At 67.5% G+C, this 57,671-nt stretch carries 42 protein-coding genes (2 of these 42 only partly in view); 26 read left to right on the forward strand and 16 right to left on the reverse strand.

The window, feature by feature from the left end; all coding sequences use genetic code 11:
• From ACQQ2N_RS18970 to ACQQ2N_RS19000, 7 genes are all read left to right on the forward strand, one after another.
• A protein-coding gene (locus ACQQ2N_RS18970) for a hypothetical protein (RefSeq protein WP_440223138.1) crosses the window boundary here: on the forward strand, positions 1-771 show its 3' portion. Its footprint begins 1,578 nt before the window's first position; 771 of the gene's 2,349 nt are visible here — the last part of the coding sequence; its start codon lies beyond the left edge, outside the window; the stop codon is at positions 769-771.
• A gap of 293 nt (positions 772-1,064) precedes the next feature.
• Positions 1,065-3,419, forward strand: coding sequence for a hypothetical protein (locus ACQQ2N_RS18975; RefSeq protein ID WP_440223139.1), 2,355 nt, complete (start codon positions 1,065-1,067; stop codon positions 3,417-3,419).
• Positions 3,420-3,521: 102 nt separating this feature from the next.
• Entirely contained in the window at positions 3,522-5,855 is a 2,334-nt protein-coding gene (locus ACQQ2N_RS18980; RefSeq protein WP_440223140.1) for a hypothetical protein, read from the forward strand.
• A 152-nt stretch (positions 5,856-6,007) separates the two neighbouring features.
• A complete protein-coding gene (locus tag ACQQ2N_RS18985) occupies positions 6,008-6,352 on the forward strand; it encodes a DUF4242 domain-containing protein (protein WP_440223141.1) in 345 nt (114 codons plus the stop codon).
• A 248-nt stretch (positions 6,353-6,600) separates the two neighbouring features.
• On the forward strand, positions 6,601-8,922 hold the full coding sequence (locus ACQQ2N_RS18990; RefSeq protein WP_440223142.1) for a hypothetical protein: 2,322 nt from the start codon (positions 6,601-6,603) through the stop codon (positions 8,920-8,922).
• Positions 8,923-9,148: 226 nt separating this feature from the next.
• Positions 9,149-10,270, forward strand: a complete 1,122-nt coding sequence (locus ACQQ2N_RS18995; protein WP_440223143.1) for a choice-of-anchor Q domain-containing protein — start codon at positions 9,149-9,151, stop codon at positions 10,268-10,270.
• 456 nt (positions 10,271-10,726) lie between these two features.
• Positions 10,727-13,054 carry a hypothetical protein gene (locus ACQQ2N_RS19000; protein WP_440223144.1) on the forward strand — a complete coding sequence of 776 codons (2,328 nt, stop codon included), beginning with the start codon at positions 10,727-10,729 and terminating at the stop codon, positions 13,052-13,054.
• Positions 13,055-13,123: 69 nt separating this feature from the next.
• Here the strand turns inward: ACQQ2N_RS19000 and ACQQ2N_RS19005 are convergent, their stop codons facing one another.
• A complete protein-coding gene (locus ACQQ2N_RS19005) occupies positions 13,124-13,465 on the reverse strand; it encodes a hypothetical protein (RefSeq protein WP_440223145.1) in 342 nt (113 codons plus the stop codon).
• Between the two features lie 381 nt (positions 13,466-13,846).
• Between ACQQ2N_RS19005 and ACQQ2N_RS19010 the strand changes: the two genes are divergently transcribed.
• From ACQQ2N_RS19010 to ACQQ2N_RS19045, 8 genes are all read left to right on the forward strand, one after another.
• The gene (locus ACQQ2N_RS19010) at positions 13,847-14,134 is read left to right on the forward strand and encodes a hypothetical protein (protein ID WP_440223146.1); all 288 of its coding nucleotides are present in this window, start codon (positions 13,847-13,849) and stop codon (positions 14,132-14,134) included.
• Between the two features lie 841 nt (positions 14,135-14,975).
• Positions 14,976-15,110: a hypothetical protein gene (locus ACQQ2N_RS19015; protein ID WP_440223147.1), complete on the forward strand. Its 135-nt coding sequence runs from the start codon at positions 14,976-14,978 to the stop codon at positions 15,108-15,110.
• 16 nt (positions 15,111-15,126) lie between these two features.
• Positions 15,127-15,954, forward strand: coding sequence for a hypothetical protein (locus ACQQ2N_RS19020; RefSeq protein ID WP_440223148.1), 828 nt, complete (start codon positions 15,127-15,129; stop codon positions 15,952-15,954).
• Between the two features lie 919 nt (positions 15,955-16,873).
• The gene (locus tag ACQQ2N_RS19025; RefSeq protein WP_440223149.1) at positions 16,874-18,391 is read left to right on the forward strand and encodes an RNA-directed DNA polymerase; all 1,518 of its coding nucleotides are present in this window, start codon (positions 16,874-16,876) and stop codon (positions 18,389-18,391) included.
• Positions 18,392-18,464: 73 nt separating this feature from the next.
• Positions 18,465-19,355 (forward strand): hypothetical protein, encoded by an 891-nt coding sequence (locus ACQQ2N_RS19030; protein WP_440223150.1) that lies wholly within the window; start codon positions 18,465-18,467, stop codon positions 19,353-19,355.
• The gene (locus ACQQ2N_RS19035) at positions 19,352-19,825 is read left to right on the forward strand and encodes a hypothetical protein (protein WP_440223151.1); all 474 of its coding nucleotides are present in this window, start codon (positions 19,352-19,354) and stop codon (positions 19,823-19,825) included. The genes ACQQ2N_RS19030 and ACQQ2N_RS19035 overlap by 4 nt, the downstream gene beginning before the upstream one ends.
• Positions 19,826-20,065: 240 nt before the next feature.
• Entirely contained in the window at positions 20,066-20,782 is a 717-nt protein-coding gene (locus ACQQ2N_RS19040) for a hypothetical protein (RefSeq protein WP_440223152.1), read from the forward strand.
• On the forward strand, positions 20,779-21,162 hold the full coding sequence (locus tag ACQQ2N_RS19045) for a hypothetical protein (RefSeq protein ID WP_440223153.1): 384 nt from the start codon (positions 20,779-20,781) through the stop codon (positions 21,160-21,162). Before ACQQ2N_RS19040 ends, ACQQ2N_RS19045 begins: the two co-directional genes overlap by 4 nt.
• Before the next feature lie 262 nt (positions 21,163-21,424).
• Here the strand turns inward: ACQQ2N_RS19045 and ACQQ2N_RS19050 are convergent, their stop codons facing one another.
• The 4 genes from ACQQ2N_RS19050 to ACQQ2N_RS19065 form a co-directional block, all read right to left on the reverse strand.
• Positions 21,425-22,447 (reverse strand): magnesium and cobalt transport protein CorA, encoded by a 1,023-nt coding sequence (locus tag ACQQ2N_RS19050; protein WP_440223154.1) that lies wholly within the window; start codon positions 22,445-22,447, stop codon positions 21,425-21,427.
• A gap of 56 nt (positions 22,448-22,503) precedes the next feature.
• Complete coding sequence (locus ACQQ2N_RS19055; RefSeq protein ID WP_440223155.1) at positions 22,504-24,201, reverse strand: Mur ligase family protein; 1,698 nt, start codon at positions 24,199-24,201, stop codon at positions 22,504-22,506.
• Positions 24,202-24,278: 77 nt separating this feature from the next.
• Entirely contained in the window at positions 24,279-27,080 is a 2,802-nt protein-coding gene (gene cphA, locus ACQQ2N_RS19060; RefSeq protein WP_440223156.1) for a cyanophycin synthetase, read from the reverse strand.
• A gap of 137 nt (positions 27,081-27,217) precedes the next feature.
• A complete protein-coding gene (locus ACQQ2N_RS19065) occupies positions 27,218-28,066 on the reverse strand; it encodes a cyanophycinase (protein WP_440223157.1) in 849 nt (282 codons plus the stop codon).
• A gap of 267 nt (positions 28,067-28,333) precedes the next feature.
• On the opposite strand from ACQQ2N_RS19065, the gene rfbA reads away from it, so the two are divergent.
• The 6 genes from rfbA (at position 28,334) to ACQQ2N_RS19095 (ending at position 36,250) form a co-directional block, all read left to right on the forward strand.
• Positions 28,334-29,221 (forward strand): glucose-1-phosphate thymidylyltransferase RfbA, encoded by an 888-nt coding sequence (gene rfbA, locus ACQQ2N_RS19070; RefSeq protein ID WP_440223158.1) that lies wholly within the window; start codon positions 28,334-28,336, stop codon positions 29,219-29,221.
• The gene (gene rfbC, locus ACQQ2N_RS19075; RefSeq protein ID WP_440223159.1) at positions 29,218-29,769 is read left to right on the forward strand and encodes a dTDP-4-dehydrorhamnose 3,5-epimerase; all 552 of its coding nucleotides are present in this window, start codon (positions 29,218-29,220) and stop codon (positions 29,767-29,769) included. Before rfbA ends, rfbC begins: the two co-directional genes overlap by 4 nt.
• A 22-nt stretch (positions 29,770-29,791) precedes the next feature.
• A complete protein-coding gene (rfbD, locus tag ACQQ2N_RS19080; protein WP_440223160.1) occupies positions 29,792-30,721 on the forward strand; it encodes a dTDP-4-dehydrorhamnose reductase in 930 nt (309 codons plus the stop codon).
• Between the two features lie 14 nt (positions 30,722-30,735).
• Positions 30,736-32,175, forward strand: a complete 1,440-nt coding sequence (locus tag ACQQ2N_RS19085) for a mannose-1-phosphate guanylyltransferase/mannose-6-phosphate isomerase (RefSeq protein WP_440223161.1) — start codon at positions 30,736-30,738, stop codon at positions 32,173-32,175.
• 28 nt (positions 32,176-32,203) lie between these two features.
• Positions 32,204-34,165: an alpha/beta hydrolase family protein gene (locus tag ACQQ2N_RS19090; protein ID WP_440223162.1), complete on the forward strand. Its 1,962-nt coding sequence runs from the start codon at positions 32,204-32,206 to the stop codon at positions 34,163-34,165.
• A gap of 123 nt (positions 34,166-34,288) precedes the next feature.
• A complete protein-coding gene (locus ACQQ2N_RS19095) occupies positions 34,289-36,250 on the forward strand; it encodes an alpha/beta hydrolase family protein (protein ID WP_440223163.1) in 1,962 nt (653 codons plus the stop codon).
• A gap of 25 nt (positions 36,251-36,275) precedes the next feature.
• Here ACQQ2N_RS19095 and ACQQ2N_RS19100 read toward each other — a convergent pair whose 3' ends face one another.
• The 3 genes from ACQQ2N_RS19100 to pgi form a co-directional block, all read right to left on the reverse strand.
• Entirely contained in the window at positions 36,276-37,886 is a 1,611-nt protein-coding gene (locus ACQQ2N_RS19100) for a sulfatase family protein (RefSeq protein WP_440223164.1), read from the reverse strand.
• Between the two features lie 91 nt (positions 37,887-37,977).
• Positions 37,978-38,631 carry an NMCC_0638 family (lipo)protein gene (locus tag ACQQ2N_RS19105; RefSeq protein WP_440223165.1) on the reverse strand — a complete coding sequence of 218 codons (654 nt, stop codon included), beginning with the start codon at positions 38,629-38,631 and terminating at the stop codon, positions 37,978-37,980.
• Positions 38,632-39,043: 412 nt separating this feature from the next.
• Positions 39,044-40,639 (reverse strand): glucose-6-phosphate isomerase, encoded by a 1,596-nt coding sequence (gene pgi / locus ACQQ2N_RS19110; RefSeq protein ID WP_440223166.1) that lies wholly within the window; start codon positions 40,637-40,639, stop codon positions 39,044-39,046.
• A gap of 110 nt (positions 40,640-40,749) precedes the next feature.
• On the opposite strand from pgi, the gene ACQQ2N_RS19115 reads away from it, so the two are divergent.
• Both ACQQ2N_RS19115 and ACQQ2N_RS19120 read left to right on the forward strand, forming a co-directional pair.
• The gene (locus ACQQ2N_RS19115) at positions 40,750-42,807 is read left to right on the forward strand and encodes a prolyl oligopeptidase family serine peptidase (RefSeq protein ID WP_440223167.1); all 2,058 of its coding nucleotides are present in this window, start codon (positions 40,750-40,752) and stop codon (positions 42,805-42,807) included.
• A gap of 94 nt (positions 42,808-42,901) precedes the next feature.
• A complete protein-coding gene (locus ACQQ2N_RS19120) occupies positions 42,902-44,143 on the forward strand; it encodes a DUF819 family protein (protein ID WP_440223168.1) in 1,242 nt (413 codons plus the stop codon).
• A gap of 34 nt (positions 44,144-44,177) precedes the next feature.
• Here ACQQ2N_RS19120 and ACQQ2N_RS19125 read toward each other — a convergent pair whose 3' ends face one another.
• The 8 genes from ACQQ2N_RS19125 to ACQQ2N_RS19160 all read right to left on the reverse strand — a co-directional run bounded on the left by ACQQ2N_RS19125 (position 44,178) and on the right by ACQQ2N_RS19160 (position 53,409).
• The gene (locus ACQQ2N_RS19125; protein WP_440223169.1) at positions 44,178-45,167 is read right to left on the reverse strand and encodes a PIG-L deacetylase family protein; all 990 of its coding nucleotides are present in this window, start codon (positions 45,165-45,167) and stop codon (positions 44,178-44,180) included.
• Positions 45,148-46,785, reverse strand: a complete 1,638-nt coding sequence (locus ACQQ2N_RS19130) for an ArnT family glycosyltransferase (protein ID WP_440223170.1) — start codon at positions 46,783-46,785, stop codon at positions 45,148-45,150. The genes ACQQ2N_RS19125 and ACQQ2N_RS19130 overlap by 20 nt, the downstream gene beginning before the upstream one ends.
• A gap of 43 nt (positions 46,786-46,828) precedes the next feature.
• Positions 46,829-48,091, reverse strand: coding sequence for a glutamate-5-semialdehyde dehydrogenase (locus tag ACQQ2N_RS19135; protein ID WP_440223171.1), 1,263 nt, complete (start codon positions 48,089-48,091; stop codon positions 46,829-46,831).
• A gap of 64 nt (positions 48,092-48,155) precedes the next feature.
• A complete protein-coding gene (locus tag ACQQ2N_RS19140; RefSeq protein WP_440223172.1) occupies positions 48,156-49,034 on the reverse strand; it encodes an STM4011 family radical SAM protein in 879 nt (292 codons plus the stop codon).
• Positions 49,024-50,391, reverse strand: a complete 1,368-nt coding sequence (locus ACQQ2N_RS19145) for an STM4012 family radical SAM protein (protein ID WP_440223173.1) — start codon at positions 50,389-50,391, stop codon at positions 49,024-49,026. The genes ACQQ2N_RS19140 and ACQQ2N_RS19145 overlap by 11 nt, the downstream gene beginning before the upstream one ends.
• Positions 50,388-51,212: an STM4013/SEN3800 family hydrolase gene (locus tag ACQQ2N_RS19150; RefSeq protein WP_440223174.1), complete on the reverse strand. Its 825-nt coding sequence runs from the start codon at positions 51,210-51,212 to the stop codon at positions 50,388-50,390. Before ACQQ2N_RS19150 ends, ACQQ2N_RS19145 begins: the two co-directional genes overlap by 4 nt.
• Positions 51,205-52,320 carry an STM4014 family protein gene (locus tag ACQQ2N_RS19155; RefSeq protein WP_440223175.1) on the reverse strand — a complete coding sequence of 372 codons (1,116 nt, stop codon included), beginning with the start codon at positions 52,318-52,320 and terminating at the stop codon, positions 51,205-51,207. Before ACQQ2N_RS19155 ends, ACQQ2N_RS19150 begins: the two co-directional genes overlap by 8 nt.
• A gap of 6 nt (positions 52,321-52,326) precedes the next feature.
• Entirely contained in the window at positions 52,327-53,409 is a 1,083-nt protein-coding gene (locus ACQQ2N_RS19160; protein WP_440223176.1) for an STM4015 family protein, read from the reverse strand.
• 128 nt (positions 53,410-53,537) lie between these two features.
• Here ACQQ2N_RS19160 and ACQQ2N_RS19165 point away from each other — a divergent pair, with 128 nt between their 5' ends.
• From ACQQ2N_RS19165 to ACQQ2N_RS19175, 3 genes are all read left to right on the forward strand, one after another.
• Positions 53,538-54,695, forward strand: coding sequence for an isovaleryl-CoA dehydrogenase (locus ACQQ2N_RS19165; RefSeq protein WP_440223177.1), 1,158 nt, complete (start codon positions 53,538-53,540; stop codon positions 54,693-54,695).
• 255 nt (positions 54,696-54,950) lie between these two features.
• Positions 54,951-56,654, forward strand: a complete 1,704-nt coding sequence (locus ACQQ2N_RS19170; protein ID WP_440223178.1) for a DUF1800 domain-containing protein — start codon at positions 54,951-54,953, stop codon at positions 56,652-56,654.
• A gap of 14 nt (positions 56,655-56,668) precedes the next feature.
• Positions 56,669-57,671, forward strand: the 5' portion of a protein-coding gene (locus ACQQ2N_RS19175) for a DUF1501 domain-containing protein (RefSeq protein WP_440223179.1). Its footprint extends 362 nt past the window's final position; only the first 1,003 of its 1,365 coding nucleotides appear in the window; its start codon is at positions 56,669-56,671; the stop codon falls past the right edge of the window.

Below are 57,671 nucleotides of genomic sequence, written 5' to 3' on the forward strand. Positions count from 1 at the left end.
CTCGGTGGCGGTGCGAGCGCTCTTGTACGCGATCCGCGCTTCATCGACCCCGAGCGTGGCGACTACCGGCTACGCGCGGCGTCCCCCGCGATCGATGCTGCGCTGATCGACGACGGCATGGAGGGTGACGTGCTGGGCAACCTGCGCAACCGCGACATCGCGTCGATCCCGAACGGCGAAGGCCCACGCGACATCGGCGCATACGAGGTGCAGTTCCTGCCCGCCCTCGTCCAGAACCCGGACTTCGACATCGACCTGCATCAATGGAGCACGGTGACGCCGGGCGTGACCACACGCGACGCGCTCAATACCACCGGCGCGACAGGCTCCGGATCGGCCAAGATCACGCAGACCAATGTCGCCTACGGCCAGGCCATCCGTGGCATCCGCCAATGCGTGCACCTGCCGGGTCCGGGCCTCTACGCGATCAACGGCTCCGGGCGCGGTACCGGCAATGTCACGACGGGTGGCGATGTCGCACAGATCCACTGGGAATACCGCCGCAACGGTGGTGAATCCTGCACACAGGGCGTGGCGACGCTGAGTGGTGTGCACGCGCTGTCGAACTCGAGCTTCTGGTCACGCCCGGCGAACCCCGCGCTCGTCTCGGTCGAGCCCACCGAGTGGAACAGCAACACCTCGATCACCGTCACGCTGGTCGCGGTCGAGAGCGGCGTGTCGGGCGAGCCGCGCACGACCAGTGCATGGTTCGACGGCGTGCGTGTCGAGCGTGCGAGCGACGACACGATCTTCAGGAACGGCTTCGACTGAGCGGTGTGCGGCATCGGCATCACTCGTGAACGGGTGATGCCATCACCTTCATCGGCACTCGACGGCGGCGCCTGACGCTCCGCTGGGTGACGTGCCGCGCATGAAACCGAACGTCCGACGTTTCCCGCAACCGACACCGCGTCGCACTTGCGTCGTGTGTATCGCGCGTCCGCATCGTGACGACGCGACCACGCGACGTCGGCGCACGCATCACGCGAACGTCGAAACCTGCGTGGCAGGATCCCGCGCGGGACAGCGTTGCCCGGAAGCTGTTCCCAAGCACCGAGGTTCTCATGGACGTTTCATCCCTCCGCGCTTCCCCGGAGGTCCGTCTGCTCGCACTCGCCCTCGTCGCCGGCGCATGCCCTGTCACCGACGTCGTCGCCGCGACCTTCACCGTCGGCACGGGCACCGGTTGCTCGCACTCGACGTTCGCCGATGCGATCACCGCCGCCGAGAACAGCGCCGGCGCCGACACGATCCGCCTCACGCGCAGCATCGCCTACAACCAGGTCTCCGCGGTCATCGCGACCTCGCAGGAGCTCACCATCACGGGCGGCTTCGACACATGCACGCAGGCCACCTCCGACGGCATCCTGACCGTACTCGACGGTGCCGGTGGCGCGGCGACGTCGGTGCTGCGCATCACCGGCAACACGGGCGCGATCATCAAGCTGGAATCGTTGACGATCCGCAACGGCGATGTCGGCGGCACCGGCTACGGCGGCGGCGTCTACTTCCGCGGCGACGGCATCCTCGAGATCCAGCGCAGCGCGATCACCAACAACGTCGCAGGCTACGGCGGCGGCATCTACGCCGAAGGACTCGGCTCGAATGCCGAGCTCGTGATCGGCACGAACGTCTCGATCGTCGGCAACACTGCGCGCTACAGCGGTGGCGGCGTCTATGTCGAAGCGCTCGAGATGACGATGGTCGATCCCGGCAGCACGATCTTCAACAACGAGGCGACCGGCACGGGCTCCGACGGCGGCTACGGTGGTGGTCTCATGGTCCTGAGCGGCAGTCATGCCGCGGTCGCCACGATCGGTACAACAGGCCCCAACAACTTCGGCGCGATCCACAGCAATCGCGCTCGCTACGGCGGTGGCGGCGCGGTAGTGGCGGCAGAAACCGACGACGTGGAGGCCAGCATCGTCATTGCGGGCACGGATCCGAACCATTGGGTCGGCATCCGCGGGAACGCAGCCACCGTCGTGGGCGGAGGCTTCTACGCACAGTCGGCAGATGGAACCTTTGGCTCCATCACGACGGCTGATCTCAAGCTCCGAAACTTCTCCTTGTCGGAAAACGCCGCACCTGACGGTGCTGCGATCTATCTGCAGCAGGACGGCATCTGGGGTGGGCGTGTCTTCTTCACGCAGAGCATGGGCGGCGGGCAGTGTCCGGTTGGACGTGCTTGCGGCGAGATCAGCCGCAACCAGGCGTGGAACGGCACGCAACTGACCGACGGTGCGATCGTTCATCTCAGGCCGGAAACGCTGGTGTCCTTCGGTGAGTTCTACGGTTCGGCTGCCGTGCCCTCGCGATCGGGCATCGAAATGCGCGAGAACCGCGGTGGCCGACTGTTCTACGCGAGCGGCAACAACACCGTCATCCGTCTCGACAACATCGTCATGACCGACAATCAGCTCAGCCAGGAGCTCATACGTCACGCGGGTGAAGACGCGTCCGCTTTCAGGTTGCGCAACGTCACGATCGCCGGCAACACGATCGGTGCATCACACGTCCTCTCGAAGTTCGACCAGACCGAAATCGACGCCTCGATCATCTGGCAACCCGGCAAGACCACGCTGCAGAACAACGGCGGCACGCTCGCCGTGACGCAGGTGATCGCCTCCGAAGTCGGCAGCCTCAACGCAGGTCCCGAGGCCTACGTCGCCAACCCGCGCTTCACCGATCCGGCGCGCGGCGACTACTCGATCCGCGCCGCTTCACCGGCCGTCGACGGTGCAGGGGCTTCGCCGTTGGTCCTCGGTGACGTGCTCGGCCTGCCGCGCAACATCGACCTCGACTCCGCCGCGTTCTCGCGCGGCCCGCGCGACATCGGCGCCTACGAGCGGCAGTCGCTCGAGCCGCTCGTGCTCAACGCCGACTTCGACGCCGACCTCAACCTGTGGACCGAGATCTTCACCGGCGTGTCGTCGTGGACCAACCAGCAGAATGCGACCGGTGCGACCGGTTCCGGATCGGTCCACGTCACCCAGACCAACGTCGCGATCAACCAGGAGATCCGCGGCCGCCAGCAGTGCGTGCACCTGCCCGGCCCCGGCACCTACGCACTGAACGGATCGGGCCGCGGCACCGGCAACATCACCGTGCCCGGCGACGTCGCGCAGTTGAACTGGGAGTACCGCCGCAACGGCGGCGAAGCCTGCACCGACGGCACGCCGACGACGACGGGAACCTTGATGCTGTCCAATCGCGCATCCTGGTCACGCGCCGCCGCACCCGCGCGCGTCACGGTGACACCTGCGGACTGGACCTTCGGCAGCTCGATCACGATCAGGCTCGTCGGCGTCGAGAACGGCGTGTCCGGCAGCCCGCGCACGACGAATGCGTGGTTCGACGGCATCACGCTCGTGCGTGAACCGACCGACGTGATCTTCCGCAACGGCTTCGATCCCTGATCGACGAGGCAACCGCCACGCGTGCGTCGCGACACGCACGCGTGGCAGCCCATCGCTTCGGTTGGCGTTACTCGCTGATGCACTCCCAGCAGCGAGGTTCCCATGGACGATTCCTTCACCCGCGCACGTGGCGCGGCCCGCGTGCTCCTGCTCGCCCTCACGGGCAGCACGCTTCCGGCGACACCTGCCCTCGCCGCGGTCTTCACCGTCGGCACGGGCACCGGCTGCTCGCATTCCACGTTCGCCGATGCAATCACCGCGGCCGAGAACGGCGCCGGTCCCGACACGATCCGCCTTACGCGCAGCATCGCCTACAACCAGGTCTCGGCCGTCATCACGACGTCTCAGGAGCTCACCATCACCGGCGGCTTCGACACATGCACGCAGGCGACCTCCGACGGCATTCCGACCGTGCTCGATGGCGCGGGCGGCTCGGCCACGTCCGTACTGCGCATCACCGGCAATTCCGGCGCGATCATACGACTCGATACGCTCACGATCCGCAACGGCGATGTCGGCGGCACCGGCTACGGCGGCGGCGTCTACTTTCGCGGCAACGGCATCCTCGAGGTCCAGCGCAGCGCGATCTCGAACAACATCGCGGGCTACGGTGGCGGCATCTACGCCGAAGGGCTTGGCGGAAACGCCGAACTCGTGATCGGCGAGAACGTCTCGATCGTCGCCAACACCGCGCGCTACAGCGGCGGCGGCGTGTACGTCGAGGCGCTCGAGATGACGATGATCGATCCCGGCAGCGTGATGCTCAACAACGAGGCCACGGGTGTCGGTGTCGAGGGCGGCTATGGCGGTGGATTGATGGTGTTGAGCGGCGACTTCACCGCCGTCGCCACACTGGGCACGACAGGGCCGAACAATCTCGGCGTCCTCTACGGCAATCGTGCACGCTACGGCGGTGGCGCCGCGGTGGTCGCCGCCGAAGGGGGCGACGCGAACGCGGAAATCGTCGTCGCCGGAACATCCCAGGACCATCGGGTCGGCATACGCGGCAACACCGGCTCCGAGCTGGGCGGCGGCATTTACGCGCGCTCCGCGGGTTCGACGCGAGCCGACGTCAGGCTGCGCAACTTCGCCGTGTCCAACAACCTGTCCCCGGACGGCGCAGCCATCTACCTGGCGGGTCAGGGCGATTCGGGAAGCCGCCTGTTCGCCGTCCCCGGTGCGGGCGCGGGCCTCTGCCCGATCGGACGAGCCTGTGGCGAAATCAGCGGCAACGACGCCATCAACGGCAGCACGTTGACCACGGGTGCGACCGTCCATCTGCGCGGCGACACGACGGTCGTCATGGGTCAGCTCACGGGCGGCACGCCCGCAGACTCGGGTGTGATCATGCGAGGCAATCGTGGCGGGCGCGTGATCTACGCGAGCCAGAACGACACCGCGATCATCCTCGACAACGTCGTCATCACGGACAACCAGTTGAGCCAGGAAGTCATCCGTCACGCCGGTGAAGGCAATTCATCGTTCCGGCTGCGCAACGTCACGATCGCCGGCAACGGCATCGGAGCGGGACACGTGATCGCGAAGTTCGCGACCACCGTGATCAACGGTTCGATCATCTGGCAGCCCGGCAAGACGACGCTGCAGTCGAATGGCGGCTCGCTCACCGTGGGGCAATCCATCGCCTCGGAGGTCGCCAGCCTCAATGCGGGACCCGATGCCTACGCCGCGAATCCGCGCTTCACCGACCCGGCACGTGGCGACTACACCGTCCGCGCGGCATCGCCCGCGATCGACGGTGCGATCGCGACCATATCGGTGGTCGGCGATGTACTCGGCCTGCCGCGCGACATCGATCTCGACTCCGCCGCGTTCTCGCGTGGCCCGCGCGACATCGGCGCCTACGAGCGTCAGTCGCTCGAACCGCTCGTGCTCAATGCCGATTTCGATGCCGACCTCAACCTGTGGACCGAGATCTTCACCGGCGTGTCGTCGTGGACCAACCAGCAGAACGCAGCCGGTGCGACCGGGTCAGGATCGGTCCACGTCACCCAGACCAACGTCGCCGTCAACCAGGAGATCCGCGGTCGCCGGCAGTGCATCCACCTGCCCGGCCCCGGCACGTACGCGCTCAACGGCTGGGGACGCGGTACCGGCAGTGCAGTCGTACCGGGCGACATCGCGCAGCTGAACTGGGAGTACCGCAACAACGGCGGCGAAGCGTGTACCGATGGCGCAGCGACCCTCTCGGGCAGCCTCGCACTTTCGAACAGCCCATCGTGGTCCAAGGCCTTCGCACCGGCCCGTATCACCGTGACGCCGGCGCAATGGACGAACATGAGTTCGATCACGATCAGCCTCGTCGGTGTCGAGTCCGGCATACAGGGCAATCCACGCACCACCAACGCGTGGTTCGACGGCATCACGCTCGTGCGCGAACCCAGCGACGTGATCTTCCGCAACGGCTTCGATCCCTGACATCCACCGCCACGCGTGTGCCGGGAGGCGCACGCGTGGCGGGTGGCCTCCGCACGTCGCCAACGGCGTCGATCCCCGATCGATGCCCCTCATGGACGCGGGCGCCTGCGAGCGCCCGCGTCCTGCCCTCCCTCGGCAACCGGGAACCCTGCATGCAACGCTTCATGATCGAACGCGACCTCCCCGGCGCGGGTGCGCTGCCCGATGCGGTCCTGCGGCTGATCGCGCGCAAGTCCCTCGCCGCACGCGAGACCTCGGTGCAATGGCTGTACAGCTACGTCACCGAAAACCGCTTCTACTGCATCTGCATCGCAGCCGACGAGGACGCCGTCCGCGAGCATGCACGACGCTGCGGCCTGCCGGTCGATCGCATCGCGCGCATCCGCTCGCTGATCGATCCCGCGAACGAAGGCCCGCGGCGTGTTGCCGATACGCTCGACGCGGCGGCGCGTGCAATGTGCTCGCCGCACTCCGCCATCGCAGCGTCCCGCGCCTGAGCAGCAGGAACGCGACAACGGTGGTCGCGCCGCCGAACAACAGCGCGATCGGCGGGTTCGACGGCATCACGCTCGAGGTCGCGCCTTCCGACGTGATCGTCCAGGACGATTCCCAACTTCGCAACGCGGCACGAACTCGTGCCGGTCGATCCCTGACCGACTCGTTCCACCGCCGGACGGCAGGATCCCGTGCCAACCAGCGTTGCTCGTGCTTGCCGGTACCGTAATCCGGCACGGGGAGTCCCACCATGACGTCGCAAACGCCTCTCTCGATGTCGGCATGCCTGCTGGTCGTACTGGCCATGGCGAGCGCGGAAGCGGCCGCAGTGCAGTTCCGCGTCGGCAGCGATGCCGCCTGCTCGCACACGACGCTGCAGGCCGCGGTCAATGCGCTGCCCGCCAGCGGCGCGCACGAGATCCGCATCGCCAACTCCGCCACGTACACCGCGCAAGCCGTCACCCTCAGCAGCCGCACCGTCACGATGGCCGGCGGCTACACGACCTGCGATGCCGCCGGCGGCGGAAACCGTGCCCTGCTCAGTGGTGCGGGCGGCAGCAGCAACAGCGTGCTGACGATCGGCGGCAGCGGCAACGACATCATCCTCGAGAACCTCAATCTCATCCGCGGCGACGAAGTCTCCTCCGGCAACGGCGGCGGCATCGATTTCCGCGGCAGCGGAACGCTGACGCTGCGCAATGTCGGCATCAGCCAGAACTACGCCGGCTACGGTGGCGGCATCCATTTCGCCGGCGAGAACGGCACGGCCGAGCTGCGCATCGAGGCCGGCACGACGATCCTGCTCAATACCGCGCAGTACTCCGGCGGCGGCGTGCGCCTCGAAGGCCGCGCGACGATGATAATGACCGCGACGAATTCGACGATCGCCGACAACGACGCGCTCGGCATCAACCCGGTCAACAACCAGCCGATGTACGGCACCGGCGGCGGCGTGATGGTGGTCGCACCCGCCGAGGCGTACATCGCGTCGTCCGGCATCGGCAATGGCACCATCGTCGGCAACCGGGCGCGCTACGGTGGCGGCATCGGTGTCGTCGGCAGCGACGGGGCCGACGATTACGCCCGTGTGTTCCTGTACTCGATCGAACCGACTCGCCCCGTGCGCGTGCACGGCAACCGCGCCAGCAATACGGGCGGCGGCATCTTCCTCGACGCCGTCTCTGTGCCTTTTGTCGGATCAACGGGAAGCGTACTCTGCTCCTTCGATGTCCGCATCGACGGCAATATCGCCCAGGACGGCAGCGCCCTCTATTCCGATTCCGATTTCGGCACGATCGACTCGTTTGGCAGCTGGGCATTCATCAATACGGAGGCTTCGCCTTACGGCTGCACTCGACCTGCCGGCAGCGTGCGCTGCGCCGCAGGCGTGGCCTGCAACACGATCGAGGGCAACCGCACCGAAGACAGTGCCGGCAACGCGACCGCCGGCGCAGCGATCCTGGTCCAGAACGACGGCATACTGACCGCAACGCGAGTCAGCGTCCTCAACAACGTCGGCGCTCATGCGTTGCGCGCGTTCGAAGCGAACATCGGACTCGGCACGGTATCCTTTGCCGGCAACACCGTATCGGGGCCATTGCTGCGCCTCGAGGACGAAAGCACCCTGCGCGTTGCCGATGCAACCCTCGCCGGCAATGCGATCACCGCCAGCCACGTGGTCTCGTTGAACGGCTCGCTCGACATGCGGCGATCCATCCTCTGGCAACCGGGCAAGACGTCGCTGACGCAGAGCGGCGGCAGCCGCACCCTCAGCCAGGTGTTCGCCAGTGAAGTCGCCAGCCTCGGCGCCGGCGCTACCGCGACGCCGCCGCGCCTCGTCGATCCGGACCGCGGCGATGTCCGCCTGCGCGCGGCATCGTTGGCCGTCGACTACCTCGAGGCGATTCCCGGCAACGATGTCGACGTCGAAAGCATGCCGCGCAACCGGCGCCTGGACATCGTCCCGCGCACACCGGGCTTCGTACGCGATCTCGGCGCCTACGAACGCCAGACCCTCGCACCGCTGCTCTACAACGGCGACTTCGACACCGACGGCAACCTGTGGACCTCGGTCACCCCGGGCGTCTCCACCTGGGACGGCACGCAGAACGCGGCAGGCGCCGCGGGCTCGGGTTCGATCAAGGCCACCCAGGACAACGCGACACCGGGGCAGCGCGTCACCGGACTGCACCAGTGCATCCATCTGCCCGGCCCCGGCACCTACGCGCTCAACGGGTATGGCCGTTCGGGCGCCGGCACCTCCATCACCCGCGACGCTGTCTACCTCGGCTGGGCGTTCCGCCGCACCGGCAGCGAGTCCTGTACCAGCGGCCCGGCAACCTCGTCGGGCAACCTCTTCCTCTCCAATGCGTCGAGCTGGCAGCGGGCGCCCAATCCCGCCCTGATCACCGTGTCCGCAGCGGACTGGACCACGACGAGTTCGATCGACATCACCCATGTCGTCGTCGAGAACGGCATCACCGTGCCCGCCACCACGGTCGGCTGGTTCGACGGCATCACCCTCGAATACGTCGATCCCAACGACACCCTCTTCCGCAACGGCTTCGACTGACGCCGCGGATCACCGGCACGTCACGACGATGAAGGTGTCCCGGATGCCGATGCCGGATCATCGATGTCCTGGATACCCGCCGGATGGCGTTGCTCGCGGGCAGGAGTCCGGGAGGCAGACAGGAGTCCGGGAGGCAGAGAACCACCGGATGGCGAAGTCCGCCGAGCGACGCACTCGTGGCCTTCACTGCCCGCACGTTTTCACGAGGAGAAACCCGATGTTCCGCATGTCAGCTTCGACGATCCGCGCTTTCGCCCTGTGTGCCGTGCTGGCCGCGCCCGCACCCGCGCTCGCCGCGGATGGCGTGGTCGGTCCGGCCAACTGCAACGAGGCCGGCTTCAGCAACGTGCTCGCGACGGTCATCGGCAGCGGCGGCGGTACCGTCACGTTCAACTGCGGCACGGCGACGATCCCGTTCACGTCGTACAAGCAGATCGGCGGCACGGTGATCATCGACGGCGGCGGAAGGATCACCTTCGATGGCCAGAACACCTCCGCGTTCTTCCAGGTCTTCTTCAACGGCAACGCGACCCTGCGCAGGCGGACGTTGCGCAGGGGCGTGTTCAGCTCCACGCATGCGCTCGAAAACTTCGGAACGCTGGCGCTGGATCGCGTGGAGGTGCGCGACAACAGCTCCTCGCGCGCGGTCGTGGCCAGCTCCGGTGCGCTGCAGGTGTTCTCGAGCACGTTCAGCGGCAACGCCAACACGGCAACCGACTTCAACGGCGACGGCGGCGCGATCGCCCACAGCGGCAGCTCGCTGTACATCGACGCCAGCACGTTCACGTCCAATCGCACCGGCCGGCACGGCGCCGCCGTGTACAGCAGCGGCGTGATCACGATCGAAAACTCGACGTTCACCGGAAACCAGGCCGGCGGCGGTGGCGGCGCGGTGTACCAGACCGGTTCGGGCAACAGCGTCATCGACTACGCGACGATCGCCAACAACACGGCCGTCTTCGGCGGCGGCATCTACAACGACGGCGCGGCGTCCTCGACGCTCAGGGTCGGCCGCTCGATCATGGCCGGCAACAACGGGGGCAACTGCGACGGCGTGCTGTCTTCGTCCGGCTACAACCTCTGGTTCGCGGGCACGAACTGCGCGCTTTCGGGAACGGGCGACGGCGCCGGCAACCCGCAACTCGGTGCATTGGCGTCGAATGGCGGCCCGACCCAGACCCTGCTGCCCGGCACGGGCAGCGCGGCGATCGACCGGATTCCGCCCGCGCAATGCATCCTGTCCGTAGACCAGCGTGGCGCCCGGCGGCCCGCCGGCAGCGGCTGCGACAGCGGCGCGGCCGAAGCCGGCGCGGTGATCGACCTGATTTTCCGGCACGGCTTCGAATAGGGACGCCACATCGGTCGCATCAGCGCAGCGACTCGAACGAAAGCATCCGGCTGGGCAACCTTCCGGAGGCTTCCGGGACGAGGCTTCCGGGAAGGCTTCCGGGACAGGCTTCCGGGACACCCACCTTCCCGACGAGACAGGCTTCCGGGACACCCACCTTCCCAACAGGGAAGCTTTCGGGACACCCGGGAAGCTTTCGAGACACGGAAGCTTTCGGGACACCCACGTTCCGGCCAGCGCTTCCGCCGTTCGATCCCGCTGACATCATGCTGGATCAGAGCTTCCAAGCAGAGCTTCCGGGACAGCCAGCATGCTCTGGCACAACATGGGTGTCCCGGATGGACAGGTGTCCCAGTTGGACGCGTCCCGGATGCACGCGATCGAGGTGTTCCATCGCCGGATGGCAGGATCCGGCACCGGACGGCGTTGCCCATGGCATTCCCACGAGGATCGACCATGCACGCATCCGCCGCCCCCCTCGCCTCGCTCGTCCTGCTGCTGGCCGGCACGCAGGCCATCGACGGCCACGCCGCCACGTACACCGTCGGAGTCGGCACCGGATGCTCGCATCCGAACGTGCAGGCTGCGGTCGACGCCGCCGCAGCGAACCCCGGGGCGGATCTCATACGGATCTCGCGCAGCGTCGCCCACACGGCGCAGGCGATCCGGATCTCGGACCAGGAGCTGACGCTCGAAGGCGGCTTCCCCGATTGCACGAGCGGCGCCTCCGGCGTGTGGACCGTGCTCGACGGTACCGGTGGCGAATCGACGAGCGTGGTGACGATCTCCGGCGACAGCGGTGCCGTCGCGATGCGGCGTCTGCGCATCATCGGTGGCGACGAGGTCGGCGACGGTGATGGTGGAGGTATCGATCTTTCCGCCATCGGCAGCCTGTTCCTCGAAGACGTCGAGATCAGCGGCAACCGGGCCCGCGATGGCGGTGGCATTCGGGTTACCACCAGCCAGAGCACGTCTTTGCGGCTCGGCGACAACGTCCGCATCTTCGACAATCGCGCCACGCGCTCGGGTGGCGGCATCAGCGTGGAATGGGGACGCCTTCGCATCGACGGCGACGGCGTTCTGATCGGCTACAACACGGCCGCGAGCCACGGCGGTGGCATCAATGTGGAGAGGACGACCAGCATCGACATCGGCTCGCCGGGATGGAACGGGCTCGGCGTGATCCACGGCAACTCCGCGCGTCATGGCGGCGGCATGTCGATCCGTGCCGGCGCACTCTCGGCTTACCCGGCGCTCGCGCGTCTCTATGCGACCAGCACCACGCGCCCCGTACGCATCAGTTCCAACGTCGCCTCGGGCACCGGCGGCGGGGTCTACCTCGATCCCTACATCGGCATCGACATGCGCAGCGCCTACGCGATCCTCTGTGCATCCGACGTACGCATCGACAGCAATCGCGCCGTCCAGGGCGCGGCGATCTACGCCGACACCGACTACAACGCCCTGGGTCACCTGCGCTCCAGCGCCGCCATGATCAACCCCGGCCACGCCAACGACTGCCTCGGCATCGCGCCGCGCCCCGCGCATGCCGTGCGCTGCACGGACTCGCCGGACTGCAACCGCATCGACGGCAACATCGCCGACGGCGACGACAATGCCGGCACCGGTGCGATCGTGCTCATCCAGAACGCGAGCCGCTTCCGCGCGAAGGACACGCACTGGTCCACCAACTCGGGCGGCCATCTGATCCGCGGGTTCGGCGAGTTCGACGGTCCCGGTGCCAACCGGGCGATCGTGAGCCTCGTGTCGTGCCTCGTCGAGGGCAACACGCTCTCGCGCGAGATGTTCCGCTTCGAGGATTCGCAACTCGATGCGAGGCTCGAGCGCTGCACGATCGCGGGCAACGCGTATGGCGAGGCCATGATGCGCTTCGCGCAATCCAAGGACATGCGCCTGGACCTGCTGCACTCGATCGTCTGGCAACCGGGCACGGTGCTGCGCTCCGGCAGCCCACCGGCGACGTCGGCCGTCGAGTGGAACGTGCTGCACACGAACACGACGCTCGGCAGCACCGCCTACACGCTCGTGGCCGACCCGCGCTTCATCGGCGACGGCGACTACGGCCTGCGCGCGGGCTCGCCTGCCGTCGACTATTCGCCCGCCGTGGGCGGCGACGATCTCGCCGGCAACCCGCGCTCGCGCGACCTGCCCATCAAGACGAATGTCTGGGGACCGACCGACGTCGGCGCATTCGAGCGGCAAGCCCTCGCGCCGCTCGTCGTGAACGCCGACTTCGATACGGGCCTCGGACAATGGAGCACCGTGACGCCCGGCGTCACGATCCGCGACGCGGCATTGAACGCCACGGGCGCGGCGGATTCGGGCTCGGCGAAGGTCACGCAGACCAACGTCGCCTACGGCCAGGCGATCCGCGGCGTGCAGCAATGCGTGCACCTGCCCGGCCCGGGCCTGTACGCGATCAACGGTTCGGGCCGTGGCACCGGCACCATCACGACGGGCGGCGACATCGCACAGCTGCACTGGGAGTTCCGTCGCACCGCGGGCGAGGCCTGCACGCAAGGCGCAGCCAACGCATCCGGCACGCTCACGCTGTCCAACAGCGGCTCGTGGAGTCGTCCCGCGAATCCCGCACTCCTCAACGTCACGGCCCAGGAGTGGACTGCCAGCAGCGCGATCCTCGTCACGCTGGTCGGCGTGGAGAGCGGCACGTCATCGAGTCCGCGCACACTGAACACGTGGTTCGACGGCATCAGCGTGACGCCGGCCGGCAGCGACAGGATCTTTGCGGACGGGTTCGAGTGAGGGTAGCTTCGGTCAGCATGTGGCGTCGCCGCCCGAGCCTTCGGACCAGCAAGCCTCGACGGCCACGCCCTACTCTTCGCCTGCCTCGGGTTCTTCAGGCCGCTCATTGCCGATATCCCAACTGACAATCGCGTTATCGCTCAGACGAACCGCGTACCAACCCACCAAGTTGCTGTGCACGAAAGTCGGCGGATTGGCTTTGGAAACACGAAGTGCGAAAACAGCGAAGCGCTTCGAGCGCACATGCGGTTCGCAGTAGTACCGGTCACCTTGCTCGAGGGTGCCGAAACCATGGGCCTCAGCCGCCTGGCGCAACAGAGGACACTCCTCCGAACTATCCTCGACAGCGGCTGCGGCTGCGAATGTCCCGACGCTGACGGAGATGGAGAAAAGGACGATCGTGCGGACCAAGCGCGACATTATCGGGACCGAGCACCAGAGTTCAGCCGAGTTGTAGCGATGATGAAACCAGGAGGCAAGCTCTACCTCCTGTCTAGCTCGAACGCCGGCGCAAAGTCGGCCGCTCCTCCCACCAAGATCATGGGTGTCCTGGATGCTGGCTGGCCGAGTTGTAGCGGTGATGAAACCAGGAGGCAAGCTCTACCTCCTGTCTAGCTCGAACGCCGGTGCGAAGTCGGTCGCCCCTTTCGCCAAGATAAGAGCATCCGGGACACCTAAGAGCATCCGTGACGAAGCATCCGGGACACCCACCTTTCCGTTCTTCCCTGACCCGCACAGTCGACCGACCATTTCCTACAGACGTGGCCGTGGCGACGCCCGACCATTCGAGCCATGACCACCGCTCGCCATCGACTCGTCACCGCCGACGAATCCGGCTTCTACCACTGCATCTCGCGCTGCGTGCGTCGGGCGTGGCTGTGCGGCACCGACGCACTGAGCGGCCGGTCGTTCGAGCACCGGCGTGACTGGGTCGAGCAACGGTTGCTCGAACTGGCGGACATCTTCGCGATGGGTCTCTACGCCTATGCCGTGATGAGCAACCACACCCATGTCGTGCTTCGGATCGCCCCGGGCGCAGCGCGCATGTGGTCCGATGAGTACGGAAAGTGGGTGTCCTAGATGCTGCAACTTGTGGTTCAATTCTTCGGGTTACGGCAAAACCGCCGGACAAAACGGAAGCGTGAGGGTGTCATGGGTGACGATGCTGAGTACCAAATGGAACAGGACCAACTCGAGACAAGCGAGCGAGATTCTCTGCGGCAAGCTCGGGTGGACGAAGATGCTCGCCGGAATCGCAAGTGGGAGCGGGCGGCTGAAGTAAAGGCAAAAGAGAGCGTTCCGGGCAAGCCCAAAGGCTCCTGAGTCTGGAAGCGAGGCCTAACTCATCATTCAAGCCGACGCCTACGGCACGGCTTAACTTTGTCGTTAGACCGCACTACACACAACCACTATGCATTGCTACTCACATCAAACCTCGTCTGCCGTCGGCCTATGTAAGACCTGTTTCAAGGCACTGTGCCATCAATGCGCCGTAGATGTTGGCAACGGACTAGCCTGCCGAGGCGAGTGCGAGCAGAAGGTGGCGGAGTTGAACCAGATGTGGGAAAGAAGCGCAAAGATCTATGGCATTGGTAGCCACAAGTCGAGAGTTCCATCTACTGGCGTTCTTTTATGGGGCCTGATGGCACTCGCCATGTGGGCGATCTCAGGGTTTACATACTTCAGTCGCGGTCAGACTGATGTCTTCTCAATCGTGATGGCGGTGTTTTTCACTGCTGCGCTCGGCCTAGCTATCTACAGCGCCAGACGAACGGGCCTCAAGTGCTAGGGCAGCAAAGTGCGAGCATCCCGGAGCATCCGGGAAGAGCATCCGGGACACCCACTTTTTAGCTGCTCCCTGACCCGCGCAGTCGACGATCTCCTACAGACGTAGCCGTTGCGACCTCCGACCATTGGAGCCATGACCTCGGCTCGCCATCGGCTCGTCGCGCCGGACGAATCCGGCTTCTATCACTGCATCTCGCGCTGCGTGCGTCGGGCGTGGCTGTGCGGCACCGACGCACTGAGCGGCCGGTCGTTCGAGCACCGGGCGTGACTGGGTCGAGCAACGGTTGCTCGAACTGGCGGACATCTTCGCGATGGGTCTCTACGCCTATGCCGTGATGAGCAACCACACCCATGTCGTGCTTCGGATCGCCCCGGGCGCAGCGCGCATGTGGTCCGATGAGGATGTCGCGGTGCGATGGGTCAGGCTGTTCCCGGCGACCATCGACGGCGTCATCGATCCGGTGCGTTGCCGCGAGAAGGAGGCGGCCCTGCTCGGCAACCACGAACGTCTGGCGGTCTGTCGCCAGCGCTTGGGCGATCTGTCGTGGTTCATGCGCTGCCTCAACGAGCCGATCGCGCGACGCGCGAACCGCGAGGACGGCTGCACTGGAAGGTTCTGGGAAGGTCGCTACACCTGCCAGGCGCTCCTCGACGAAGCCGCCGTGCTGGCGTGCATGAACTACGTCGACCTCAATCCGATACGCGCAGGCATTGCAGACGATCTGGGCAGCTCGGAACACACCGGGATCAAGCGACGCATCGACCAACTCTCGATCGTGCAGTCGGACGCATCGATCCCGCCGGTCGCAGGCATCACACCCGGCTTCGCGGTGCTCGCGATCACGACGACGGCCTACATCGAACTGGTCGATTGGACGGGACGCCGGACCCGTCACGACAAGCGCGGAAGCATCGCGGCCCATACCCCGCCAATCCTCAGGAAACTCGGCATGGGCGATGCCGCGTGGCAATCTCAGGTGCTCGGCATCGAGAACCGCTACGCGCGCGCGATCGGCTCAGCGCGAAGCCTCGCGGACAAGGCGGCCGCGATGGGGCAACGATGGCTCAAGGGCATCACCGCCGCGCGCCAGCTCGGCGACATCGCAGGCTGAAAACAGAAGCATCAGTCGCTCGGCACTAGTCTCGCCAGCCTCGGACGAAGCCCGAGCACCACGCCGCAACTCCTGCCGCACGCACTTCGCATCGACGCAAGGGCTGTTGCCGCCCGGCTCGCTCGACGACTGTCGTCGCGCCACGTTGTCCCGCTCAAATCGAGGGCATGGGTGTCCAAGATGCCGTCTTGGCGTCCCAGATGCCCCTGCCGCTGGAAAAGTGGGTGTCCCGGATGCTCGGTGCCGGTGCCCGGCTCACTCGACGAATGTCGTCGCGCCACGTTGTCCCGCTCAAATCGAGGGCATGGGTGTCCAAGATGCTGTCTTGGCGTCCCGGATGCCCCTGCTGCTGGAAAAGTGGGTGCCCCGGATGCCGCTCGCGGCCTTAATCCCGCCGGCGTCGCACGAAGCCCGAGCACCACGTTGCAACTCCTGCCGCGCGCACTTCGCCTCGACGCACGGGCTGTTGCCGCCCGGCCCGCTCAACGACTGTCGTCGCGCTACGTCGTCCCGTTCAACTCAAGGGCTTGGGTGTCCAAGATGCTGTCTTGGCGTCCCGGATGCACCCTGCTGCTGGAAAAGTGGGTGTCCCGGATGCCGCCGGATGCCGCGAAAAGTGGGTGTCCCGGATGCCATGAGTGGGTGTCCCGGATGCTGCCCTGGAAAAGTGGGTGTCCCAGATGCCAGCGTCTGCTGCTGGAAAAGTGGGTGTCCCGGATGCCCCCGGATGCCCGCCGTCCCACGTCGCCGCGTTCAAGTCGTGGGTGTCCCAGATGCCTGTCCGGAGCGAACCGGGCTGTCTCGCAAGCCCATGAATCTGGCGGGCTATCGGGTTGACGGCACGGGTCAGGTGCATCGATGATGCGGCACAGCCCGCACGTCAGCGGGATAAATGTAGTTTGCTGTAACGGGGAAGTGTATGGCGATCCTTTCAGAAGCGTCACTCGATTTCGCCAAGGCTCACATCGAGAAGTACTACGACTCTGACTTTTTTCCAAAAGCGTTCGAGTTCGAGGCTCTCTGGCATAACTGGCCCCAAGTCAAACAGGAACTGCAAAGCAAGAACATCTCAAAGTTCTTGATTTCCAACCCGTACAACTCAACGATACAAAAGGCACGGGGCGGATATCGCGTAGTTCACCAACTGGAACCGATGGAGGCCGTTGCGTACACAGCCATGGCTTATGAAGTTGGCGGATCAATTGAAGCGAAGCGCGCGCCGGTCGCGGATCGAATAGCGTGCTCGTATCGGATCAATATCGCCGACGGGAGCTTCTTTGACGGCGGCTCCGGTTGGGGGGACTTCAAAGAGAAGAGCCAAGAGCTCGCTGATGAGAATAATTTTGTAGCGATAACAGATATTTCTGATTTTTACAACCAGATCTATCTGCATCGCCTTCAGAATGCTATAGAAGCTGCTAACGCGGCGCACAAATCACTGGCATCAGATATTGAGGACTTTCTTCTAGCGCTCAATAACAAAGCGTCGCAAGGGGTGCCCGTTGGGCCCGCAGCCAGTATCCTGATGGCTGAAGCAGTCATGATCGACATCGACGCGTTTATCTTCCAGTGCGGGGTCGCGCATACGCGATACGTAGATGACATCCGAATGTTCAGCAATTCGGAGGCTAAGCTCGCTGAAGCACTCGAAAAGCTGACGCTATACCTGTACGAGAATCACCGACTGACGCTTGCTACTGACAAGACCAAGCTAATGCCAGCGAATGAGTTTGTGGAAAATCACCTTCAAAACCCGTACTTGGATGACAAGAACGAGTTGATGGAAGAGCTCGACAGTATCAGTCCTTATGGCGGCGACGATGGCGATGAAGATGAAGATCTCGACGAAGAAGACGTTGGCGAGAAACTTGTAAGTGCTTTGGAGAAAGTCCTTGAATTCGATTACGTAGACCTAGGACTGGCCAGAAGCATTATTCGGACAGCGCGGCGAAACAAAGTCCTGAACCTGGTTCCCGCCTTGCTTGACAACTTCGCCTATTTCGCCGCGGTCACTCCTGATCTTTTCCTGTATCTCGAGGAAGTCATGGATGCATCCACATCACCCGTAATCAAGGCAGGCCTTGAGGCAATCTGCGATCTTCAAGAGTCAAACTGTGCGCTGGTGCGTCTTTGGCTTGAGCACTTTATTTCCTCGCACACAAGCCTTCTTGCGAGCCAGAAACTGAAAGGCTTCGTTATGAGCGGGCCAAACATCGAGAACAAAGCCCGCGCAGCAATCACGCTGGGCGACATAGCGTGGGTCCGGACCCACAAAGCTCAGATATACAACGTGGGAGCGCGTGCTCGCCGTTCGATCATTAATGCAGCCCGCGTATTGCCGAGTGATGAGCGTAATCCGTGGCTCAGCCTAGTCGCTCAGAATGCGGCTCTGCCCTTGGAAAAATGGTTGGCCGGCTGGGTAAGGGCAACAGCGTGACAGCTATTCGTTAAAGCCGACGCCGCTTCTCGGCTCGGCTTAACTCAGGTGTTAGCGCTACAAAGGGGATTTCATGGCGCGCAATGGAACCTACTATCTTGGTCGGGTACTAAAGCTCGGCTCGCTCACACAAACTAAGCTGATGCAGGCGCTCGCCTCACCGAGGCCAATCCAATTGCGCGGCGGCAACTGGGCGCTAGTAAATGTGCATTTTGAGCCGGAATCTCAGTTTGTATTTGGTCGTCTGGCAAGATATCTGCCGGAGGGAAGAGTTGACGTTGTAGACCCGCAAACTCTATCCACAGAATCACAGATCGAGCCAAATCTTCTGGTCGCCTCTGTTCCCTTTGTGTATATACCCGCTCACTCTGGAATCGCATTCTTAGCCAGCTCGTCTAATATTGACCATCTGACCTTCATTAGAAGGTTCTGCTCAATCATTGAGGGTTCGCTGGACAACTTTTTTGTCGAGTGCCAAATCCAGGTTATAACTGACCTTCGAGCTTTCGCCATTCGCGTTTCGGCTTTGGACGCAATCTACAAAATTCAAAGCCGCGTCTCACCTCCCAATCCGCTGTTCGGCCCCCTATGGGAGAGCCTCAAGAACTACCTTATTCAACGAAACGCCGACCGATTGAACCTCACCGAAAATGCAGGCCCAGGAGAAGTGCTTCATTCTGTGCTCCCGAAACTCGCCTCTAGCCTTACCGAAACTGCTCAATACTCAGAGTCAGAACTATCTTCGCCTATCCCTGTAGGAGACGCAGCTATTCTCATGGCTGTAGACGGCTATGGAACGGGCGTAATTCGCGGTCGCATTGACAAAGACACCGTCGTTATCAAAACCTCTGAAACGATCGCAAATTTCAGCTTCGACAGAGATCCATTACCAGAAGAGCTATACGGGGCTGCGAACGAACAATTCGAGAAGATAAAAATCGACCGCTACATGGAGCACGGATGATGACCGCCAGAAATATTATTTTGGCCATAGTTACGGCTCCGGAACTACTCATTTTACTTGTACTTCTGGCACTTTTAACTTACTACCCCCAACCTTTTGCACTCATTGGCGAGAAGCTCACAAGCGACTCGGAAAACTGGAAATACATCACGGCCCTACCGAGCGCTCTGTTCGTTTGGTGTGTGAAGCTTTTCAGCGACATCCGCAGCCCGTCTGACAAACAAGAGAACAAGCTTCTCTACGACTGGCCACTCTACAAGTTGCTAGTCGCTAGGTTGTATTTGGCATTGATCTTTTCTGGCATTTCAGCAGCAACGGCTATCTCGCTGTGGCTCCTCGGAAAGAACCTAGAGCACAGCACAATCGGCGCACTATTCGTCGGCTCTATAGCAGTTGCTCTAGTCGTTTCGGCAACCCTTACATTCGCCCGTTCGCGCTTGAAGGAGCTGCTCACGATGCATGGTCAGTAGCGCTTACAATTCATTCAAGCCGACGCCGCCTCGCGGCGCGGCTTAGTTCAGGCGTTCGTCGCCTTGGAAGAGGGGCGATACCCTCTGGGCGCCATCGCTTCAGCGTCTTCGACGATTGCACTCCACGACGTCATCAGCCACCACCAAAAAATGACTAGACCCGTAAATCCTGAACTTCGCGCTATGGACTACCCTCCGCACAGCGTTTTCGTTGGTCACGAGCGGATCGGAGCCGCCCTGATGACGACAGTGGCGGAGTGGGCTCGCTTCGACGCTTACGTCATTGGAATACTAGCTACGATGCTAAAAACTGGCAGATCAGCAGCGATGGCTATGTTTGCAGCGGCAAATAACCAACGCGCGCAAAAAGAAATGGTCGTAGCTGCTGCGAAGACGATTCTCGATCAGGATGACTTCGAGCTTCTCGAACTGATATTTCGGAAGGTCGCGCCACTAAGGAAACAGCGAAATCAAATTGCACATTCGATTTGGCTTTCGCATCCCTCGTTACCGAGGGAGTTGATATGCGCTGATCCAGTCGCCCTTGGAGCGTATCAAGGGCATCATGCGGACACCTTCAGTAAACCAGGGGGAGGAAAAGATCTAACTGTCACGGGGCTGGAGCAGGCACGAATCTGGGACGAGCTAGACGCACTTTTGGCCGCGGAGCATGCAATCCACGCTGTCGTCGGTGTACAACGGTTCTGTAATTACTTGATGCTCGGACGCAATGACTGGGTGGAGGTCGATTCAAAGTCCCCGAGGCGGTTGAATTTCCGAGCAGAGGTCAAGGACTGGATCGATCTTAAGATCCCAACCAAGTCAGACCTTAGGCAACGGCTGCAGAACCAGAAGAAGGGTGTAGGTCCGACGTCTACGTCGGCCGGCGCCGAACCATACCCTGCACCCGACGTCCCTGCCTCCGCGGCTTCGCCGCTGCGGCAGGGCCACGAATGAGCTTGGGCCTTAGACCTGTGGAAAAGCATCTCGCCGATCTGGTTCAAAAGTGTGCCCGAGAAGATCGCGTCGGAAGTGAGGACATAGATCAACTTTGTGCCCTGTCGGGTTTTGGTCGTGTGCAAATCTACGACATGACTGCCTCTTACATTGCCGAGGAGTTCATATCTGGCCGCATCAGCTTTTTTGATGCGGACGCTGTAGCCAACTTTATATGGAGCGAATCTTCATTTGGCCTCACTGGTTTTTCCAAAGATGTGTTCCTTGCATTCGATGACGGGGAGTACCTGGCCACCTCCGACCCGGCTGATGCAGACCCGGTGGCAAAATACACTCGCCCCCAAATAATGGATCTTCTGGCTAAAAGGCCACAGGTATAACATTTTATTCAAGCCGACATCGCTTACCGGTACGATTTAATTGAGGCGTTATATGTCTCGTACGTGAACTCGCCACGTGTCGAATTCACTATCGAGCATGGCGTGCTTGGGCTGACGTGGAGATCGTAGAGTTCTAGCGATCCATCCGAGCCCGGGCCTGACGCGCTCCGCATGGATCAGACCTCACCACGCCGGATGTTCGCCGCTCCCACAATAGCGCTTGGATCGCCGGCTCCACGTCGATTGTGTGAGCGCCCCCCCCCTACAACCACTTCGCCCTCCTCAACAACCAGAACAACCCGCCACAAATACCGAGCGTCAGCGCAATCATCCCCGGGTAACCCCAGGGCTTGTCGAGCTCGGGCATGTGGTGGAAGTTCATGCCGTACCAGCTCGTCATGAGGGTCGGGGCGGCGAGCAGCGCGGCCCAGCCGGCGAGGCGCTTGACGACTTCGCCTTGTGCGACCGTCACGAGCGAGAGGTTCACGCTGAGCGCGGCGGTGAGCATCTCGCGCATGGTGTCGGTGGATTCGTTGATGCGCGCGGCGTGGTCGTAGACGTCGCGGAAGTACGGGCGTACCTCGTCGCGGATCAGGCCCGGGTAGAGGCGGGTGAGCTGGTTGAGGATGTCCTGCAGCGGGCCGATGGCGAGGCGCAGCGTGACGAGTTCCTTCTTGAGCGTGTAGAGGCGGCGGATCGTCTCGCGCTTGAAGGTGTCCTCGAAGATGTCCTCCTCGAGCTCCTGCAGGTCCTCGCGGAAGCTGCGCACGATCGGCATGAAGTTGTCGACGATGAAATCGAGCACCGCGTAAAGGCCGTAGCTCGGCCCCTTCATGAGCATGTCGGGGGTCTGCTCGCAGCTGCGGCGCGCGGGCGCGTACGACAGCGACGCGCCGTGGCGCACGGTGACGAGGTAGCGCTTGCCGACGAAGATGTGGGTCTCGCCGAACTCGATCGCGCCGGTGACGACCTGCGCGGTCTGCGCGACGATGAACAGCGAATCGCCGTAGGCCTCGATCTTGGGGCGTTGGTGCGCCTTGTGCGCATCCTCGATGGCGAGATCGTGCAGGCCGAATTCCTCCTGCAGCTTCTCGAGCAGCGCCTCGTCGGGTTCGAGCAGGCCGACCCACACGAAGGTGTCGGGTTGCGCGAGCACATCGCTGATCGCGTCGATCGTGATGTCGCCGAGGCGCTGGCCGCCGGCCGAATAGGCCACGCAGTTGACGACGCCGGGTGGGTGGTTCGCCTCGGCTGCGGAGGCGACGGTCGGGATGTTCACGGTCATGGCGCGGCATCATGCGCGCCGCCTTCGTGATGGGCAATGCGCAGCGCGGCGCGTGTTCAGTCCGCGGGCAGTGGCTGCCCCGGCCGCCAGCCCGACGAGGCGAGCGTCGCGAGCAGGGCACCGAGCGCGCGTTTGGCCTGGGTGCCGTGGGTAGGCAGCACGACGACATCGCCCTCGCCTGCCCATGCGAGCAGCTTCCGTGCGGCGGGGATTTCGTCGGCTGCGTCGTCGAGCGCATTGGACTGGATGCCGTCGTCGAGCAGCGTCGTGCGCAGCAGCGCCGGGATCACGCCGGGCGCGCGACCGCGCAGCATCGACGGGATCTCCTTGAGCACGATGCGCGCAGGTTTCGCGGCTGCGGCGACGTGCGCGAGCTCGCGCAGGTCGTCGTCGCCGCGGTTGCCGGCCTGGCCGAGCACGAGGCCAAGGCGTCCCTGCGCCGCGCGCAGGTCGGTGGCGACCTCGAGCAGGCCGCGCAGGCCGTCGGGGTTGTGCGCGTAGTCGACGATCACGTGCAGGTCGCCGAAGGTCCAGTGCTGCAGGCGCCCCGGGTTGTCGTCGGGCGCGAGGCCGAAGCGTGCGAGTACGCCTTCGATCGTCGCGGGCGCGATGCCGAGGTGCACGGCGGCGAGCGCGGCGGCGGCCATGTTGGCGACGTTGTACTGCGCACGGCCGCCCAGCGAGAGCGGCAGCGCGTCGACGGCGCCGAGATCGTGGTCGAGGCCGGCGTGATGCAGCACCAAGTGGCCTTCGCGCACGGCGCAGGTCGTGCCACCCGCGGCGCGATGCGCCTGCAGCAGCGGCGCGTCGTGGTCGCTGCCGAACCACGCGAGCGGGCATGCGAACGCGGGCGCGCGCGCGACGAGCAGCGGCGCATCGGCGTTGAGCACGAGCGTGCCGCGCGTACCGAGCGGGCGCGCGACCGCGAGTTTGGCATCGGCGAGGTCGCCGAGGTCGTACACGCCGTACTCGCCGAAATGGTCGTCGCTGACGTTGGTGACGACGGCGACGTCGGCACGCGGCGGCGCGATGCCGCGACGCAGGATGCCGCCGCGCGCGGTCTCGAGGATCGCCGCCTCGACGCTCGCATCGCGCAGCACGGTGCGGGCACCGACCGGACCGGAGTAGTCGCCGCCGTCGAGCAGGCGTCCGCCGACGTAGAGCCCGTCGGTGCAGCTGTGCGCGGTGTTCCAACCGTGCGCGCGCGCCATCGCGGCGAGCAGGCGCACGGTCGTGGTCTTGCCGTTCGAACCCGTGACGAGCGCGAGCGGGATGTCGTGGATCGCCGGCCAGTCGACCGCATCGACGGCCGGCAGCGCGGCGACCGGCCAGGCCTGCACGCCGGTGCCCGCGCCGAGCGAGAACGTGGCGTCGTCGACGAGCGCGAGGCGACCGTGCGCATGCGCGGCGTCGACGAGCGCAGCGAGCGGCGCGTTGCGTTCGCCGCGTGCGTGCGCGTGCAAGGTATGGCGGGCCGAGGTCTCGTCCCAGAACGGTGCGTGGCCCGGCGCGAAGAAGCGCGCGTCGACGGCCGGCTCGTCAGCGCGCGAGACCAGCCACGCGTACTCGTTGACCTCGGTCGCCGAGAACAGCTGGTCGACCGGTGCGGCGAACGCGAGCGTGGCACCGCCCGGATGCGCACGCGCGACGATCGACGCCTCGGGCCAGCCGAGTTCGGTGCGCGACTGCACGACGCGCGCGCGCCACGCCGCGAGCGTCGCCGCGTCGGGCGGCGTACCCACGGTGTCGAGCACCGCGCCGGGGTCGGCGAAGTACAGGTTGGCTCCGGTGAGGCGGCGGGAATCCTCGAACGGAACGCGGAGATCCGTGCTCAGTCTTCGGTCTCCCGCGACAGGCTGATGCCGCGCTCGTCGCGCACGATGCCGCCGACCGACGCGAACGCCGACTCGTCGAACACGGGCTCGGCGACGGTCGCCTCGACGACCGGTGCGGGCGCCGGCGCCGGACGCGGCTCGGGCGAGCCTTCCGGGCGGAACTTGATGATCTGCTTCCACGAGCGCACGAGCGCGTCGGCGAACACGAGCAGCAGGTCGCCCGGACGCGACATGCGCAGGCCGGCCTCGATGGCCTCCTGCTCGTCCGGGATGATCGAGATCGCGTCCTGCGGCACGCCGGCCGCGACGAGCGCCCTGGCCTGCAGGCGCGGCACCTCGTCGCTGGCGCGGCCACGCAAGCCGTCGTCGCGGCGGCAGATGTAGTGGTCGAAGCGGTTGGCGACGGCATCGGCGATCGCGACGAGATCCTCGTCGCGACGATCGCCGGGACCCGCGAGCACGACGATACGGCGGCCGACCACATCGAGACGCTGGGCGAGATCCGCCATGACCGACACCGCGTGCGCATTGTGGCCGTAGTCGAACAGAACCTTGAACGGGTGTTCGTTGAACACGTTCATGCGGCCCGGGGCCTGGAAGAACGTCGTGTCGAACGTGCGCAGGCCCTGGCGGATCGCGTCCAGCTTGATGCCGAGCGAGAACGCCATCGACGCGGCGACCATCGCGTTCTGCACGTTGTGCAGCGCGCGGCCTTCGAGCGTGGCCGGGATCAGGTGCGTCCACAGCAGCGGGATGTGGCTGCCCTTGTCGTAGAGCGTGATCATCTGGCCGTTGACGCCGCCTTCGAGCGCGCAGGCGCGGCCGCCGGCGCGGATGTGCTCGCGCACGAGCGCGTGCGACGGGTTCATCGTGACGTAGCAGATGGTCTTCGCATCGGTGTAGCCCGACATGCGCAGCACGTTGGGATCGTCGGCGTTGAGCACGGCGCAGTCCTGCGCGATCTCCACGACGATGCGCTTGACCTCGGCGAGCTGCTCGAGCGTGTCGATACCCTTCATGCCGAGATGGTCGGACTGCACGTTGAGCACGGCGCCGACGTTGACCTCGCGCACGCCCATGCCGGCGCGCAGCAGGCCGCCGCGCGCGGTCTCGAGCACGGCGATGTCGATCTGCGGATCCGACAGCACCATGCGCGCCGAGACCGGGCCGGTCATGTCGCCCTCGACCGTGCGCTGGCCGTCGATATAGACGCCGTCGGTGGTCGTGAGGCCCGGCGTGTAGCCGGCCATCTTGGTGATGTGCGCGAGCATGCGCGCGGTGGTGGTCTTGCCGTTGGTGCCGGTCACCGCGGCGATCGGCACGCGTGACGGCGAACCGGCCGGGAACAGCATGTCGATGACCGGACCCGCGGCGTCGCGCGGCGTGCCCTCGCTCGGCGCGACGTGCATGCGGAAGCCCGGCGCGGCGTTGACCTCGCAGATGCCGCCGCCGATCTTGCGGTAGCTCTCGGCGATGTTGGTCGAGAGGAAATCGACGCCGCCGACATCGAGTCCGATCGCGCGCACTGCGCGCTCGGCCATGTCGCGGTTGTCGGGATGGATGATGTCGGTGACGTCGGTCGCGGTGCCGCCGGTGGACAGGTTGGCGGTCGAGCGCAGGTAGACGATCTCGTCGGCCTTCGGCACCGACTCGGCCGTGTAGCCGGCGCGGTCGAGCATCATCTGCGCCTGCGCGTCGAGTTCGATGCGCGTGAGCACCTTCTCGTGGCCGACGCCGCGGCGCGTATCCTGGTTCACGACCTCGACGAGCTCGGCGACCGTGTGCGTGCCGTCGCCGACGACGTGACCCGGCGTGCGCTTGGTCGCGGCGACGAGCTGGCCGTTGACGACGAGCAGGCGGTGGTCGTCGCCCTCGACGAAGTTCTCGACGATGACCGAGCGCGAGTGCTCGCGCGCCGAGGCGAAGCCGGCATGGACTTCCTCCTCGGTCATGAGGCGGATCGAGATGCCGCGGCCGTGGTTGCCGTTGTACGGCTTGGTCACCACCGGCAGACCGAGGCGGCGCGCAGCGCGCCAGGCGCCCTCGGCGCTCTGCACGAGCTCCTGCTTGGGCACCGGCAGGCCGAGCGTGCCGAGGATCTTGTTGGTCTCTTCCTTGTCGCTGGCGAGTTCGACGGCGATGTGCGAGGTGCGCCCGCTGACCGTCGCCTGGATGCGCTGCTGGTACTTGCCGTGGCCGAGCTGCACGAGCGACTGGTCGTTGAGGCGCAGCCACGGGATGCCGCGCTCCTCGGCCGCGCGCACCAGCGAGGCCGTCGACGGACCCAGCGCGCGGCGCTGCGCGTAGCGGATGAAGGTGTCGCGCGCGCTCGGCCAGTCCCAGCCTTCCGGCAGGCTGTCGGGCTCGCGCAGGTTCTCGGGCAGCAGGGAACTGAGCAGGCTCAGCGCGAGCTCGCCCGCGGCGATGCCTTCCTCGCGCTGCGCGTATTCGTAGACCACCGTGTACACGCCCGGGCGACCGTCGATGCTGCGCGTCTTGCCGAACGTGACGTCCTCGCCGGCGATGTTCTGCAGCTCGATCGCGACGTGCTCGAGCACGTGGCCGAGCCAGGTGCCCTCGCCTTCGCGCATGCGGCGGATGAAGCCGCCCGGTTCGCGGTAGGAGCAGCCGTGCTCGGCGAGTCCGGGCAGTGCGGCGACGAGGCCGTCGACGAACGCGTCCCCGAGTTTCGCGGTCGGCCACTGCTCGAGTTCACCGAGGTCGAGCTCGAGGCGGATGACGGGAAAATGCGCGTACAGCGAAGGGCCCACATACACCGAACGATCCAGGACACGCATGCGCTACTCCCCGATGGCGTTGGGAGGGCTGCGGGGCGTCTCCCCGTGTTCCGGTCGCGTCGACCGGATTCCAGCGTCCCCACCCTCCGGGAAAGCCACTGGGTCCCGGTCGTGCCGGGACGACCTGCCGCTGCGCGTCAGTGCGCCGTCTTGGTCACCGCCAGCGAACCGGCGGAGGCGCGTCGCGTGTGCAGGTTGAACGTCGCACCGGCGACGAGCACGTGGACACGCAGGCCGAGCAGGCAGACCGGCTCGTCCTCGCCGACCTGGTCCATCGACGAGAACTCGAGTTCGCTCGCATCGACCACGGTGACCGCACCGCTGCCCTCGACCTCGAGCGTGTTGTCGGGGCGGATGAACGCAGCGGTGTCCTCGTCGAGCCCGATGCCGATCGCGAACGGGTTGTAGGCGAGCGCGGCGAGCAGGCGGCCGAGGCGGTCGCGCTGGCGGAAATGCTGGTCGATCACGAAACGGTTGGTGAGACCCAGGCCCGGCGCGAGGCGCACGCTACCGGCCGTCGGCGAGGCGCCTTCGCGACCGAACGCGATCATGTGCTCGCTGAGGATGCTGGCACCGGCGCTGGTGCCGCCGACGTGCACGCCCTGTGCGTTGAGGCTGCGGATGAGCTTGGCGACCGGCGTGCCGCCGAGCATCGTCGCGATGCGCAGCTGGTTGCCGCCCGTGAAGAAGATGCCGCTGGCCTCGCCGATGCGCTCGAGGCGGTTGTTCTCCTCGGCATCGCGGCGCGTGTCGAAATCCATCGCGGTGACGCGGCCGGCGCCGAGCTCCGAGAAGATGTGCTCGTAGCGGGTGCCGGTGTCGACGAGCTGGCTCGCGGTCGGGATCACGACGATGTCGGCATCACGCCCGCCGCACAGCGTCACGAAGCGCTCGAGGATGCGCGCGTCGTTCTCCTTCTCCTCGGCGCCGCCGATCGGAACGATCCAGCCACGCTCGTCACCTGCCGCCACCCTGCTCGGACTCATCGGAACCCTGTCATGCCATCGTAGGACGCTATCTGTACACGCAGCGCGGGTGGGCCGCAACGGGCGGGGGCGCGTCGCCCGGCCTGGCGCGGCTCCCGGCGACGCCTCCGACGGCAGGGCGCCGGCCTGCACGCGGGCTGCGAAAAGGCGGCGTATCCAGCAGCAGGATCACGATTTTCATGGCGTTGCGGCGTCCACCGTACCGCGGCGCGACGACCGGGTGCCGCTGAACGTACAATGCGCGATCCTGCGACCCGAGGACCTGCGGTGACGTCACGACGCGGCATCATCCTCGCCGGGGGCTCCGGCACCCGGCTGTACCCGATCACCCAGGCCGTCAGCAAGCAGCTGCTGCCGGTCTACGACAAGCCGATGATCTACTACCCGCTGAGCACGCTGATGCTCGCGGGCATCCGCGAGGTGCTCGTCATCAACACGCCGCACGAGCAGGCCTTGTTCGAGCGCCTGCTCGGCGACGGCTCGCAGTGGGGCATGTCGATCCGCTACGCGGTGCAGCCCTCGCCCGACGGTCTCGCCCAGGCCTACCTGATCGGCCGCGACTTCGTCGACGCCAAGCCGAGCTGCCTGATCCTCGGCGACAACATCTTCTACGGCCACGGCCTGACCGACCTGCTCGCCGCGGCCGATGCACGCACGCACGGCGCCAGCGTGTTCGGCTACTGGGTGCGTGATCCCGAGCGCTACGGCGTGGCCGCCTTCGACGGCGACGGCCGCGTCGTCGGCATCGAGGAGAAGCCCGCCAAGCCGGCCTCGCACTGGGCCGTGACCGGCCTGTACTTCTACGACGGGCGTGCCACCGACTACGCCGCAGCGCTGAAGCCGTCGCCACGCGGCGAACTCGAGATCACCGACCTCAACCGCTGCTACCTCGACGACGGCTCGCTCATGCTCGAACGTATGGGCCGCGGCTTCGCCTGGCTCGATACCGGCACGCACGAGTCGCTCGTCGAGGCCTCGAGCTACGTGCAGACGATCGAGAACCGGCAAGGCCTCAAGGTCTGCTGCCCCGAGGAAATCGCGTTCCAGAACGGCTGGATCGACGCCGAGCAGGTGCTGCGCCTCGCCGCGCCGCTGGCCAAGAACCAGTACGGCCAGTACCTGCAACAGCTCGTGCGCGAGGAGCGCCCTGCTTGAAGATCATCCGCACCACGCTCGAAGGCTGCGTCGTCGTCGAACCCGCCGTGCACGGCGACGCGCGCGGCTTCTTCTACGAAAGCTTCAATGCGGCGCGCTTCGCCGAAGCCGGCCTGCCAACCACGTTCGTGCAGGCCAACGTCTCGCGCTCGGCGCGCGGCGTGCTGCGCGGCCTGCACTACCAGTGGCCGAACCCGCAGGGCAAGCTCGTCAGCGTGCTCGAAGGCGAGGTCTACGACGTCGCGGTCGACATCCGCCGCGGCTCGCCGACGTACGGGCACTGGGCTGCCGCGGTGCTGTCGGCCGAGAACAAGCGCCATTTCTGGATCCCGGAAGGCTTCGCGCACGGTTTCGTCGTGCTGAGCGAGCACGCGACGTTCACCTACCAGTGCACGGCGCTGTACGACCGCGCCGCCGATGCGGCGATCCGCTGGGACGACCCCGCGCTCGCGATCGACTGGCCGATCGCGGAGCCGTCGCTGTCGGACAAGGATGCGCGCGCGCCGCTGCTCGCCGACGTCGCGCCGGAACGGCTGCCGGCATCGTGACGTTCGCGTCGACGACCTGAGCATGAGGATCCTGCTGCTCGGTGCCAACGGCCAGGTCGGCCATGCGCTGCGTGCGCCGCTCGCGCGTGTCGGCGACGTGATCGCGACGACGCGCGACGGCCGCCTCGACGAAGGTGGTGACACGCTCGCCTGCGACCTGACCGATCCTGCCTCGCTGGTCGCGACGCTCGATCGTGCCGGCGCGGACATCATCGTCAACGCAACCGCCTACACGGCGGTCGACCGCGCCGAATCGGAGCCCGGCCTCGCCGACCGCGTCAACCACCTCGCCGTCGGCGAGATCGGCGCCTGGGCGGCCCGGCACGACGCGCTCGTCGTGCACTACTCGACCGACTACGTGTTCGCGGGCGATACGGCCACGCCGTACCACGAGAGCGACGCCACCGCGCCGGCCGGCGTCTACGGCCGTACCAAGCGCGACGGCGAAGATGCACTGCGCGCGTCCGGCGCACGCCACCTGATCCTGCGCACGGCCTGGGTGTACGGCGCACGCGGCCACAATTTCCTGCGCACGATGCTGCGCCTCGCCGCCGAACGCGACGAGTTGCGCGTCGTCGACGACCAGATCGGCTCGCCGACGCCGGCACCGGTGATCGCGACGATGACCGCCGAGCTGCTGCGCCGCTGGCTGGCCTTGCCCGCCCACGACCGAACGCAGGCACTCGGCACCTACCACCTGACCTGCCGCGGCCATGGCAGCTGGGCCTCGTTCGCCGAGGCGATCGTGAACGCTGCCGCCGAAGCGGGCGTGATCGCGCGCGCGCCGCGCGTGACCCGCATCGCCACGGCCGATTACCCGACCCCGGCCCGCCGGCCCGCGTGGTCGGTCCTCGACACCACCAAGCTCGCGCTCGTGTTCGGCTTACAATCGCCGACCTGGGAAGAGGGCCTGCGCGCCGTCATGGCGGAGATCGCCGCCGCGCGCACCTGAACAAGGAGAACCCCATGCTCGTTCCTGTCATCCTGTCCGGCGGTGCCGGCACCCGCCTCTGGCCGGTCTCGCGCAGCGCCTACCCGAAGCCGTTCATGCGCCTCGGCGACGGCCAGTCGCTGCTCTACAAGACGCTCGACCGCGCCCTGCGCCTGTCCGACGACGGCACCGTGCTGACCGTGACCGGCCGCGACTACTACTTCCTGACCCGCGACGAGTACGCCGCGCATCCGGACGCCGATCTCGACAAGCTGCCGTTCCTGCTCGAACCCGCCGGCCGCAACACGGCGCCGGCCGTCGTGCTCGCCGCGCTGCACGCCCTCGAACAGTGCGGCCCCGATGCGACCCTGCTCGTGCTGCCGGCCGATCACCTGATCCGTGACCTCGACGCGTTCGCGGCCGACGCGCGCCGTGCCGCCGCGCTCGCGCAGGACGGCTGGCTGGTCACGTTCGGCATCCGCCCGACCCATCCGGAAACCGGTTTCGGCTACATCCGCATGGGTGCGGCGATCGAAGGCCTCGACGGCCGAGCGGTCGGCGCGTTCGTCGAGAAGCCGAACCGCGAGACGGCCGAGAGCTATGTCGCTTCGGGCGACTACGTGTGGAACTCGGGCATGTTCTGCTTCCGTGCCGACGCCCTCGTCGCGGCCGCCGAGGTCACCTGCCCCGACGTCATCGCCGCGGCACGCGCCTGCCATGCCAGCGAGAGCGGCCAGGCCAGCCCGATCGAGTTCGCGCGCGAGCTGTTCCTCGCCCAGCCCGACATCTCGATCGACTACGCGATCATGGAACGCGCGCCGCGCGTGGCCGTGGTGCCGGCCACGTTCGACTGGAGCGACATCGGCTCGTGGAAGGCGGTCAGCGACATGGACGCCGAGGCTGACGATGCCGGCAACCGCGTGCGCGGCCAGGCCGTCATCGTCGAAAGCGAGAACTGCTACATCCAGTCCGACTCCCGCATGGTCGCGGCCGTCGGCGTCAAGGACCTCGTCATCGTCGACACCGGCGACGCCGTGCTCGTCGCCGACCGCAACCGCGCCCAGCAGGTCAAGCTCGTCGTCGACCGCCTGCGCGCGACCAATCACCAGTCGGCCACGTTCCACACCACCGTGCACCGCCCGTGGGGCAGCTACACGATCCTCGAGGATGCCGACGACTGCAAGGTCAAGCGCCTCACCGTGAAGCCGGGCCACGTGCTGTCGCTGCAGCTGCACAACAAGCGCAGCGAGCACTGGACCGTCGTGCACGGCACCGCCAAGGTGCGCATCGGCGAGAAGGAATTCCTGCTCAACGCGAACGAGTCTGCGTACATCCCGATGAACACCGTGCACCGCCTCGAGAACCCGACCGACCGCGACATCCACCTCATCGAGGTGCAGTGCGGCGACTACTTCGGCGAGGACGACATCGTGCGCCTCGAGGACCGCTACGGCCGCGTCAAGGCCAAGGCCTGAACCCATTCCAGAACGACAGGGAGTCACCATGAACCGATCCGCCATCGTCGCCGCGCTGCTGTGCGGCATCCTCGCCCCGCAGGCCTTCGCCGCGCCACCGACGCTCGAGGAGTTCGCGCGCCACGCACGGATCCACGACGCCAAGCTGTCGCCCAAGGGCGACTACCTCGCCGCAGTGTCGACGATCGAAGGTCAGCGCTCGGTCTCGGTGATTCGCCTGTCCGACAACAAGGTGTTCAACGTGCTGCCGCGCGAGAACGCCAACGTGATCCAGCTGTGGTGGGTCTCGCCGACGCGCATCATGTACACGATCGGCGAGGCGGTCGGCGGACTCGAGGCGCCCGCGCCGAACGGTGAGCTGCACACGGTCGACGCCGAGTCGCAGTCCAACGACCTGCTGTTCGGCTATCGCGCCGGCGGTGGCACCACGGGCACGCGCATCAAGCGCCGCGACGGCGAGTACGCGAGCGCGACCATGATCGACCCGCTGCGCGGCGACGACAGCAGCGCGTTGATCGCGGTGCAGCCGTGGAACTGGAGCATGGTCAACGTGCCCGGCGGCGAGACCGCGTTCGCCGAGGCGCGCCGCATCAACCTGCGCGACGGCAAGACGCGCGTCGTCGCCACGGCGCCGCTGCGCATCGCCACGTTCGTGGCCGACAACGAGGGCGTCGTGCGCTTCGCCTACGGCGAGGACAACACGCTCAAGTACAAGGTCCACTACCGCGAGGGCGACGGCAAGCCGTGGCAGGTCGTGTTCGACGAGGCCACCGACGGCCGCCGCGTCGCGCCGGTCGCGTTCAACCGCGCCGGCGACACCGTCTACTTCGACTGCTCGGGCCTGTGCCGCTGGTCGGTGGCCGATCGCAAGCTCGAGACGGTGTCGACGGGTGAGGCGTCCCCGATCGAGTTCTCGCGCACGTTCGACGAGAAGGACGTCTACGCCGTGCGTTCGATGCCGGGCCGCATCGCGGTCAGCCTCGTCGACAAGGGTGCGAAGGAAAGCGCGCTGCTGGCCGAGCTCATGAAGCAGTTCCCGGGCGAGGACGTGCGCTTCACCTCGGCGAGCCTCGACGGCAGCAAGGCGCTCGTCGAAGTGTCGAGCGACCTCAACCCGGGCACGTTCCACCTCGTCGATACCGCCTCGCGCAAGACCACGCCGCTGCTCGCCCGCGCGCCGTGGATCAAGCCCGACGAACTCGCGACGATGGAGCCGTTCGCGACGAAGGCGCGTGACGGGCTTCCGCTGCGCGGCTACGTGACCAAACCTTTCGGCAAGGAAGAGGCGAAGAACCTGCCGCTGGTCGTGTTCGTGCACGGCGGCCCGTACCACGTGCGCGACAGCTGGGGCTACGACCGCACCGTGCAGGCGCTCGCCAGCCGCGGTTACGCGGTGCTGCAGGTCAACTTCCGCGGCTCGGGCGGCTACGGCTACGACTTCGTCCGCGCCGGCTACCGCGAATGGGGCGCGAAGATGCAGGACGACGTGACCGACGCGACGAAATGGGCGGTCACCGAGGGCATCGCCGACCCGAAGCGCATCTGCATCTACGGCACCAGCTACGGTGGCTACTCGGCGCTGCAGGGTGCGGTGCGGGAGCCGTCGCTGTACCGCTGCGCGATCGGCGACGCCGGCGTGTACGACCTCGCGCTGATGCGCTCGCGCGGCGACATCCCGCAGTCCTCGTACGGCTCGGGCTTCCTCGACACCGTGCTCGGCAACGACGCCACCGTGCTCGCGCAGCGCTCGCCGATCAACCAGCTCGACCGCCTCGAGGCGAAGGTCATGCTGATCGCCGGTGGCCAGGACAAGCGCGTGCCGGCCGTGCAGTCGGAAAACCTGCAGCGCGCGCTCGTGGCCAAGGGCAAGAAGCCCGAGTGGCTCTACCAGCGCACCGAGGGTCACGGCTTCTACGGCGAAGCGAACGTGGCCGACATGTACGCGAAGATCGTCGCGTTCCTCGACGCCAACATCGGCAGCAGTCGCTGAGCCGACGCGCGGGGCGACGCACCGCCCCGCGCATGTCAAGCCTTGTAAAGAAACCGCCGCCACGTGCGGCGGTTTCGCGTGCCTTTGGGTATGCTCGGGAAACCCTTCCGATAAGGACATCCGATGCGCGCCCTGCGTGCCGTTGCGCTCTGCCTCACCCTCGCCTCGCCCATCACGGCGTTCGCCGCCGACCCGATTCCGCTCGGCGATTTCGCCAAGCACCTGCAGTTCGAGCAGGTCAAGATCTCGCCGGACGGCAAGACCCTCGCCGCGGTCGCGGTCGTCGAAGGCAAGCGCCAGCTCGCGCTGTTCGACATCGCCACGCTCAAGGGCATCAACGTCAGGCCGCGCGAGAACGACGAACTCGCCGATTTCGACTGGGTGGCGTCGAACCGCGTCGTCTACACGCTGGGTCAGAAGCTCGGCGGCATCGACAAGCCGATCTCGACCGGCGAGCTGCTCGCCGTAAATGCCGACGGCAGCGGCAACGGCATCCTGTTCGGCTACCGCGCACAAGGCGACTCGGTCGGTTCCAAGATCAAGAGCTCGACCGCCGAGCGCGCGAGCGCCTACGTGCTCGACGACCTGCCCGACGACGAGAACAACATGCTCGTCGTCGTGAACAAGTGGGACGCCGGCAAGGAAGGCGATTTCCCCGAAGTCGCGCGCATGAACGTGCGCAGCGGCAACCGCGTCAAGGTCACGACGGGGCCGATCCGCAACGCGAGGTTCCTCGTCGACCATGCCGGCCAGGTGCGTTTCGCGTTCGCCGACGACACGGCGCTCAAGCTCAAGGTCTACCACAGGCCCGACGACAAGGCCGCGTGGGAGGTCGTCCTCGACGAGGCCGCCTCGGGCAACCGCGCGACTCCGGTGGCGTTCGCACGCGACAACAAGACCGTGTACTGGGCCTGTGGCGGCGGCGAGATGGTCGGCCGCATCTGCACGTGGAGCGATGCCGACCGCGCGTTCAAGCCCGTGTGGTCGAACAAGACCGTGACCCACACCGGGCTCGTGCGCAGCTTCGACGGCAAGGACGTCGTCGCCGTGCGCGCCGCGCCGGGTCGCCCGTCGCTGTACCCGGTCGACAAGGAAGCCGATTCGCTCAAGGCGATCGTCGCGCTCATGCAGCAGTTCCCGGGCGACAGCGTCAACATCGTCTCGACCACGCGTGACGGCCGCAAGGCCATCGTCTCGACCTGGGCCGACGTGCACCCGGGTTCGTACTACCTGCTCGACCGCGACACGCAGAAGCTCACGTTCCTGCTCGCGCGCGCGCCGTGGGTCGATCCCGACAAGGCCGCGCAGATGCAGCCGATCACGCTCAAGGCGCGCGACGGCCTCGACCTCATGGGCTTCGTGACGCGCCCGCCCGGCAAGGAGGAGGCGAAGAACCTGCCGATGGTCGTGCTCGTGCATGGTGGTCCGCACGGCCCGTTCGACGCGTGGGCGTACGACCCTTACGTGCAGGCCCTCGCGAGCCGCGGCTACGCCGTCCTGCAGGTCAACTTCCGCGGTTCGGGCGGTCGCGGCTACGCGTTCGAGAAGGCCGGCTACGGCGAGTGGGGCGCGAAGATGCAGGACGACGTGACCGATGCGACGAAGTGGGCGATCGCCGAAGGCATCGCCGATCCGAAGCGCGTCTGCATCTACGGCGGCAGCTACGGTGGTTATGCCGCGCTGCAGGGCGCCGTGCGCGAGCCCGATCTCTACCGTTGCGCGGTCGGTGACGCGGGCGTGTACGACCTGCGCCTCATGTTCAGCCACGGCGATGTGCGCAAGAACCTGTACGGCCAGAGCTTCCTCGAGATGGTCCTCGGCAAGGACCAGGCCGTGCTCGCCCAGCGTTCGCCGGTCGCGCAGGTCGACCACATCAAGGCCAAGGTCATGCTGATCGCGGGTGGCCAGGACGAGCGCGTGCCGCCCGTGCACGCCGAGCGCCTGCGCGCCGAGCTGCAGAAGCGCAAGGTCGAGCCCGAGTGGCTCTACAAGCGCACCGAAGGCCACGGCTTCTACGACGAAGCCAACCGTGCCGAGATGCTCGAGAAGCTGATCGCGTTCCTCGACGCGAACACGACACCCTGACCCTCACGGCGCGGCAACCGCCGCGTCAGTCGAAGCTGCCGTGGAAGACGAGTTCGGTGTCGTCTTCCGCGGCCGCGCAGCCCGGACGACCGGCCTTGCCGCACTCGCGCAGGGCCGCCAGCGACGCGACCAGCGATGCGCGCTGCGTCGCGAGGGGTTCGCGCAACGACGCGCCGAGGCTGTCGACCTGCCATGGGTCGACCATGAGCCGGTAGTGCTCGACCGCGACGCGCACGTCGTCGACACGCCAATCCACGAACATCTGCGAAGGCGCGTCGGCATCGTCGCGCGACGTGCGCACGGCCGCGAAATCGGCCCACGACACGGGTGCCCACGAGGCGTCGCGGAAGTGTTCGACGAGACCACGGCGACGCCACGCCACCGGATGCGGCGAAGCAACCAGCGGTGCGAGATCGCGTCCATCCATCGCGACGCCCGCCTCGCCGCCGGCACGCGCCAGCAGTGTCGGCGCGAGATCGGTGTTGAGCACCATGCCGTCGCGCAGTTGCGCGGCGTCGATTCCGGGTCCGCGCACGAACAGCGGCACGCGGATCGAGCCCTCGTACGGCAGCACCTTGCCCCAGGCGCGGTGTTCGCCGTTGAGCCAGCCGTTGTCCGACGTGAATACGAACACGGTGTCGTCCCAGCGCCCTGCCCGCTCGAGCGCGGTGCGCAGCGTACCGATCATGTCGTCGAGGCCACGCAAGGCTTCGAGGCGATGGCGCAGGCCGCGGTCGAGCGCGTCCTTGTCGGCATCGCGCATCGGCGGGTACTCGCGTGCGTGCCAGGCCGGCTTGTCGGAAACGTCGATCTCGTCGTAGGACGGTACCAGGCGGTCCAGACCGACATCGGATGCGACCGTGCCGCGATGACGCGGCGCACCGCGCACGTCGTACTCGAAAGGCGTCGCCGCGGGAAGGCACAGTTCGAAATGCGGTGCGATCGGCGCGAGGTACAGGAAGAACGGGCGGACATCTCCCGCGAGGCCGCCGACGAACGCGGCCGCGCGGCGCGCGAGCACGTCGGTCTGGTAGTCGGCATCGGCGCCGCCATGGGTCACGAGCGTGCCGTCGACATTGATCGTGTAGTTGTACATGCAATACGCGCCGGCGTAGAGGATGCCCGGATCGCCATGGCGCTCGCCGTAGTCGGGCATCGCCTGCCAGGCGTCCCAGCCCGGCGGCACGTAGCGCATCGGATCGCAGGTCGGGCAGTTGCGCGGCGGCACGTAGCCGTAACCGTTGAGGAACTTGCCGATCATGCCGGTGCGGTAGCCCGCGCGTTGCAGCCAGACGCCGAGGTGTTCGCGATCGTCGAAGGCGCTGAACGATCCCTGCGGCGTCGCCGCGTCATGCGTGATGTTGAGCACGCCGTGGTTGTGCGTGTACTGGCCGGTCAGGAACGTCGCGCGCGACGGACAGCACAGCGCATTGGTCACGAACGACTCGGTGAAGCGCAGGCCTTCCTCGCCGAATGCCCGCTCGAAGTGCGGCATGAGCCCGAGATCGCGCGCGCGATCGAGCGTCGCCTCGTCGAGATCGTCCGCCATGAGCACGACGAGGTTCGGCGCGGCGTACGCGCCCGCCGCGCAATACATCGCGACGAACGCCACGACCGCCGCGAGGACGGAGCGCATGGCGATGGATTCCCCTGTCGACGCCGGGGCCGGCGTCGTGGCGCGAGCATCGGGCTTCCGGGCGCGGCGTGCAATGCCGCGCGACGGAAGATCAGTCGGACTGCGCGGACGGCTTCGCTGGAACCCTGCCCACCAAAGACATCGACGCCATGGCCTGTGCCGTGACATCGGGACTTTCGGACGTCGTCAGGACGAACAGAAGTTCACTCTCGTCCTGGGGCCTGGACCATGTGTAGGCCACGGTCGAGGCACGATCGTCATTCGGTCCCAGTCCGGCCTGCTCCCTGGACTCCATCGGAGCCGGTGCCCGCCCGACAAGGTCCACGAAACCTGCCTTGACCTTCGAGGCCTCTGCGGTCTGCGCGTAGACGATGCAGACGCCATCGTCCCTGAGCGCGACGACGTAAGTCGTCGAGGGGGATGGAACGAACCACGCGGTTCCGGGTGCACGCCGCAGGAAGAACTCCGACTGTTCCTGCGGTGCGACGCGAATGCCCGGGGCGTTCATGCTCGCCTTCAACTGCTCCCGCGAGTAGAAGTGCTTCATGCAGGTAACGGCGAACAGGTCGTTCAAGCTGTCGGCAGGCGGCGGGGGCGATGCCGCATTCGAGGATGCCGCATTCGAGAACATCCACAACGCCGTCATGACCGGCCATGCACGCACCGATTTCACAATGTCCGGCCTGACCGCTGGCACCGCGACGCCGGTTCGCACGACGTCAAGGTGTCCGACTTCAGCACCCACTCTCCTTTCACCCGTTCGTAGGACGTCACGCGCTCGTACCCGCCCGACTGCTGCGTGAGTGTCACCTCGGTCATCGAGGGGGATGTCGCGGCGGCAGGAGGAGGATCGTGACGGCGAGGCGCTCCGTCGGGATCAGGGCGAGAGGCGTGATGCGGGGATGTGAGGTCGGGATGCTCGGCCTCGCGCGTGAGCTCCACTTCGACCGGCACGTCCGCCAAGGGCGTGCCCGCGGACGCGGCGGCCTGCGCATGAACCGGCAAGGACAGGCACGCGGCCAGTGGAATCAGGAACGCCAACATCCTTGTGCGCATGACGATCGTCCTTGTGTGGGAATGCACAACACCTACCGGAACCTTTCGGCTCGTGAATCCGCCAGCCCGGTCGGATCGCGCGAGCCGCCATCCTGACGCCATCAACGCAACCGGCGCAACAGCCCCGCGGTCGAGCCGTCGAGGCCGGTCGTGTCGCCGCTGGTCATGCGCGGCAGGAGGTCGTTGCACAGTGCCTTGCCGAGTTCGACGCCCCACTGGTCGAAGCTGTTGATGCCCCACAGCGCGCCGCTCGTGAACACGCGGTGCTCGTAGAGCGCGACGAGTGCGCCGAGCGCAGCCGGCGTGAGCTTGTCGAGCACGAAGGTCGTGCTCGGGCGGTTGCCCGGGAACGTGCGGTGACGCGCGAGCACGTCCGGTGCGATATCGGGCGAGGCCGTCGGCACGTGCTCGCCGAGCGCCTCGTCGGCGCGCTTGCCGAGCATGAGCGCCTGCGCCTGGGCGAGGCCGTTGGCGAGCAGCTTGGTATGCAGGTCGGCATACGGATGCGTGGGCTCGCGCACGAGGATGAACTCGACCGGGATCACGTCGGTGCCCTGGTGCAGCATCTGGAAGTACGCGTGCTGGCCGTTGGTGCCGGGCTCGCCCCACACGACCGGACTCGTCGCGAACGGCACCGGCTCGCCGTCGAGGTCGACGCGCTTGCCGTTGCTCTCCATCTCGAGCTGCTGCAGGTAGGCCGGGAAGCGCCGCAGACCCTGGTGGTACGGCGCGACGCTGCGGCTCGTGAAGCCGTGGAAGTTGCGGTACCAGACGTCGAGCAGGCCGAGCAGCAGCGGCAGGTTGCGCGCATCGGGCGCCTCGCGCGCGTGCACGTCCATCGCATGCGCACCGGCGAGCAGCTCGCGGAACGACTCGGCGCCGATCGCGAGCGCGATCGGCAGGCCGATCGCCGACCACAGCGAGTAGCGCCCGCCGACCCAGTCCCAGAAGCCGAACGTCGTGTCGATGCCGAACGCGGCCGCGGCGGCGACGTTGGTCGTCGTCGCCACGAAATGGCGCTGCGTGTCGGTGCCGCCATGGTCGAGGAACCATTGTTTCGCGACGTGCGCGTTGGCCATCGTCTCCTGCGTCGTGAAGGTCTTGGAGGCGATCACGAACAGCGTCGAGGCGGGATCGAGGTCGCGCAGCACGGGCGCGATGTCATGACCGTCGACGTTGGAGACGAAATGGAAGCGCAGGCCGCGATGCACCCAGGCGTCGAGCGCCGGCACGACCATCTGCGGCCCGAGGTCGGAGCCGCCGATGCCGATGTTGACGATGTCGCGGATGCCGCTCGTGGCGGTGTCGCGGATGCGCTCGACGTAGCCGAGCATGCGCTCGAGCACCTCGTGCACCTCGTCGCCATGCGGCGCGGTTCCGCGCGGCGCGCGCAGCGCCGTGTGCAGCACCGAGCGGCCCTCGGTCGCGTTGACGGGTTCGCCCGCGAACAGCGCTTCGCGGCGTTCGGCGATGCGGCACTCGCGTGCGAGGGCGAGCAGCAGGTCGAGGGTCGGCGCGTCGATGAGGTTCTTCGACAGGTCGGCGAAGATGCCGGCGGCCTCGAACGAGAATGATTCGAAACGCGAGGCGTCGGCGGCGAAGGCGTCGCGCAGGTCCAGCGCGTGCGCGCCGGTGCCGAAATGGCGGCCGAGCGCGGCCCAGGCGGGGGTGCGGTCGCAACGCGGGGCTCGGCTCATCGCAGGTCCTTCCGGCAAAGCCGCGAGCATAGCGCCACCCGTGACTTGCGTCCTTTCGCCGGCCGCAGGCTGCGCTTACCATCAGGGGTTCATTTCGACGAGGACGCCCCATGAAGCCGTTGTTCGCCGCCGTCGCCCTGGCGGCTGCCGCTCCCGCGCTCGCCGCACCGACGCCGTTCACGGTCAAGGACCTGGCCACGCTCGAGCGGGTCAGCTCGCCGCAGCTCTCGCCCGACGAGCGCAGCGCGCTGTACCAGCTGCGCGTCACCGACTACGCGGCCAACCGCGGCCGCACCAGCCTGTGGGTCACGCCGCTCGGCAACGGCAAGCCACTGCGCCTGACCGAGGACAGCCTCGGCGCGTGGTCGGGCGCGTGGAGCGCCGACGGCAAGCACGTGTTCTTCGTCGCCGGCAAGGACGACGTGCAGCAGCTGTGGCGCGTGCCGGCCACGGGCGGCACGCCCGAGGCGATCAGCAGCCTGCCGCTCGACATCGGCAGCTTCGCGATCGCCGCCGACGGCCGCACGGTCGCGTTCACGACCGACCTCTTCGTGGCCTGCGCGGAGGAGTCCGATCCGCTCGCGTGCACGAAGAAGCGCCTCGACAAGCCGGCCGATGCCAAGGCCAGCGGCCGCGTCTACGACCAGCTGTTCGTGCGCCACTGGGACACCTGGTCGGATGGCCGCCGCTCGCAGCTGCTCGTGGCCACGCTCGGCGACGACGGCAAGCTCGGCACGCCGCGCCTGCTCAGCGGCAGCATCGACGGCGACGTGCCGTCCAAGCCGTTCGGCGACGCCAGCGAGTACGCGTTCTCGCCCGACGGCAAGACCCTCTATTTCGCCGTGCGCAACGCCAAGGGCAGCGAGCAGGCGTGGTCGACCAATTTCGACATCTTCTCGGTGCCGGTCGACGGCTCGGCGCAGCCGAAGAACCTCACCCCCGACAATCCCGCCTGGGACAGCTACCCGCTGCCGTCGCGCGACGGCAAGACGCTGTACTACCTCGCGATGAAGCGCGCCGGCTTCGAGGCCGACCGCTTCGGCATCCACGCGCTCGACCTCGCCACGGGCGCGTCGCGCGAGATCGCACCGTCGTGGGACCGCTCGGCGTCGGGCCTCAAGGAGTCGGTCGACGGCAAGCTGCTCTACACGGCCGCGGACGACTGGGGCCAGCACCCGCTGTTCTCGGTCGAGGTCGCCACGGGCAAGGTGACCAAGCTGGTCGGTGACGGCACGGTCAGCGCGTTCGATGTCGGCGCCAAGCGCCTCCTGCTCGCACGCGACACGCTCAAACGCCCGGCCGACCTGTTCACGGCCGACACGCGTGGTCGCAGCCTCAAGCCGCTCACGCGCGCCAACGCCGAGACACTCAAGGATCTCGCGGTCGGCGACTTCGAGTTCTTCACGTTCGTCGGCCATGGCGGCGCCACGGTGCAGGGCTACGTGGTCAAGCCCGTCGGCTTCAAGGCGAACCGCCGCTACCCGGTCGCCTTCATCATCCACGGCGGCCCGCAGGGTGCGATGAACAACGGTTTCAGCTACCGCTGGAATCCGCAGACCTACGCCGGCCAGGGCTTCGCGGTCGTCACGATCAACTTCCACGGTTCGACCGGCTACGGCCAGGCGTTCACCGACTCGATCTCGCAGGACTGGGGCGGCAAGCCGCTCGAGGACCTCAAGCTCGGCTGGGAAGCCGCGCTCAAGAAGTACAAGTTCCTCGACGCCGACCGCGCCTGCGCGCTCGGCGCCTCGTACGGCGGCTACATGATCAACTGGATCGCCGGCAACTGGAACGAGCCGTGGAAGTGCCTCGTCAACCACGACGGCGTGTTCGACACGCGCGCGATGGGCTACGTGACCGAGGAACTGTGGTTCACCGAATGGGAGAACGGCGGCACGGTGTACGACAAGCCGGACGCCTACGAGCGCCACAACCCGCTCAACCATGTCGACCAGTGGCGCGTGCCGATGCTCGTCGTGCAGGGCGAGAAGGATTACCGCATCCCGACCTCGCAGGGCACGGCCACGTTCACGGCGCTGCAGCGCCGCGGCATCCCGAGCCAGCTGCTGTACTTCCCGGACGAGAACCACTGGGTGCTCAAGCCGCAGAACAGCGTGCAGTGGCACGAGACCGTGAACGCCTGGCTCAAGCGCTGGACCGGCCAGTAATACCGCTGCACGCGCGGGAGCCGCGACGGCTCCCGCGTCCCGCGCGCATCGCCCCGGCGACGCGTCACGCCCGCCCCCGCCGACGAGGACCCGCGTGGAACCCGAGAACCTTCCGCTCATCACCAACGACGCTGTCGTCTTCGGCCTCATCGCCGGCACGCTCGCGCTGATCTTCTACACCGCGAGTGGCCCGACGCCGTTCTGGCGGCGCTTCTACGGCTGGGTGCCGGCACTGCTGCTGTGCTACCTGATCCCCGGCCTCTACAACACCTTCGGCATCATCGACGGCAACAGCGCGGGCCTGTACCCGATCGCGCGCGACTACCTGCTGCCGGCCGCGCTCGTGCTGCTGATGCTGTCGATGGATCTCAAGGGCCTTTTCTCGCTGGGTCCGAAGCTGCTGATCATGTTCGTGACCGGCACGATCGGCGTGCTGCTCGGCGGGCCGATCGCCTACCTCGCGATCAAGGCGATCAACCCCGAAACCGTGTCGGGCGACGCGTGGTCGGGCATGGCCGCGCTCGCGGGCAGCTGGATCGGCGGCGGCGCCAACATGCTCGCGATGAAGGAGATCTTCGGCACGAGCGCCGACACGTTCGGCCAGTTCATCGCGGTCGACATCCTGGTCGGCAGCACGTGGATGGCGTTCCTGCTCGCGCTGTCGGGGCGCGCCGCGCAGATCGACGCGCGCAACGGCGCCGACACGCGCGCGATCGACGAGATGAAGGAACGCATCGCCGCGCACCAGGCCCAGCACGCGCGCACGCCGACGCTCAACGACTTCATGGTCATCCTCGGCCTCGGCTTCGCGCTGACCGGCCTCGCCCACGCGATCGGCCAGCCGGCCTCGGCATGGATCGGCGCAAATGCGCCGGCCCTGAAGTCCTTCAGCCTCGACTCGACGTTCTTCTGGGTGGTCATGCTCGTGACGACGTTCGGCGTCGCGCTGTCGTTCTCGCCGGCGCGCAAGCTCGAGAGCGCGGGGGCCTCGAAGCTCGGCTCGATGCTGCTGTACGTGCTCGTCGCGAGCATCGGCATGAAGATGAACGTCGCTGCCCTGCTCGACCGCCCGTGGCTGTTCGCGCTCGGTGCGATCTGGATCGGCACGCACGGCTTGCTGCTGTACATCGTCGGCCGCGCGATCAAGGCGCCTCTGTTCTACTTCGCGATCGGCTCGCAGGGCAACATCGGTGCGGCCGCGTCGGCGCCCGTGGTCGCGGCGGCATTCCATCCGGCCCTCGCACCGGTCGGCGTGCTGCTCGGCGTGGTCGGCTACGCGACCGGCACCTACCTCGCCTACGGCCTCGGCCTCGTGCTGCGCTGGATGGCGACCTGACCGGAACCGTCACGTCACGCGCTCGCGGCGGCCCTCACCGCGCGAGCGCGTGCCAGCCATCGCGGTCGTAGATCACGAGGCGCCGGCCTGCGCGTTGCAGCTTGGCGTGGCCACGCTCGAAGGCGAGCCCTTCGACATCGAACGTCACGCCGTCGTGATGGCCCGTGACGACCACACGACCGCCGCCGACCGCGTGCACGGTCTCGCCACGCCATGCCGCGCGCACGCGCAGGCGATGCACGTCGGTCCCTTCGCGCAGCACGACGAGCAACTCGTGCGGACGCCAGCGCCACGCGCCGCGACGCGGCAGCGTCCAACCCTGCCCAGCGCGTTCGAGCCGCGGCGCACCGCCGGCGACCGCGTAACGCTCCGTGCGCTCGCACAGGCGCAGCAACCGTTCGCGACTCAGGCAGACCTGGGTCTCGTGCGTGAGCAGCGCCTCGCGCTTGCGATCGAGGCGTGCCGGCGTCGCCTCGAGCGTCGCGACGTCGGCGCCCGCGGGCCAGTCTCCGTGCACGAGGTAGTCCATGCGCAACGCGTCGTGCGCGCCGGCTCGCGCGAGCGCGAGGTCGGCCAGCACGTGCAGCGCGTTGTGGTCGGGATGCGCGTCGGTCGCGGCAGGGCGTGCGACGTGGGTCGGCGCGAACGCGGCGATGCGCTCGGCGAGTCGCTGTTCGGCTGCACCGTCGCGCATGAGCAGAGTCGTCACGCCCTGGTCGGGCCAGCCGAAGTGATCGACAGCGCCGGGATCGACGCCGAGCACCGCGAGCGCGCGGCCGCATTCGGCACGTCGGCGCGCGCCCCAGCGCGCGCGCGCGGCCGCATCGATGCGCCAGCGCTTCTCGATCCAGCGCTGCGGCCACGGGTTGTCGTCGCCGTCGGTCGCGACGACCACGTGCAGCGCCGCGCCGGCCTCGCGCGCGGCCTGCACGAGTCCGCCCGTCGCGAGCGTCTCGTCATCGGGATGCGGCGCGAGCACGAGCACGCGCGAGCGCGCGTCGAGGTCAGGGAGTCGGGACGTCATCGGGAAGCGTCGGGCCGAACAGGCGTGCCATGGTAAGGCCGCGTTGCAGCGCGGGTGCCCAGACTAGCGCAAAACGATCCGTCGTCGCCGTGCGCAGCACATGGGTGCCGCGTTCGAGGCGGCGCGATCCGGCGAAGGGCTCGCCGTCGATCGTCGCCTCGACGACGCCGTGCGGTCCGACCACGCTGTAGTCGCCCTCGATCTCGACGGCGACCTCGAGCGCCTCGCCTGCGTCGTGTGCGGCGAACTCGTGGCCGGCGACGTAGACGGTCGGCGCGATGCGCAGGTAGTTGCGCACGACGAATGCGCGCGCATCGTCGGGCAGGCGGTCGGCGACCACGACCGGCGTGCGCGTCGCGACGAGGTTCGCGGCGATGTCGTCGACGATGCTGCCGTCGCGCATGCGTGCGAGCGTGATGCCCTCGAGCACCCAGTACACGGGACGCCGACGGAACACGCTCTCGCCCTTGGCGTCCATGACGAGATCCGCCGGCGTGGTCAGTGCGAGCACGTCGGCACGGCGCTCGCGCTGCGTCGCCGCGGCATCGTGCCAGGGCTTCGTGTCGACGACGATCGAAGCCGCACATGCGACGAGCACGATGACGACCACGGCGCGCACCAACGCGACGTGCCTGTCGCGCCAGCGATCGAGGACCGCGGCGGCGCCGAGCGCGACGAACGGCAGCACGGGCAGCAAGTCCTGGCGCGTGAACAGCGGCCAGTAGCCGTTCAGCGCAGCGAGGTAGCCGAACGCCGCGAGCAGCACGAACGCACGCGGTGCCCACGGTTTCGCCCCGCCGCGACGCGCACGCCAGGCCAGCCACAGCGCCGGCGGCAGCGTGAGCGGTGCGAGCACGAAACGCAGCACGCCGTCGGACCAGCGGCCGAGGCCGGCGACCACGTTGTGCTCGAACAGCGCGTAGAACATGCCGTGCCACGCCCCCTCGGCCGCGAAGAACGCCGCGAGCATGCCGGGCACGATCAGCACGCCGATCGCGAAGGCCGCAATGCCGCGCCACGCGATGCGGATCGCGCCGGCTCCGTCCTGCAACCGCAGGATCGTCGCGACGATGACGAGCGCGATCGCAGCCGTGGCGAGCAGCAGCGTGGTCTTGAGCGACACCGCGAGCGTCGCGCCGACGAGCACGCCCGCGAGCGCGAGGCGCGCCGGCGTCGGCGGGCCTGCGACCGCCACCGCGACCGTCGCGAGCCATGCGAGCGCCCACAGGTTGTCGGTGCGGAACTGCAGCGTCGTCGTGAAGAAGGTCGGGAACAGCGCGGTCAACGCGGTACCGAGCCAGGCGATGCGCGGCGTCCACAGGCGCCGGCCGATCCACCACGTCAGCGCGAGCATCCCCGCGTACAGCGGCAGCATGCCAAGACGCATCCATTCCACGATGTCGGCTCGCTCGGGGAACAGCGCGAGCATCGGCGCGTACAGCATGTGGAACAGCGGCGTGTGGTTGTCGAACAGGTCGCGGTACGGCACGAGGCCTTGCGTCCACGCCCACACGACGTGCAGGTGCTGCGGTTCGTCGGAGTTGACCTTGAACGTGAACGCGCACCATGTGCGCCAGGAAAGCACGATCGCCGCGGCGGCTATCAGTGCGATGCGCATGCGGGCGCTGCCCTGGCGCGGGGAAGCATCCACGCGCATCGGCTCAGGCGCGCGGCGGGTGCCGCAGCTGGCCCTCGCCGCGTACGACGAAGCGCTCGATCGTCAGCGCCTCGAGGCCCATCGGCCCGTAGGCGTGCAGGCGCGTGGTCGAGATGCCGATCTCGGCGCCGAGGCCGAGTTCGCCGCCGTCGCTGAAGCGCGACGAGGCGTTGACCATGACGACGGCCGAACGCAGCGCCTCGACGAAGCGCGTCGCATGCGCATCGTCGCGCGTCGCGATCACTTCGGTGTGGTCCGAACCGAAGCGGCGGATGTGCGCGATCGCCTCGTCGAGGTCGTCGACGACGCGGATCGCGAGCACGAGGTCGAGGAACTCGGCGGCGTAGTCGTCGTCGGTCGCGGCCTTGACCCACGGCAGCAGCTCGAGCGTGCGGTCGCAGCCACGCAGCTCGACACCGCGCGCACCGAGTTCGACCGCCGCCTGCGGCAGGAAGGCCTCGGCCACGTCGGCGTGCACGAGCAGCGTCTCGAGTGCATTGCAGGCGCTCGGCCGCGTGGTCTTGCCGTCGACGAGCAGGCCGATCGCGAGATCGACGTCGGCACTCGCGTCGACGAACAGGTGGCACACACCCTTGTAATGCTTGATCACCGGCACGCGCGCGTGCTCGGCGACGAAGCGGATCAGCCCCTCGCCGCCGCGCGGGATCGCGAGGTCGACGATGTCGTTGAGCTGCAGCAGCTCGACCATCGCCTCGCGGCTCAGGTCCTCGACGATCGTCAGCGCCGCAGCCGGCACGCCGGCCTCGACGAGGGTACGCTGCAACGACGCGGCGATCGCGAGGTTGGAGCGGATCGCCTCGGAACCGCCTCGCAGGATCACGCCGTTGCCGGCCTTGAGGCACAACGCCGCGGCGTCGGCGGTCACGTTCGGGCGTGCCTCGTAGATCATCGCGATGACGCCGAGCGGCACGCGCACCCGTTCGACGACGATGCCGTTCGGGCGCGTGTCGCGGCGCGTGACCATGCCGACAGGATCGGGCAGCGCGGCGACCTCGCGCACGGCCGCGGCGACCGCGCCGAGACGCGTATCGTCGAGACGCAGGCGATCGAGCATGGCCGTGCCGATGCCCTTGTCGCGCGCGGCGTCCATGTCGAGCGCGTTGGCAGCGAGGATCGCGTCCGTATCGGCCTCGAGCGCGGCGGCCATCGCGAGCAGCAGTTCGCGGCGCTGTGCCGGGGTCAGCGCGGCGACGGCGCTGGCCGCGTCGCGGCAGGCGCGTGCGGCGTCCTCGATACGCTGGGCCATCACCGTCCTCGTCGTGCCGCGGCGGATCCGCGGGGTCGCGCAGGATAGCAAGACGCGCCGCGATTCAGGCCGGCAAGGCCCTCGGCACGCGCTCGAGCTGGCCGCCCGCGAAGGCCTCGCCGAACGGCAGGTCCTTGCGGTGCACGTAGCCGATGAAGCAGTCGCAGGCCGAACGCGGGCACGGGCGAGCACCGAGCCGATCGAGGAACGAGCCGTCATAGAGGTTGCCGAGCGGCGTCGCGACGAAATGGCAGCGTCGCACCTGGCCATCGCCGTCGACCGAGACCACGTCCTCGCCGGCGCGGCAGGCCGCGCCGAGGCTCGGCGGCGGCTCGAGGTTGTAGCCGAACCACGGATCGATCGCGAGGTGGCGCGCCGTGTCGGCGGCATCGTAGTAGCCGGGTCCGCGCTCGTCGTAGGCGTTGAGCCACAGGAACACGTCGGCCGGCAGCGCCTCGCGCAGGCGCGCGATCTCGTCGGCGTGCTCGTGCAGCGCGACCATGCCGACGCTGAAGCGCACGCCGCGCTCGCGCAGGCGCAGGCAGCGCGCGACGAAGGCCTCGCGTCGCACCTGGCCCGGGTGGTAGGTGCACCACAGCGCGAGGCGGTCGCGGTCGACGTGGTCGAGCCAGTCCAGCCCGATGCACAGGTTGGTCTGCGCGACCACGCGGCGCACGTGCGGAAGATGGCTCAGCCGCGTCATCGCCTCGCGGTAGTGGCGGCGCACGAGCGCCTCGCCCCACGGCGTGAACAGCACGGAGATATCGGCTGGCGCATCGCGTTCGACCCAGTCGACGAAGCGCGCGAGATCGGCCGCGTCGCGCTGCAGCGTCGCGCGCGTGTCGCGTGTCTTCGCGAACGGGCAGTACGGGCAGTCGTAGTTGCAGCTCGACAGGCGCCCGCGGTACAGCAGCGACAGATGAGCCGGCGCGTCAGGCCGCATCGGCGATCCCTTGCATCGCCCGGGCGACGGCCTCGGAACCGAGCCACGGCCCGATCGTGTCGGCGCGCGCGATGCCGGCCTCGCCGAGCGCGAGCACGCCGTCGGACACCGCGCCGAGGCCGAGCGCGGCGAGTTCGTGCAGCTGCGGCAGATCATCGAACGCGTCGCTGCCGAAGCGTGCGCGATAGGCCTCGAGCGACAGGCCGGGCTGCACGAGCAGCGACTGGATCACGAAGCGGCGGCGCTGTTCGACGGCATCGAGGCGGAAGCCGTGGTGTGCGAACGCGAACGACGCCTCGTCGCGCGCGAGCCAGTCCGAGACGATCGCGGACACGCCGCCGCGCTCGACCGCGTACGCCGACGAGTAGTGGAGCGAACGCGTGTACGAGCGCGCGCCGCAGCCGATGCCGACCATGCCGTCGTCCTGGCAGCAATAGGCCGGGCCGCCGCTCGCCGGCGCGTGCGGTGCGCGGAACATGCGCATCGAGACCTGCTCGTAGCCGGCCGCGAGCAGTCGCTCACGTGCGGCGGCGTAGAGCGCGGCGCGATCGTCGAGCGGTTCGGGACGCAGCGTGTGCACGGCGGTGTCGCGACCGCGCAGGCCGATGCGCGCGAGCCCGGTGCGCGGGCGCACGTAGAGCGGATACAGGTAGAGCTCCTCGGGCGCGAACTCGAGCGCGCTGTCGACCGAGGCGAGGAAGCTCGCGACGCCCTGCCCTTCGATGCCGTAGATGAGGTCGAGGTTGAGGGTCGGGAAGCCGTGCGCGCGGATCGCGGCAATCGCGCGCTCGACCGTCGCACGCTGCTGCGGCCGCACGAGGCTGCGCACCTCGGCGTCGCTGAAACTCTGGATGCCCATGCTGACGCGATCGATGCCGGCCTCGCGGCAGACACGCAGGCGCGCGTCGTCGACCGTCTCGGGCGACACCTCGATGCCGGCCGGGATCGCGGCGAGGTCGATCGTGGCATGCGCATGCACGGCCTCGAACACGCGCGCGAGCTGGCCCGCGTCGAGGTAGGTCGGCGTGCCGCCGCCGAGCGCGAAACGCGCGAAACGGTGCGTGCCGAGCGCACGCGCGGTCGCGCGCAGCTGCACGGCGAGCTGGTCGACGTAGGCCTCGACCATCGCCGGCGCCGGGCGCGCCATCGCGAACAGGTTGCAGAAGCCGCAGCGGTAGGTGCAGAACGGCACGTGCAGGTACAGGAACAACGCATCGCGCGGCTCGTCGGCCCACAGCGAGGCGAGCGAAGGCGCGGGATCGAGCGTGCGGTAGGCGCTCTTGTGCGGGTACGCGTACGAGTACGCCTGGTACGGCGGCAGCGCGAGCCATGCGGCGAGCGACGAGGGGCGCGTCATCGCAGTTCGACCTGTGCGTAGGGCACGGTCATGACGACCGGATGCCCGTGGCGGTGGCCTTCGTAGCCGTCCTCGCCGTAGGCGGTGCCGTGGTCGGAGCAGAGGATCACGAAGGCCGGTCCGCGGCGTGACAAGGCCTCGAACAGCGGCGCGAGCGCGCCGTCGACGTAGCGCAGCGCCGCGGCCTGCGTGTCGACGCCGTCGTGCGCGGCGCCCGGCACGTAGTGACGGTTCGGCTGGTGCAGCGCCGAGACGTTGAGGAACAGGAAACAGCGCCTCGCGGCGAGATCGGGCGCGTCGAGGCGGCGGCACGCGAGGGCGACCTGGCGTTCGGTCGAATCCTGCGCGGTGACGCCGAAACCTTCGTCCCAGTGCGCTTCGGCGAAAAGGTCCGGCAGCACGCGGCCGAGCGCCGTACGTCGGTTGAAGAAGCCCGTGCCGCCGAGGCACAGCGTGTGGTAGCCGATGCGCGTGAAGCCCGTGACGATGTCGGGTGCGTCGTCGAACACATGGGTGCGCGGGCCGGTCGTCTCGCTGCCGCCGAACGCGAGCGCGAACAGGCGCTCGTGGCGCCCGGGCCGCGCCGGCGTCGGCAGGAAGCCCGCGAAGAAGGCCTGATGCGCTGCATAGGTGAAGCTGCCCGGCGTGTGGCGGCGTTCCCATCCCGCGGTCGGAAGATGGCGTGCGAGCACGGGCAGCTCGCCGCGTTCGAAGCAGCCCTGCGCGACGTCGTAGCGCAGCGTGTCGAGCGTGACGAGCACGATGTCGTGCGAGCCGACGATCGCGTGCATGTCCGGCGCGGGCGTGCTCGGCTCAGGCATGGGCCGCCTCGCCCTGCGCCCAGATCGCCTGGTCGTCGTAGGTCGAGCGGCCCTGCCAAGTGATGCCGGGCAGCAGGTCGCCGAAGGCGTTGGCTTCGAGCACGTGTACGCGACCGCGCCGCACGACGAGGTCGAGCCCGACCAGGTTGGCGCCTGCGAACGTGCGCGCGGTACGCCCGGCAGCGTCGCGCACCGCAATGGCGTCTTCCCCGGACTGCACGTCGCCCGGTGCCGCGCGGCGGTTGCCGAGGTGCAGGTTGGTGAGCGGCCCGGTGCTGACGCGCGCGACGCGCTGGCGTGCCTCGCCGGCGAACGCGACGACGCGCTGGTCGACCTGCAGGCCGCGCGTGCCGGGCAAAGAAGGCTTCGGGATCCATTGCTCGACGTAACTGCCCTGCCGCGCGAGCGCGTCGACGAGCGCGGCGATCGCCTGCGTGTCTTCGAGGCGTTGCGGTTTCAGCGAACTCACGAGCGCTTCGCGTCCATCGGATGCCACGAGCCTCGCCGAGCTGATCGCGACTTCGGCGCCACGTCCGTTGCGCTGGTAGGCGACGACGCCGACCGCCGACGAGCCGAAACGTGCCTTGATATAGACGCGATCCAGCCCGCTCGCATCGAGCAACGCCTGCAGCGCCGCGTAGCCGTCGATCGCACCGAGCAGCGGCGGCACGCCGATGCCGTGGCGCACGAGGTGCTGCTGGCAGGCGAGCTTGTCGCCCATGAGCGCGATGGCGGCCGGCGAATTGAACCAGCGCGGTGCGAGCACCTGCACATCGCGCTCGAGCACGGCCAGGAGATCCATCACGCCGGCATGCCAGGCGTCGACCGCGACGAACTCGCCGTCGAGCGTCGCCACGGGCGCGGGACCGCTACGGCCGAGTACCGACCAGCCGCGCGCGACGAAGCGTCGCGTCGTGTCCGCATCGCCGCCGGCCGCATCGATCTTGACCGGCACGCCGGCCTGGCCACCGAGTGCCTCGACGAAGCGCGACGGCGCGTCGAGCAGGTCGCCCCAGTCGAGCACGCGTGCAGGTTCGAGGCCGCGTGCGCGGCGCGCGTCCTGCAGCGCGGCGACGCGCCGGTCCGCGGCGTGGCCGACGACGATCACGCCTGCCTACTCGCCGATCGCGACGTAACGCTCGCCGTCATAGTCGTCCGGGTCCTGCGGATCGGACACGTCGACATCGAGCGGCAGCGCGGCCAGGCGCGCACGGTATTCGGCGCCGACGTAGTGGTAGGCGAGGTTGAGGTGCTTGAGCCCGCCGAGGTGCGGGCTCTTGAGCAGCGCGAGCGCGCCGTCGTCGCCGAGCGTGCCCATCGAAAGATCGAGCGTGTCGAGCCCGCCGATCCACGGTTGCTGCGCGAGGTAGCCCGCGAGCTCGTCGGTGATCTGCGAGTTGCGCAGGCCGAGGTACTCGAGGCGAGTCGGATCGATCGCCTCGAGCAGGCGCACGTAGGTGGCGAGGTCGCCGTCGAAGCCGTAGTTGTCGTCGCCGAGCCAGAGCTCGAGGTGCTTGAGCGCCGGCATGCGCGAGCGCGCGATGCCCTCGACGACGCGCGTCGGCAGGCCGCCCGTCTCGACCGCGAGCTCGCGCAGGCTGGCGTGCTCGAAAGGCTCGAATGCGAGCTTCTCGCCGCCACGCACGCGCAGCGACTCGAGCGCAGGGAACGCGTCGAGCACGCGCGTATAGCCGGTCTGAATAATCCACGACATCTCGTTGTCTTCGGACTGGATGTCGCCGACGTAGAGATGGCGCAGGGCGGCGAGCTCACCGCGGCGCTCGACGAGCACGTCGAGGATGCCGTCGGGACCGTCGTCGTGCGAGACCTGCCAGACGCCGACGATCAGCGATTCGAGCGAGCCCGGTGCTATCTGGGTGAAGAAGTGCTCGACGAGCTCGCGCTGCGACTCCTTCGTGTCGTAGTCCTGGCGCAGGCGGTAGACGACGTCGCCGGACGAGGCCTTGTCGCCCATCGCGAAATCGACCACGCGCTTGCCGCGGAACGTGTCGGGGGTGTCGTGTCGGCTCATCGGGGGCTCCTGCGTGTTGATCGGAAGCTGGACCTGCGGCAGCGGATCGCGTGGCCCGCAGCCGCCTACCGCGAGCGCGACACCGCCGGCGGCGAGGCTGGCGACCAGCCTGCGCCGCGTGCCGTCGCGCGGTGCGCCGTCGTCACCGGACCCTGCCTCGACCATCGCGCGACTCCTGCCATGGAAACGGTCGAGGGTAGCCCAAAGCGATGTCGGCTGTGCGCATGCACAACGGCGTGCCGGGACGACTGCGCTAGACTCCGCGTCCCTCTTTGCAGGCCGACGGCGGAACGATGCGTCCTTTCAAGCTCGGTGAAGACCTCGACCTTTTGCGCGAGACCGTGCAGGCATTCGCGGACAAGGAAATCGCGCCGCGCGCCGACCACATCGACCGCGACAACCAGTTCCCGGCTGACCTGTGGCGCAAGTTCGGCGACATGGGCCTGCTCGGCGTGACGGTCGCCGAGGAATACGGCGGATCGAACCTCGGCTACCTCGCCCACATCCTCGCGATGGAGGAGATCTCGCGCGCGTCGGGCTCGGTCGGCCTGTCGTACGGCGCGCACTCGAACCTGTGCGTGCAGAACCTTCACCACAACGGCACCGAGGAGCAGAAGAAGAAATATCTGCCGAAGCTGTGCAGCGGCGAGTGGGTCGGCGCACTCGCGATGAGCGAGCCCGGCGCGGGTTCCGACGTGGTCGGCTCGATGACCTGCCGCGCCGAGAAGAAGGGCGACCGCTGGGTCGCCAACGGCTCCAAGATGTGGATCACCAACGGTCCCGACGCCGACGTGCTGCTCGTCTACATGCGCACCGCGCCGAAGCCGGCCGGCAGCCGCTGCATGACCGCGTTCCTCGTCGAGAAGGGCATGAAGGGCTTCTCGACCGCACAGAAGCTCGACAAGCTCGGCATGCGCGGCTCCAACACCTGCGAGCTCGTATTCGAGGACTGCGAGATCCCCGAGGAGAACATCGTCGGTCAGGTCAACGAGGGCGTGCGCGTGCTCATGAGCGGCCTCGACACCGAACGCCTCGTGCTCTCGGGTGGCCCGATCGGCCTCATGCAGGCCGCGGTCGACATCGCCCTGCCCTACACGCGCGAGCGCAAGCAGTTCAACGCGCCGATCGGCACGTTCGGCATCATGCAGGCCAAGATCGCCGACATGTACACGGCGCTGCAGTCCTCGCGCGCGTTCGCCTACATGGTGGCGCAGGATTTCGACCACGGCGTGAAGTCGCGCATCGACCCCGCCGCCTGCCTGCTCAACGCTTCGCAGAACGCGATCAAGGTGACCCTCGAGGCGATCCAGGCGCTCGGCGGCAACGGCTACATCAACGAGTACCCGACCGGACGCCTGCTGCGCGACGCCAAGCTCTACGAGATCGGCGCCGGCACCAACGAGATCCGCCGCATGCTGATCGGCCGCGAGCTGTTCCACGGCAAGAGCTGATCCGCCGACCTTCCGTCCACCCGGGAGGCCCGCCCGTCGCTCCGTTCGGGTTCGGTTAAGTCGATCACAACCCCGTACTCCGGCGCGGGCCTATGCTCGCCCCCGGGTGGCAACTCGGGGTTCGAAATGGATGGCCAGGCACGGAATCGCGACGTCGCGTCGCGACGTTCTTTCTTGGGGGCGGTGACCGGCACCGCGGTGGAAGCGCCGAAGGCGACTCCGGCGGTCGCGGGGGTCGAGGGGATCGGCAGCAATGTGCTGGCACCGCCGTTCGCGGTGTACGTGCTCAACCGGCTCGGCTACGGCCCGCGCAAGGGTTCGCTGTTCAGCGTGGAATCGTTCAACGCCCTCGGCGCGAACGACGTCGCGCGCCTGACTGCATTCGTCGACCAGCAGCTCGCACCGACGCTCGACGGCGGCGGCAACGTCACCGATCCCGATGTCGCCTCGCGCCTCGCGCATCCTGACTTCGTCACGCTCAACAAGACGTTCACGCAGCTGTGGACCGACCACGAGGTCAACGGCCAGCCGTCGGGCGGTACCTACACGCGCGACTGGCCGATCCGCGAGGTCGAGCGCGCCGTGTTCATCCGCGCGTTCCACTCGCGCTGGGGCCTGTTCGAGCAGGTCTCCGACTTCTGGCACAACCACTTCAGCATCTACGGGTTCGACCGCTACGCGGCGCCGACCTGGGTCAGCTGGGACCGCGACGTCATCCGCAAGAACGCGTTCGGCAACTTCCGCACGATGCTGCAGAAGACGTTCGAAGCGCCGGCGATGCTGTACTTCCTCGACAACTTCATCAACCGCGCACCGAGCTTCAACGAGAACTACGCGCGCGAGATCATCGAGCTGCACACGCTCGGCGCGATGAACTACCTCGGCGCGAACCTGCAGCAGGCGCAGGTGCCGACGATCCCGGCCGGACAACCCGGCGCGGGCTGGCCGACCGGCTACGTCGATGCCGACGTCTACGAGCTCGCGCGCGCGTTCACGGGCTGGACGTTCTACCGCAGCGGCACGACCAACACGGGCCTGCCGTACATGGAGCCCAGCCAGCACGACATCGGCCAGAAGACCGTGCTCGGCCAGTTCACGGCCGCCAACACGCCGGCCACGACGGAGCACGAGCTGTTCCTCGACCGCCTCGCCTATCACCCGGGCACGGCGCGCCACATCGCGACCAAGCTCGCGCGGCGCTTCCTCGGCGAGAATCCGCCGCAGGCTGCCGTCGACGCGGCCGCCGACACGTTCTGGCAGAACCGCACGCAGCCCGACCAGATCAAGCGCACGCTGCGCACGCTGCTGCTGCACGACGCCGGCGCGGGCTCGTTCCGCGACGTCGGCAATTTCGGCAACAAGGTCAAGAAGCCGTTCGAGGTGGTCGTCTCGGCGCTGCGTGCGCTCGACGTCAACTTCATCGTCCGCCGCAACGACGCCGAGAGCAATGCATTCATGGACCGCTTCGCACGCTCGGGGCACCGACCGTTCGACTGGCGTCCGCCGAACGGCTTCCCCGACACGACGAACTACTGGATGGGCAGCGGCCAGTTCGTGCACGCGTGGCGCACGATCGACTGGACGCTCGACGAGAACACGAGCGCGGGACAAGGTGATCCGCTGACGCCGCTGCTCACGATCACGCTCAACGAGTTCAGCAACGCGACTGCCCAGCACACGCCCAACAAGCTCGCCGACTTCTGGCTCTCGCGCGTGTTCCAGTGGGTGCCCGATGCGACCAACGGCTGGCGCGGCACGCCGCTGCACACGGCCGTACGCGACTTCATGGCCCGCAACACCGACACGGTCACGACGTTCGGCGTCGACATCGGCATCGGCAATGGCCCGACCGGCAACACCGCCGGCATCGGCACGGACGGCTCGCCGAACTACTGGTACAGCCGCCTGCGCGGGATGGTGAACTGCATCCTGTTCAGTCCGCAGTTCATGGTCCGCTGAAGGAGCGCACGACAATGGGCAATCTCACTCGACGCGCGTTCCTCAAGGGTTCCACGATCTGCCTCACGGCACTCGGTGGCATGCAGCTCGGCCTGCGCGCCCGGCCCGCGCACGCCGCGGCCGGAACAGCCTCGTCGGCCGGCGAGAACTTCGTCGTCTACGTCTACCTGCGCGGCGGCATCGACGGCCTGAACATGGTCTGCCCGTTCGACGGCCCCGACCGTGCGGCCTACGAGTCGCAGCGACCGAACATCCACCTGCGGACCACCGGCACCACCGCCGCGCTGCGCCTCGGCACGAGCAATTACGGCCTGCACTTCGCGGCCACCGGGCTGCACCAGCTCTACGGCCAGGGCAGGCTCGCGATCGTGCACGGCACCGGCTTCCCGGTCGCGCAGATCACGCGCTCGCACTTCGACGCGCAGGACTACATGGAGCACGGCACGCCGGGCAGCAACTCGATCGGCTCGGGCTGGCTCGCGCGCCATCTCGCCACGGCCGGCCAGGTGCCCGACGCGGCGATGATCCCCGCGCTCGCGGTCGGCGCGAACGCGCCCGTGAGCCTGCTCGGTCGCCGCGACGTCATGAACCTCGACGACGCCAACAGCTTCCACCCGAACTCCAACAACGGCGCCGTCGACGGCTCGCCGCGCTACAAGCTGTCGACGACGATCACGATGCGCCAGCTCTACCAGGGCAGCGGCGCGCTCAACCTGGCCGGCCTCGGCACGGTCGAGGCGATCGAACTCGTCGACACGCTCAACATCGCCAACTACACGCCGGCGGCCGGCGCGGTCTATCCGACGGCAGGCGTCGCGACGACCCTGGCCAACCAGGCCAAGCTCATCGCGAACATCGCCAAGCGCCGCATCGGCCTGCAGGTCGCGACGATGGACTACGGCGGCTGGGACACGCACGAGAACCAGGGCGACGGCACCCAGGGCGACCTCAACCAGAACCAGTACGGCGCGCGCCTGCAAGGCCTGTCGCAGGTGCTGACGGCGCTCTACAACGACC

This window comes from Dokdonella aquatica, from assembly GCF_051987395.1.
Classification (GTDB): Bacteria; Pseudomonadota; Gammaproteobacteria; order Xanthomonadales; family Rhodanobacteraceae; genus Dokdonella.

What these genes read in the sequence shown, in the direction of transcription:
- ACQQ2N_RS18975 (WP_440223139.1), top strand. Translation starts at nt 1,065, where the DNA reads ATGGACGTTTCATCCCTCCGCGCTTCCCCGGAGGTCCGTCTGCTCGCA.
- ACQQ2N_RS18980 (WP_440223140.1), top strand. Translation starts at nt 3,522, where the DNA reads ATGGACGATTCCTTCACCCGCGCACGTGGCGCGGCCCGCGTGCTCCTG.
- ACQQ2N_RS18985 (WP_440223141.1), top strand. Translation starts at nt 6,008, where the DNA reads ATGCAACGCTTCATGATCGAACGCGACCTCCCCGGCGCGGGTGCGCTG.
- ACQQ2N_RS18990 (WP_440223142.1), top strand. Translation starts at nt 6,601, where the DNA reads ATGACGTCGCAAACGCCTCTCTCGATGTCGGCATGCCTGCTGGTCGTA.
- ACQQ2N_RS18995 (WP_440223143.1), top strand. Translation starts at nt 9,149, where the DNA reads ATGTCAGCTTCGACGATCCGCGCTTTCGCCCTGTGTGCCGTGCTGGCC.
- ACQQ2N_RS19000 (WP_440223144.1), top strand. Translation starts at nt 10,727, where the DNA reads ATGCACGCATCCGCCGCCCCCCTCGCCTCGCTCGTCCTGCTGCTGGCC.
- ACQQ2N_RS19010 (WP_440223146.1), top strand. Translation starts at nt 13,847, where the DNA reads ATGACCACCGCTCGCCATCGACTCGTCACCGCCGACGAATCCGGCTTC.
- ACQQ2N_RS19015 (WP_440223147.1), top strand. Translation starts at nt 14,976, where the DNA reads ATGACCTCGGCTCGCCATCGGCTCGTCGCGCCGGACGAATCCGGCTTC.
- ACQQ2N_RS19025 (WP_440223149.1), top strand. Translation starts at nt 16,874, where the DNA reads ATGGCGATCCTTTCAGAAGCGTCACTCGATTTCGCCAAGGCTCACATC.
- ACQQ2N_RS19030 (WP_440223150.1), top strand. Translation starts at nt 18,465, where the DNA reads ATGGCGCGCAATGGAACCTACTATCTTGGTCGGGTACTAAAGCTCGGC.
- ACQQ2N_RS19035 (WP_440223151.1), top strand. Translation starts at nt 19,352, where the DNA reads ATGATGACCGCCAGAAATATTATTTTGGCCATAGTTACGGCTCCGGAA.
- ACQQ2N_RS19040 (WP_440223152.1), top strand. Translation starts at nt 20,066, where the DNA reads ATGACGACAGTGGCGGAGTGGGCTCGCTTCGACGCTTACGTCATTGGA.
- ACQQ2N_RS19045 (WP_440223153.1), top strand. Translation starts at nt 20,779, where the DNA reads ATGAGCTTGGGCCTTAGACCTGTGGAAAAGCATCTCGCCGATCTGGTT.
- ACQQ2N_RS19050 (WP_440223154.1), bottom strand. Translation starts at nt 22,447, where the DNA reads ATGACCGTGAACATCCCGACCGTCGCCTCCGCAGCCGAGGCGAACCAC.
- cphA (WP_440223156.1), bottom strand. Translation starts at nt 27,080, where the DNA reads ATGCGTGTCCTGGATCGTTCGGTGTATGTGGGCCCTTCGCTGTACGCG.
- ACQQ2N_RS19065 (WP_440223157.1), bottom strand. Translation starts at nt 28,066, where the DNA reads ATGAGTCCGAGCAGGGTGGCGGCAGGTGACGAGCGTGGCTGGATCGTT.
- rfbD (WP_440223160.1), top strand. Translation starts at nt 29,792, where the DNA reads ATGAGGATCCTGCTGCTCGGTGCCAACGGCCAGGTCGGCCATGCGCTG.
- ACQQ2N_RS19085 (WP_440223161.1), top strand. Translation starts at nt 30,736, where the DNA reads ATGCTCGTTCCTGTCATCCTGTCCGGCGGTGCCGGCACCCGCCTCTGG.
- ACQQ2N_RS19090 (WP_440223162.1), top strand. Translation starts at nt 32,204, where the DNA reads ATGAACCGATCCGCCATCGTCGCCGCGCTGCTGTGCGGCATCCTCGCC.
- ACQQ2N_RS19095 (WP_440223163.1), top strand. Translation starts at nt 34,289, where the DNA reads ATGCGCGCCCTGCGTGCCGTTGCGCTCTGCCTCACCCTCGCCTCGCCC.
- ACQQ2N_RS19100 (WP_440223164.1), bottom strand. Translation starts at nt 37,886, where the DNA reads ATGCGCTCCGTCCTCGCGGCGGTCGTGGCGTTCGTCGCGATGTATTGC.
- pgi (WP_440223166.1), bottom strand. Translation starts at nt 40,639, where the DNA reads ATGAGCCGAGCCCCGCGTTGCGACCGCACCCCCGCCTGGGCCGCGCTC.
- ACQQ2N_RS19115 (WP_440223167.1), top strand. Translation starts at nt 40,750, where the DNA reads ATGAAGCCGTTGTTCGCCGCCGTCGCCCTGGCGGCTGCCGCTCCCGCG.
- ACQQ2N_RS19125 (WP_440223169.1), bottom strand. Translation starts at nt 45,167, where the DNA reads ATGACGTCCCGACTCCCTGACCTCGACGCGCGCTCGCGCGTGCTCGTG.
- ACQQ2N_RS19130 (WP_440223170.1), bottom strand. Translation starts at nt 46,785, where the DNA reads ATGCGCATCGCACTGATAGCCGCCGCGGCGATCGTGCTTTCCTGGCGC.
- ACQQ2N_RS19135 (WP_440223171.1), bottom strand. Translation starts at nt 48,091, where the DNA reads ATGGCCCAGCGTATCGAGGACGCCGCACGCGCCTGCCGCGACGCGGCC.
- ACQQ2N_RS19140 (WP_440223172.1), bottom strand. Translation starts at nt 49,034, where the DNA reads ATGCGGCCTGACGCGCCGGCTCATCTGTCGCTGCTGTACCGCGGGCGC.
- ACQQ2N_RS19145 (WP_440223173.1), bottom strand. Translation starts at nt 50,391, where the DNA reads ATGACGCGCCCCTCGTCGCTCGCCGCATGGCTCGCGCTGCCGCCGTAC.
- ACQQ2N_RS19150 (WP_440223174.1), bottom strand. Translation starts at nt 51,212, where the DNA reads ATGCCTGAGCCGAGCACGCCCGCGCCGGACATGCACGCGATCGTCGGC.
- ACQQ2N_RS19160 (WP_440223176.1), bottom strand. Translation starts at nt 53,409, where the DNA reads ATGGTCGAGGCAGGGTCCGGTGACGACGGCGCACCGCGCGACGGCACG.
- ACQQ2N_RS19165 (WP_440223177.1), top strand. Translation starts at nt 53,538, where the DNA reads ATGCGTCCTTTCAAGCTCGGTGAAGACCTCGACCTTTTGCGCGAGACC.